Below are 40,836 nucleotides of genomic sequence, written 5' to 3'. Positions count from 1 at the left end.
CGTCTCCGGCGGGAGTGCAAAGAGCAATAAGCAGTGGAGGTTTGACAATGGGATAGGTGTGTGCTATATTGAAAAACAGAAAAGAAAAGAGCCAGCGGGAGCTTGTGTGACAGGCTGAGAGGAAGATAGATCTTCGACCGTACCTGATTTGGGTAATGCCAACGGAGGGATTGTGATCTGAGAGCGTGTCTCCGTGGAGTTTTCCATGGGATGCGCTCTTTTCGGATGCAGGAATGGAACTGGAATGTTCTGACAATGTGGGGATGTGAAAGTGACAGAGACTGCATGTGGAGCTTCTGCGAAAGAGCGGGCAGGAAGGGGAGCGCCTTAATGTCTGGCAGGAGAGTGATATTCCGGAGGATTTTTTCCGGAAGGATCATGTAAGCGATGGGAATCCGTGTTTTCGGAGTGAGAGGAAGTAAGGGAACTTCGACCGCCAAAATCTAAGGGCAGACTGCAGCAGACGGGAAGCTTTTGCCCGGATCTGACAGGGCTCTGTCTGATATTTCAGGGAGGAAAAACACTATGGAAAAACAAAGGATGCACACGCTTCGTATGGTAATGCTGGCAATGATGGTTGCGATCGGTGTCGTTATTTCACCGATCCTGAGGATTGAGGGAATGTGCCCCACGGCGCATCTTGTCAATATCGTATGCTCGGTTCTGATGGGACCGTGGTATTCCCTTCTCTGTGCGACCATGATCGGCGTGATCCGTATGATGTTCATGGGAATCCCGCCACTTGCACTGACCGGTGCAGTATTTGGCGCATTCCTTTCAGGTGTGTTCTACAGACTTTCCAAAGGCAAGATCATCTGCGCGGTGATCGGTGAGATCTTTGGAACGGGTATCATCGGGTCCATGGTTTCTTATCCGGTGATGGCATTCCTGATGGGAAGAGGCGGACTGACAGCATTTTATTATACGCCGATGTTCCTTGCAGCAACCACAATGGGAGGATGTGTTGCCTATATTTTCCTGAAGGCTCTGAGTAAAGCAGGTCTTCTGGTGAAATTCCAGGCAGCTTTGGGTTCAAAAACATATGAGACAAAGAATTTTACAACTGCGAAAGCGAATTAAAGAAGAAAAGCCGCTGATCCATTGCATCACCAATCCGATCTCGATCCATGACTGTGCCAACGTGGTCCTTGCAGTAGGTGCAAGGCCGATCATGGCGGAGCATCCGGCAGAGGTGACAGATATTACGGCATCGGCTGGTGCGCTGATGCTGAATCTCGGGAATATTACCGATGCCAGGATCGAGTCAATGAAGCGTTCTATGAGAACAGCGATGGAAAATAAGATTCCGGTTCTTCTGGATCTGGTAGGGGTTGCCTGCAGTGATCTCAGGCTGGATCTGGCGAGGGAGCTTTTAAGGATCGGTCATCCGGCAGTGCTGAAGGGAAATATGTCAGAGCTTCTGGCTGTTTCCGGGCTGCCGTCTCATGCGATCGGAATCGATGCGGGTGTCGAGGATGCTCTGACTGAGGAAAATATCGATGGAGTCAGTGAAGTGCTTAAGGCTTTTTCCAGAAATAATCAGGCAATCGTGCTGGCTACCGGGAAACAGGATTTTGTTACGGATGGTGAACGGGTTGTTCTGGTACAAAATGGCAGTGCGGCGCTGTCCGGGATCACAGGAACCGGCTGTATGGTCGGTGCACTGACTGCGGCGTTTTTGCCGGGGTGCGAAGATAATATTGCGAAAGAGATGACGGATAGTATAGAGGCAGGTGTCTGGTCTGGCGTTGAGATGGAATTAAATGGGAGATCCGGGAATTATCTGGCTGCGGCAGTGCTTGGTACTGCACTTATGGGTATCGCCGGCGAGGAAGCGGAGAAGATTTCCCGCGGTCCGGGAAGCTTTCAGGTAAATCTGCTGGATGAGATCTATGGGCTTTCGGATCGACAGCTGCTGGATCTGTTGAAGATTGAAATGTACTGAAAAAGAGGGGATTAGGATGGATAGAAAAGATTTGGATGTAACGTTGTATCTGGTGACGGATAGTTCTTATCATACGGAGGAGTCTTTGCTCCGTACGGTTGAGGAGGCTTGTAAGGGTGGTGTGACTCTGGTCCAGCTTCGCGAGAAGAATAAGGGTGGACGGGAGTATCTGGATAAGGCTTTTAAGGTGAAGGAGATCACAGATCGTTACAATGTGCCGCTGATCATTGATGATCGTGTGGATGTGGCGCTGGCCTGTGATGCGGCTGGTGTGCATGTTGGAGCTTCTGATATTCCGGTTGCTGTGGCAAGGAAGCTGATGGGACCGGATAAGATCGTGGGGGCTACTGCCAAGACGGTGGAGGCTGCTGTGAAGGCTTATGAGGATGGTGCGGATTATCTTGGTGTGGGGGCGATTTATCCTACTACTACTAAGGTTGTGACGATCCTTACCAAGGTTTCTACGTTGAAGGATATCTGTGAGGCGGTTCCGATTCCGGCGGTTGCGATCGGGGGATTGAATGCCGGGAATATGGATGTGCTTGAGGGCGCCGGTATGAGTGGTATGGCGGTTGTTTCTGCGATCATGAAGGCGGAGGATCCGAAGAAGAATGCGCGGGAGCTGAAGGAGAAGATTGTTGCTTTGATGGGAAAGTGATTTAGGAAATGAATGGAGAGCAGTGGTGGATTTGAGGTTCATTGCTGTTCTTTTTTGTTGAAATACGGACGCCCGTGAGGCGTGTGCTGCCTGTCGCCGGGGCTTCGTCGGGGGCTGGCTTCTAGGCTGCCGGAATTCTGCTAAAATCGTTTTCCAAAAGTCCAAACTCGCGTCTTGCAGCCGCTCAGACAGCGGACTTTTGAAAAACAACGCAGATTTCCGCCAGCCAAGAATCAGCTCCCCTCCTGCAGAGTCCGGCGACAGGCAGCACACGCCTCACGGGCTGGTTTTTCAAGGCGTCAGGGGAGGGTGGCTGCTCGGGAGTTTGGGTGTAAATGTTGGGTTGAGTGGTCTGCCGGGAATGCGATGAGGCATCAGCGCTGCGCTGGATGCCTGGGAGGAAAGGCTGAGTTTCCGGTTGTCTGACGGTAGGGTGGCCGAGGCGCTTCGCTGTCGGCTGGTAGAGCGATGTGATATGGTTTATAAAAAATGCCGGTGGGGGTTACTCCACCGGCAGATCTCTGTGTTCTACGCTGGTGGAGAATACGATCTGTGTTTTGGTGCGGCCGAACTGCTGGAGTTCGTTGATGAAGTGGTCCAGTTCCATGGTGGAGCGGAAGGCTACTTCGATGAGCATGGAGTAATCGCCGGTGACGCAGTTGCATTCGATGACGTTTGGGATGGACTGGATGAAGGGATAAAAGTCTTTTTTTGGTTGGGTTCTACTTCCAGGTTGATGAATGCTTTTATATGATAACCGAGAAATACCGGGTTGATCTGGGCGTGGTAGCCTGTGATCAGCCCGTTTTTTTCGAGGTGTTCGATTCTGGCGGAAACAGCGGGGGATGAGAGGAAGACTTCCTTTGCGATTTCCTTTACCGGGGTGCGGGCGTTCTTCTGAAGCATTTCGATGATCTTTCGGTCGATGTTGTCGAGTTTGTGTTCCATGTAGAATGTCTCCTTTCAATGAAAAATGTTATTTGTAACTGGTACAGGGCTGCGTAGGGAAGTGGATTGAAAATAGGTATTTCTGTATTGATTATACTGCGTGTGTTATCACAACACAAGAAACGACTTAATAAAAATAAGAAAAATAAAAGAAACTCTTAAAAAGATTAATATAAACTATTGAAAAACACGGATAATCATGGTTTTCCCTTAAAAGTATTTACAAGCCACAAAGAAAGTGTTAGTTTCTTAGGAATCAGAAAAACAGCTGCTGATAAAAATGAAAATAACAGAATGATTTGTAAACAGTGAATATCCGTCGGACTGAAAAAGATGAGATCAGAGGGCGGAGCAAATCAGATGTGCACAGGATCAGAAGAAAGAAGAGGGATGACAAAATGACAACAGAAACAAGACTGGAAGCAGATTCGATCGGAACTATGGAAGTGCCTGCAGAGGCTTATTACGGAGTTCAGGCTTTAAGGGCAAAACAGAATTTTCCTATTACAGGTACAAAGCTTCATCCGGTATTTATCAGGAACCTGGCACAGATTAAAAAAGCAGCAGCTATCACTAATAATAATGCAGGGCTTCTTCCGGAGGATAAGGCAGATGCCATTGTCAGAGCCTGTGATGAAGTGATCGCAGGAAAATTGGCTGAGGAATTTATCGTAGATGCCATTCAGGGTGGTGCCGGAACCAGCGCAAATATGAATATGAATGAGGTGATCGCAAACAGAGCCGGTGAGATCCTCGGATGTCCGAAGGGTAGCTATAAAATGGTCCATCCAAATGATCACGTAAACATGGCGCAGTCCACCAATGATGTGATCCCGACGGCCGGTAAGCTTACCGTTCTGGATCTTCTTGCACCTCTGGAAAAAGCACTGGTAAGACTTGAGAAGGAGCTTGCAAAAAAGGCAGAGGAGTTCGATGACGTGATCACTATGGGACGTACACAGCTTCAGGATGCAGTTCCGATCCGTCTTGGTCAGGTGTTCCACGGTTATGCGTCCATGGTTTCCAGAGACAGGAAACGTATCGAAAAGGCTCACAGGGAAATGTACACCGTAAACCTTGGAGGAACTGCAGTGGGAACTGCTATCAACGTTTCCGATTCTTATTTTTATAAGATCGTGCCAAATCTGGAAAAGATTACAGGTTATCCGCTGAAACAGGCCGAGGACCTTTTTGACGCAACAGAAAATCTGGACGGCTTTGTTGCCGTATCCGGTGTAGTAAAAACCTGTGCGGTGGATCTTTCCAAGATGTGCAACGATCTTCGACTGATGTCTTCCGGCCCGAAAACCGGATTTGGGGAGATCAATCTTCCAGCAAAGCAGAATGGGTCTTCCATCATGCCAGGTAAGGTAAATCCGGTCATTCCGGAGGTAGTAAGCCAGGTTGCTTTCCACATCGTAGGACATGATACCACCATTACCATGGCGGCAGAAGCCGGACAGCTGGAGCTGAATGCTTTTGAGCCGGTTGTATTTTGTAATCTTTTTGAATCCATTACGACTCTGGAAAAAGCAGTGGATACATTGATCGTAAACTGCATCACAGGAATCACCGCAAACCGCAAACACTGCAAAGACCTGATGGAAAGCAGTGCAGGAATCGCAACGGCTCTTTGCCCGCATATTGGCTACAAGGCGTCTGCAACCATCGCAAAAACTGCAGTAAAAACTGGCAAGTCTGTCCGGGAACTTGTTCTGGAACAAGGGATCATGACTGAGAAAGAGCTGGAAGAGGTTCTTGATCCGTATCTGATGACAGAAGTCGGAGAAGAGCGGAAAGAGGATGAAGCAAGAAGGAAAGCCTGCTGAGAAAGTTATCTGTACCAACGTATGACGGGAACGTCTGATGCAGCAATTCATTTCAGAGCAGCTGAACCTGATGCGGGATTTTATGGAAATGCTATAGGCAGATCAGGAATGAGATATCAATGAGTACTATAAGGAGACTTGTCACAGTGCAGGTCTCCTTTTATAATGGAAGAAACGCGATAAGAAAAGAAGGGAAAGATGCATGCTTAAACGAACAGCCATACGGGCACTTTGTAATACAACGGCATATCAGAGAGGTCTTGATATTTATCGTACCGGAAAGAGGATTCAGTCGCTGGATATTAAGTCGGAAGGAGCTGTGGATAAAATATCTGCAGCAGTGAAGGGAAGTGGGCGTAATGTATACAATACAGGCTTTCAGTATGATACAGAAGCGGACCGCATAAAAGAAGCATACTGTGACTGCCCGGCCTTTCGCAGCTATTCCGGAATCTGTAAGCATTGCGTGGCAGTGCTTCTGGAATATGGAGACCGTAAGGCCTATGAGCGTGTGGAAATCCGCAGACAGCAGAATGAGGAACAGAAGCAGGCAGAGTTATTCAGCGGAACAGCATTTCCGGCTGCTTTATCCGGACCAGGGCAGCCTGCAACGAAAACCACCGTTGAGCTGAAAAGCCTCCTCAATCGCCAGCTATACAGCCGTATGCTTCCGTTTTCCGGGGATCCGTATTTTGGCAGGGTGGAGCTGGAAACCTGCCTGAAATTTAATTCTGTGAGAAATTGTTTTACCGTGGAATTCCGCGTTGGCTGTGAGAAAAAATATATCCTCAAGGACGTGTTGGCCTTTGTGTGGAACCTGGATCATAATGAGAAGGTTTCTTATGGAAAAAATCTGGAATTTATCCATTCAGATGAAGCCTTTTCAGAAGGATCCAGAAGCGTGCTGTCCTTTATCCGGGAATGGGTCGAGAATCATCACGGCACTTACATGTCCAGATATGAACAGCTGAAGAATATAGCTGTGGAAAAGGTGAGGGATCTTACCGTTGACAGAAAAGAACTTGAGGATCTGCTTCTTATACTTGGCGAAAAAAGTTTCAAGTTCAAAATGAACAATGATCCGGAAACAACATGGCATTCTGTCAGAGAAATTCCGGACAGGACGCTGATGATCCGGAAGAAGGATCAGGGGTTATCTCTTGAGATCGCGCCGGTATACAGTGTGACAGGCATACGGTATCATATGTATTTTGATAATGCAAAGGTATATCTGGTTTCTAGGCAGGAGCTTGGAGCAGTGGAGGAATTTGTTACCTGCCTGGAGCGGCTTCCTGCAGGCCGAGGCTTTATTGATGAACCGGATGTGCCTGCGTTTGTGCGTGAGCTGCTTCCTTCCCTGAAAAAATTTTTTCACTGTGATCTCAGGGATTTCCCGGAAGAAACAGGTCTTGAATGCTACAAGGCTGCATATGAGATCTATCTGGATGCGCCGGAGCGTGACTGGATCACCTGTAAGGCATTTTCTGTTTACGGGAAGGATAAATTTTCGGTTTTTGACCGAGATGTGTCTGCCCGCACCAGGGATATTCCGGGAGAGCTTGGCGTGTTTGCACTGCTGTCAAAATATTTTAACGGATATGATGACCAGCGGATGGAGCTGGCATTGGATTGTCGTGCCGAGGAACTGGAATCTTTGTGCAGGGAAGGTTCAGGGAAGCCCGACAGTGTGAAAGCTTCCGAAGAAAAGCTCTACCAGCTTCTTACTGAAGGGATCCCCGCCATGCAGAAAGTTGCAGCTGTCTATATTTCCCAGTCCATCAAACAGATGAGGGTGACAAAGCTGCCAAACATCCGTCTTGGCGTTTCTCTGTCAGCCGGACTTCTGAACCTGGATCTGGATGTGGAGGGGATGGATCAGGCGCAGCTTTTTGATATTCTTTCCAGGTACGATCGCAGGAAAAAATATTTTCGCCTGAAGGATGGCAGCTTTCTGGATGTTTCCGATGGTCAGCTCAGGGAGCTTTCTGCTCTGAAAAATGGACTGCAGATCAGTGATCGTGAACTGAAAAAAGGAAAGACTCAGGTTCCGGCCTATCGTGCTATGTATCTGGACAGTCAGCTGAAGGGCGGCGATCTGATCAAGGTAGAGAAGGACAATGCCTTTCGTGCGTTGATCCGGAACATGCAGACAATGGAAGAACATAAATTTCAGATTCCCAGGGAGCAGGAAAAAATCCTCCGGGGCTATCAGAAAGAGGGCTTTTACTGGATCAAAACTCTGAAGCATAATCAGTTTGGAGGGATCCTGGCAGATGATATGGGACTTGGAAAAACCCTCCAGGTGCTCACATTTCTCTGGTCAGAATTTCAGGAATCTGCGCCGGGAGAAAACAGACGTGCCCTTGTGATAACGCCTGCTTCACTTGTGTTTAACTGGATGAACGAGATCGAACGTTTTGCGCCGGGACTTCCGGCTACCGTTGTGACAGGTGATGTGAAGGAGAGGAAAGCACTGATCAAAAATGCGGGAGAACGAGAGGTTCTGATCACCTCCTATGACCTTCTGAAACGGGATCTGAAGGCTTATCAGAACCTGGATTTTGCTGTGCAGATCATTGATGAGGCGCAGTATATCAAGAATCACGGAACTCAGGTGGCAAAGGCTGTGAAGGAGATCCGGTCAGAATTCCGACTGGCGTTAACTGGTACACCGGTGGAGAACCGGCTCAGTGAGCTGTGGAGTATTTTTGATTTCCTGATGCCTGGATTTTTGTATTCTTATGAGAAATTCCGCAAGGAGATCGAACTTCCGGCTGTGCAGTACAGCAGTTCCAATGCCATGGAACGTCTGCAGAAGATGATCCGGCCTTTTGTGCTGCGGAGATTGAAGAGGGATGTGCTGAAGGATCTTCCGGATAAGCTGGAAAAAGATATGTTTTCCCCGTTGGAAAGCGAGCAGAAGGAGCTGTATGAGGCCCATACGGAACGGTTTCGCCTGATGCTTGGGATGCAGTCGGATGCGGAGTTTCGCACTTCTAAACTGCAGATCCTTGCAGAGATCACAAGGCTTCGGCAGATCTGCTGTTATCCGGGGCTGGTATATGAAGGATACAAAGGGAATTCTTCCAAGCTGGAGATGTGCATGGAGCTGGTTCAGAATGCGGTGAACGGCGGACATAAGATCCTGCTTTTTTCCCAGTTTACCACCATGCTGGATGTGCTGGCTGTCCGTCTGAAAAAAGCAAAAGTTTCTTTTTATATGTTGACCGGATCGACTTCCAAGGAAAAACGGGCGCAGATGGTACATGCATTTAATGAGGATGATACTTCTGTTTTCTGCATTTCTCTGAAAGCAGGAGGAACAGGCCTGAATCTTACGGCAGCTGATATTGTGATCCACTACGATCCCTGGTGGAATCTTGCCGTGCAGAATCAGGCAACAGACCGTGCCCACCGCATCGGTCAGCAGAACGTTGTCAGTGTCTACCGCCTCTTTATGAAAGACACCATAGAAGAACGAATCCGGGCTCTTCAGGAAAGAAAACGGGAACTGGCTGATGAGATCTTAAACGGCGAGGGAATCGGCCAGGCTTTGATCAGCAGAGAGGAAGTACTGGAGCTGCTAGGCAGGTAAAATTCTTAACTGAATCAAGTAAGTTCCCTGCTTCAATTACGAAAAGCAATACGCAGTGAGGGGACTTGCTTGTATCGGGAAGAATGCAGGCTGTGAATATCCGCCTGACTCAACAAAAACACCCCCGATGGAAATCGCGTGTGTAAATCACATACGATATCCGTCAGGGGTGTTTTATTTAAAGTTTTATTTTATGCAAAAAACTTATCGTACAGACCAAAGAAGAAGATAAACAGAATGATCAGCGGCAGGATATAAGTGATGTATCCGCGCATCCATTTCCGGATCTTCATGCCTTTTCCGGTGTTGGCTTCTTCTGTGAAGTTTTCCCAGCCCCAGCCCCGTTTGGAAACACAGAAAAGCAGGTATACAAGAGAACCAAGCGGGAGCAGAATGTTGCTTACCAGAAAATCTTCAAGGTCGAGAATTGCGCCGCCGAATACCTTGAGCCAGTCCCAGGACCATACATTGTATCCAAGTACGCATGGCAGAGACAGAAGGATGATGGCGATGGCATTTACAAGACTGGATTTTTTCGGCTCCAGCCGGTAAGCTCCATACCGCAGGAAATAATATTTTCAAATACAGCCAGGATGGTAGAGAAAGCTGCAAATGACATAAAGATGAAGAACAGGCTTCCCCACAGTCTTCCAAGCGGAATGTGGTTGAAAATATTCGGCAGTGTGATGAAGATCAGGCTCGGTCCGGAAGTCTGGTCAACATTGAATGTGAAACATGCCGGGAAAATAATAAGTCCGGAGGTGATCGCAACAAAAGTATCCAGAAGCGCAATATTCATGGATTCACCAAGCAGTGCGTGATCTTTTCCGATGTAGCTTCCGAAGATAGCCATAGCACCGATACCAAGGCTGAGAGTAAAGAATGCCTGGTTCATAGCACCGGTAATGGTAGAAATAATACCGATCTCTTTCATACGCTCGAAATCCGGGATCAGGTAGAATTTCAGTCCCTCTTTGGCACCATCCATGGTAAAACTGTTGATGGCAAGAACAACCATGATCACCAGAAGAGAGATCATCATAACCTTGGTAACTTTTTCAAGGCCGTTCTGAAGACCGCGGGAGCAGACAAAAACACCTGCAATAACAACAACGATCATCCAGAATCCCATAGTAACGGGCTGGCCAAGCATGTTGGTAAACTGTCCTGCAACACCGTCGGAATCAAGTCCCTGGAATTTACCGGTGGCTGTCATATAGAAGTAATTCAGCATCCAGCCTGTAACAGTGGTGTAAAACATCATCAGGAGATAACATCCGATCAGAGTGATATATCCATGGATGTGCCATTTCTGTCCTGGTTTTTCCAGTGCGTAATATGCTTTGACAGGACTCTTCTGGCTGGCACGTCCAACAGAAAACTCCATAGTCATAACAGGAAGTCCAAGAAGGGCCAGGAAGATCAGGTAAAACAGTACGAATGTGCCGCCACCGCCCTGTCCGGCCATGTAAGGGAATTTCCAGACGTTTCCGATTCCGATGGCACAGCCAGCAGAAATCAGAATGAATCCCAGACGGGATCCAAGTTTTTCTCTTTCTTTCATAACTCACCTCATTATTGCAGTATGGTAAACTGCTATTTGTATAAAGTCGCAGGTTTTATCTTAACACATTCCGGGATATTGCACAATAAAAAGAACTTGCATTTTACATAAAACATATGTTAGAGTAAAATGTAATTTTAATAAGATGAAGCGGTGAAACGTTACGCTTTAATGATATAAAGATCATATGCCGATAGAACCTGGATAACTGTTCTTTTCAGTCAGGGATACAAAGTTTTTTGGAGAGATTCCGTAATATTTCCGGAAACATTTGCTGAAATATCCGGAATCAGAAAATCCGCATAAAGAAGCTACATTTTGAATGGAAGGGCTGTCTTCCAGAAGAAACTGTCTGGCTTTTTTCATGCGGCAGACATTGATATATGAGGTAAGTGTAACTCCGGATTCCTGACTGAATACAGCAGAGAGATGCTGGGGATTGACAAAAAAATGGGAAGCAATGGTTTCAAGACGAAGATCCGGCTGATTAAAATTCAGACAGATATATTCCTGAACCTGGGATACAAGAGCTGACTTCCGCGGATTTTTTTCATCAGCAAGAGAATCCAGAACTGCCTTGCAGGTAGACTGGAGCAGTTGTTTTAACTGCAGGGCACTCTGGCAGTTCTGGTAAGTATTCAGGGCGTTTTCCAGAAGAGGAAAAAGCGTTTCACGCTGACTGCACTCCGTGATAAAACCGTCAAGTACAGTAAGAAAAGCAGCAGCTACACTCCAGGTCTGCCGGATATGGATTTTTTTGGTGATGATATCGTTGAAATATTCATCAATATATTTACAGAGAGCCGGTGAATTTTGCTGGCGCAGAAAGATCAGGATATCATTATAAACCAGAGGCTTTAATGTAAAATCACCGGAATGGGACTGGGGCGTGAAATAAAGAAATCCGGAAGAAGACGCAGTTCTGTTATGAAAAACAGAAAGAGCCTCTTCATAGGAATAGCGGATTCCTTCCACGCCTTCATGAGGTGTTCCACAGCAGAAAAAAGTGGAAATCTGTGCGATATTATCATATATCCCGGCAAGTCTGAGACAGGATTGTTCCAGATCGGTAAAAGAAAAATCAGAGCTTTTTTCCATGATGATATACTGTCTCATCTGAGAATAGTCAATGTAAATAAGCTCTTTGCACACAGGCTGTAAGATTTCCCTGCATATATTTTCCAGGATGGTGTGGAGCAGAGAAAAATCACCTTTTTCATCCCATATTTCCGGATTGGCATTGTGGATCTCCATAAGAATGGTAAGATAATCGGAAGTTTTATGAATCGGAATTTTTTCCAGATCATCCGGGGAAATGGTTGTTCCGCTGATCACCTTCTGGAAGAAATTAAGCTGCATTTGCCGTGTATACAGATCGCGGAACTGAAAATAATTATTCACATAACTGTTTCTGGAATTTTCCTGATCGATCTCGTCACTTACTTTCTGGAGTGTCTCCATAAGCTCCCGGTGATCCAATGGCTTCAGGAGGTATCCGCGGACCTGAAGAGAGATGGCTTTTTGGCATAGTCAAAATCTTCGTATCCTGTGGAAAGGATGAACCTGGTATGACAGTCTGTTCCAAGAGCTGCGATCATATCCAGACCGCTCATAACCGGCATGGATATATCCACAAGGGCAATATCGGGTTTAACATTTTCAATAAGCCGGATTCCGGCCTGTCCGTTATTAGCTTCCCCTGCAATGTTATAAAGGTTTTGTTTTTCAAGAAAATTGATCAGAGATTTTCTGAAAAAAACTTCGTCGTCAATAATTACAAGTGTTTTCACTTTATATTTCCCCCTCGATCAGATTTTTGTCAGGTATTACTATGGTTACAGTGGTTCCCTTTTCAGGTGAACTTTCGATGGTAAGTCCGTAATTCTCACCGTAGAGAAGAGCAATCCTGTGGTTGATACTTGGAAGCCCGAAAGAATGTCGGGCAGTTTTGAAGTCTCTGATAGAACGGTTAAGTTCGGCAAGTTTTTCCGGCGGGATACCGGAACCATTATCAGAAACAGAAATACAGATGGTACCATTTTTGATAGAAACAATTAAGTGAATATGGCATATCTGGCTGGTAAGTCCGTGGACAAAAATATTTTCCACAACAGGCTGTATGGTCAGCTTGGGTATCTCTGCCCCATGATCCTCCCAGGACGGCTCATAGATGATCTCGTAATCAACAAAATCCATATACCGCAGATTCTGGATATAAAGATACTGTTCTGTAAGAAGCAGCTCCTGGCGCAGAGGAATGATAAACTGTCCCTTTGAAAGAGAGTTTCTGTAGAAAGATGACATGGCAGACACTGCTTTTACTGCGGTATCATTCATATCAATTTCTATGAGAGACTTGATGGTGTTTAAAGTATTATAAAGAAAATGGGGATTGATCTGGGACTGTAAAAGACGTATTTCCATTTTCTGTTTGGCATTTTGTTCCTCATAGATATCGTTAAGTAATGTCTGGATCTTCTGCATCATAAGGTTAAACTGGTTATAGAGAACTGCAAGTTCATCATTTGAAGAGTAACTGGCAGAAATATTCAGCTTTCCGGCAGATGCAGATTTCATTTTTTCCACAAGTTTCTGTATAGGTGCGGTGACAGTACCTGTACATAATATGGAAAAAATACAGATAAAATAAACACTACAATGCTGATCAGAAGAATGTTGTGCAGGATCACCATATGATCCAGAGTCAGGCTTTCCAGAGGAATCAGGTTGATCACATTCCAGTTTAGGTCAGGATAGGATTTGCAGATAAAAAGAGTGTCAGTGCCGTCTACGGAAAAAACTGCCTGTCGGTTTCTGTCAGGGTTTTATAATTCTCTGAACTGATTTTTGTATAGGATGAGAAGTCTTTATAAATACCTCCGGATGAAGAAGAGGAAAGTATCTGTCCATTTTCATCAGTAATATAGAAATCCCTGGAAGAGCTGTCCGGAAGGTCGCGGAATGCAGAGGAAATATTTGTTTCTCTGATCAGAAGGACCAGGGCGCCCAGATATTTGGTGTTATCAATGTTTGTAATACTTTTTAAGGCTACAAAGGTTGGCTCCCCACTTATCTGGAAGGGTCCGAGAAACTGAAAGGCCAGATTAGTCTGAAGGCTGTCAAGGACTTCGGGACCTAAAATGGAATCAAGCTGATCTGTTTCTGTGGTACTGCTGTGAAACCAGTGGTTTTCTGTATCCAGGATATCCCAGGCATAGATGTTTTTGTGAAGTCCGATGATACGCTGGGCCTGGTCTGTAAGCTCGGAATTTACCAGAAAATGTTCCAGTGTGTTTTCGGGAACTGTGGGATTTTCTTTTAAAACATCGGCGATATTGCTGTTGATGGAAAGGGTGATGGCATAGTTTGATATATTATCGATCTTTTCTCCAAGGTTGCTGGTGATCAGGGATAGCTGCTGCTGACTGGAAAGTGCGGCACGCTTGATCAGTACTTTTTTGGATGCAGTATAAAAAAACACGGAAGTAAGCATGAGTATCAGAGAACTGAGCAGCAGATATGTAATAAAAAGCCTGCGTTTCAGACTGATTCCTAAAAATAAGTGAAACACCTTTTTTTTCAGATTTTCTATCATGGAATCCCCCCTCTGGTTTTATTGGCTACATTATATAATAAGGGAAAAATTCTCACAAGTGTGGGGGAAAGATTGGAGAAAATATTCCAGGTACAGCGAAGATTTTCCATGTATTTTTCCGGACGGATTTAATATAATGGTCTCATCGATAAGGAAAGCGGAACAAAATATTCAATCCGGATGAATAGAAATGTACCAAAAGGAGGACGAAAATGAAATTAAAAAAAGTGATGGCTGCTACACTTGCCACAATGATGTGTCTCTCTTCATTCAGCATGATGAATGTGTGGGCAGATAAAAAAGAGGATTCCGAACCACTTGTGATCAATTATATCAGTGCCAGGGGCGAAACAGATGCGGCACTGAAAACATTGAAGAAGCTTGCAGAAGATTATAAAAAAGATCACCCGGATTTTGAATTCAATGTAGAGTCTATTGCAGACAGAGAAACATATCTTCAGAAGATCAAGATCCTTGCATCCAGCAATGAACTGCCGGACTGGTTTGACGCAGATCCGGAGGCATTTTTGAAGGACTTTGCAAAAAGGATCTGATCTACAGTGTGGATGACCTTTATGATGAACTGGGTATCAAAGACAAGTTCTTTGATATTGCACTGAATTATCCGAAACTCAGTGACGGAAGCAATTACCTTATGACCTGGCAGGGAAATGTAGAGTATTTCTGGTATCACAAAGACATGTTTGAAAAAGCCGGAATTACTGAAACACCTCAGACACTGGAAGACCTCCTGGATGTGTGCAAGAAGCTGAAAGATGCGGGAATGACCCCGATATCCGCAGGAAATTACGACATGATCATGCGTTATCCTGCATTTAAGGCTTTCAGACTGGAAGGAAATGACTTCATTGACAATGCAAGAATGGGAAAAGAAAATTTAATTCTGAGACAGGTATCGCAACAGCCCAGTATACACAGGATATAGCCCAGTATTTCAGTGAAGGATGGACAAGTTCAGATACTACCGCACAGATGGATCTGTTTCTGAACAGTGGTGCGGCAATGTTATACACCGGAACATGGGATACACCGGATCTTGTAGATGATGAGGGAAATCTTAAAGATGACATTTCCATGTTCAAACTTCCTGTAGACAGCGAAGGAACCGCTACAGGAGAAAATGATTACTATGCGAATTGTGGAATCGGAACTGCCATTCTCAAGGATTCCATGAGTGATGAGATGAAAGATTTCATCAGTTATGTATGGGATAATTTTGCTGATACGGCAATGTATGAGTTCAATATGCTTCCATCCATGATGCCAAGTGATTCGGAGAAGCTTCCGGAGCTTACACAGCAGATTTTAAGTGATCTTGAGAACTGCGGCACTTTTGCCCAGTGCTGGGATGTTCGTCTGGATCCTTCTACAAACGAGGTTTACAGAAAAGAGTTGGCAAGCCTTGGAATGGGAGAATCAACTCCTGAAGAGTTCTGCGAAAACATGGACAAAGCTGTAGAACAGTATGCATCTGATTATTTTGACACTGAAGAATAACTGAGAGAATACGCAGATGCGGAATTTTATCTGCATCTGCGTATGAAAGGGGAGAGGATATGAAGCCCAGAAATAAAATCCAGCCTTTACCGTTTGTTCTTCCTGCACTGTTCGTATATATTCTTACTGTTATCATCCCAATTCTGTGGTCAATGGGTTACAGCCTTTTTTCCTGGAATGGAATCGGTGATATGAAGTTTATCGGACTGGAAAATTATGTGAGGATGTTTCAGGATGAGACATTTCGTGAGGCTGTTGTAAATAATCTTAAATTTGTTGTATTGGGAAGTTTGTTCCAGTTATGTGCAGGACTGATCCTGGCAATTTTGCTTACACATATTTCCAAAGGTGGAAATATTCTGCGGGTTATTTATTTTATTCCATGTATCATTTCATCTATGGCGATCTGCCAGATTTTTTCCAAAATGCTTTCTGTCCAGCCCCAGGGCCTGGTTTGCTATGTGATGGAAAAACTGGGAATGGAACCTATCGCTTTGCTGGCAAATTCCCATACAGCGCTGATTACCATAACCCTGATCGATGGATATAAATACTGTGGTCTGTACATGATCATTTTTTATTCCGCATTTGTATCCATATCAAAGGATGTGATCGAGGCATCTACAATGGATGGCTGCAATGTTTTTCAACAGTATCGTTACATAAAGCTTCCACTGGTGAAAAATATATTCAGCATTGTCATTGTAATGCTTGTAAATGGTTGTCTGAAAACCTTTGATGTATTCTATATTCTTGACAATAAATCCAGATCAACAGAGATGGTGGCAACTTATATGTATAAAACCGCTTTTAATTCGGCTGACTTTGGCTATGGAAGTACATTGTCCGTTTTTCTGGTCATTGAATGTCTGGTAGCAGTAGGGATTATACAGAAATGCCTGGGATCGGCGAAAGGAGATGGGTCAGAATGATAAAATCAAGAAAAAATATACCTATTCGTGCTGTGTTCTATGTAGTGATCCTTATTTTTGTCATGATACAGGTCTACCCTATTTTCTGGGTTATCTGCTCCAGTCTGAAAACACCGGATGAAATGACATATACTGCACAGTATGCCCTGCCATCAGGATTTTATCTTGGAAACTATATCAGCGCACTGACGATCTCATCCATTCCAAGATATTTTCTTAACAGTACGGTTGTGGCAGTTCTCACACTTCTTGGCATCGTAGTCCTGGGATGCCCGGTTGCATTTGTGATCAGCAAGGTAAAGGTAAAATATGCCAATGCACTGATGGCATTTTTCCTGTTTGGAATGATGGTGCCTATTTTTTCCTGCCTTATACCCATGTTCCAGATTTATAACAGGATCGGACTGAGAAATACATACTGGGCACTGGTGCTTCCGCAGATCGGGTTCGGACTTCCAATGTGTATCTATCTTTACACCGGATTTTTTAAATTTATGCCGGATTCTCTTCTGGAAGCAGCAGTTATTGACGGTGCCACAATGGGAACCACATTCCGCAAGATCGTGGTACCTATGGCTAAAAATACTACAATGACAGTTCTTACATACAATTTTGTTTTTGTATGGAACGAATTTACATATGCCAATACATTTATCTCATCTTCTGATATGAAAACTCTGCCAATTGGCCTGAATGACTTTGTGGGGCAGTTCGGAAGAGTGGACTGGGGAAGTACATTTGCGGCGATCGTAATATCGATCCTGCCTACACTGATCGTGTATTTTATTCTTAACAAAAACATAATCGAAGGTATGGCTGCAGGTGCGGTCAAGAGTTAGGAGGCTGAAATGGAAACAAGGATTGAATTGAAACAAGGATGGAAAATTTTGCAGGATGTTCATGATACAGGGGAAAAGACCGGGCTTTATGCTGCCAGGGAAGCGGATACTTCCGTAGGTTCCCAGGTGTCTGAATGGGAGGAACTGGAGGAACTGAAACATCTGCAGCTTATCTATGCCAGACAGCCATATTTCGGGCGTGAACTGAGATATTTCAATCAGGCGCCCTGGTGGTACAAAACAGAGTTTGAAGTTCCGGATCAGAAAGTTACGGATGCTGTCCTTAAATTTACCAATGTTGATTATTATGGAAAAGTATGGATTAACGGAGAATTTCTTGGAGAGCATGAAGGATATTCCGCTCCATTTTCCTTTAATGTAAAAGATAAGCTTGTTTTTGGAGAGAAAAATTATCTCATTGTAAAGGTAAGTTCTCCATGGGATGATGAGGTGGAGCTGGATGCACAGGATTCCAGAACCCACCTGGTAAAAAGAAATATGGTAAAAGGTACCTACGAACATTCTGATACATTTATCCAGAGAGATGTAAATCCTGTAGGAATCTACGGAAAAGTGGAACTGATCCTGACAGAAGAAGGTGTTCTGGAAGATCAGACAGATCTGAAGTATGAACTGGATCCGGATGTAAGGAAAGCAGACGTATATGTGGAAACTGAAGCGCGAGGTCTGAAATCCGGGGAGACATATGATTTTAATGTAAAGATCCGGGAAAAAGAGTCCGGTCTTATAAAGGCAGAAAAAACTGTTCAGATAATGGCAGAGAAAGCAGAGACAGGTTTTAAATGTGAGCTTAAAGTGGAAGATGTCAGACTGTGGTCCACATGGGATCATGGTTATCCCTGGATGTATCAGGCAGAACTTACGTTAAGCAGGGGAAAAGACATACTGAGCAGCAGAACAACGAATTTTGCTTTTCGGGACATTCAGATTGAGCGTAATGAAAAAATAACAAGATTCTGGCTTAATAACAGGAAACTGTATATAAGAGGAACCTCTTATTTTCCGGATTGTTATATTTCTGCAATGACAAAGGAACGGTACCTGAGAGATCTTCTTAATGTAAAGGCGGCAGGTTTTAATCTGGTACGAGTACATGTCCACACAGAGCAGGAAGTTTTTTATGATCTGTGTGACGAGCTGGGAATTGCAGTTTTTCAGGATTCGGAGTACAACTGGACGCATCCTTCAACAGATGAATGGGCGCAGAGATTTGCAGATGTTTACAGAGAAAATGTGAAACTTCTGAAGCATCATCCGTCTCTGATCTGCTGGATCATTATGAATGAACCGGGATGTATTGATCCGGATGGAAATGTGAGAAGGAGATTTATGGAGGAAAATCCGGGACCTGCTTTGTACAGGGAAGTACAGAAGATGGATCCGGGCAGACCGATCATCAAGGGTTCTTTCTGCGAAGACGATCTGCTTAGCGGGGACAGCCATAATTATCTGGGTTCTTTATGCGGTGGAGAATATGCAGATATTTATGAGCAGACAGAAAAGCTGAATACAGAGTACGGATTTGATGCACCGGGCAGCAGTGAAAATCTGAAAACTGTTCCGGCGGTATATCATCGTCTGGAAAAACTGGTGGATGATATCCCGAAGATCCAGGAATATCAGTATAAGCTTCTGAAATATTATACAGAGCATTACAGGATCCAGAAATATGAACCTTGCTCAGGATATATACAGTTTATGTTTATCGATCTGTGTCCTCAGAGCTTCTACGGATTATATGACTGGTGGGGAATTCCCAAAAAGGGTCTTCAGGCTATACTGGAAAGCAACGCACCAGTGGGTGCTTTTGCAAAGCACAAAGATTATCTGGACAGTCTGTATATTGTAAATGATACAGATGGAGCTCTGGGAGAGTGTGAACTTACATGGATCATTACAGAAACATTGAACGGAGAACTGGTGGAAAAGGGAAGTGTTAAAGCAGAAGTTCCGGCAGACAGCCGTGTCATGGTAAAAACCTTTGAGAAAGAATACGGAAAAGGCAAGAAGTGGAACCTTACACTAATTCTTTCTGATAATAGCGGTAAATGTATGGCAAAGAATACCTATCAGGATATCTGTACTTTGCTTTCAAGAGTTGATGGGCATCCGGACCGTATGAGCCATGAGTTTGGAATGAGACTCTACTGGGCCTGAGCTATCTGCAGCTCACAGGCACTTTCATCCTTGACTTGTGTCAAAAATCACAACATGTTATACTTTGTGTATAAAGGAAGATTTTAGGCGTGGAAGGAGCGATATTATATGCGTTTACAGAAAGTACAGGATGCTCTGAACAAAAAAATATCACATTCGAATACACAGAGGAAGATGGTTGCGGAAGTCTGGATTTCATGTTCCGTGGACTGAAATTCCATGTATGGGAATACGAGGACAACGGTTGGGGTGCCGAGACCAATATTTATGCGGCTGGAAGAAGTGAGGACATTGACGGAGATTATGAAGAGAAGATTTCTGCAGAGATTCTTTCCTGGCCGGATATGATCAATAACTGAATATAATAATATTGAATAAAGTGGCTGTAACTGAACGAATACGCTCAGTTACAGCTACTTTTTATCGGAGAAAAGTTTTCTGAAGAACTATAGCTGTACGTTCAGGTATTCACTGGGAGACATCTGACAGTTCTTTTTAAAAACCTTGCTGAAGTAATTTCCATTGCTGAAACCAAGATGCCAGGCAATGTCGTCGAGAGTTATATCCGTAGACTGCAGAAGCCGTTTCACCTCGGTGAGCTTTAACTGCATAGTATAGGAAAAAAGATTCTGACGTTTTTTTAAAACAATCTGGACAGATGCTCCTTACTTAGAAAAAAGATTCTGCAATATCGGCCAGGGAGATATTTTCCAGATAATGTGCATTGATATAATCAAAAACATCACTGATTACCCTACTGGTGAACGCAGAGCAGGGTTCGGGTGATGAAGCAGAATCGGAAGTCCCAGTTTTGCCTGCTTCACTTTCCAACTGAGAAATTGTGGCTGAAAGCGCATTGTTCAAATTCTGGGGATCAACAGGCTTCAGTATGTAATCAATAACACCGGCCTGGATCGCAAGTCTTGTATATTTGAAATCGCTGAATCCGCTGATCACACTGATTTTGCTGTCGATGTGAAGTTCTTCCGGCTTTTTTTAGAGCTGTATTCCGTCCATGACGGGCATTTTCATATCTGTGATAATAATGTCAGGATGCTCTTTGAGAATGATCTTCAGGCCATCTTCGGCATTATCTGCTTCCAGAAGATCACTGTTTGCTCGGATTTATCCCATGGTGTTTTGAACTTCCGGATAAGGGATATGAAGAAGCTTGGGAGCAGATTGTGAATCCGGAAGGTTTTGCCTCCCCCCCCTGTGGCCCTACAACTGCGGAACAGAGACATCCACGGTACGGAGGCAGATTATGAATGTCTGTGGAACGGCCCATCCTAGCCATTTTCAACGACACAGACACAGACAGCAATGGCAAATCTTCTGAAAGATTATCCGCAGACTTATGTGACAAATATGGTCTATCCGTAAGGTTTTTGGTTGTTACTGAAAAAGATTTCATGGTTCAGGATTCCACATCAGTGACATTGATCTCATCCTGGAATCCGTCAGTATAATGCAGTTCATAATCTTCTGTGATAAGAACGGCCTGCACTCCTTTTTTCTCCGCAAATTTCAGTCCGTCCTCCAGACCAAGGGCGAAACAGGTGGTGCTTAAGGCATCGCCGTCCACAGACTGGTCGGAGATGATTGTCACAGAGATCAGGCTATTGTCATATGGATAGCCGGTTTTGGGGTTCAGGATGTGATGGTATAATTTTCCGTTCTGCTTAAAGCACCTCTCATAAATTCCGGAGGATACAACAGATTTTCCGGTGATATCCATAACGGCTTCGGTTTCGTTGCGATCTGCAAAGGGCTTCTGGATGCCTACTTTGAAGGGAGTGCCGTCAGGCTTTGAGCCGATGCAGAGGACGTTGCCGCCAAGGTTGATGATGGCACTCTTTACCCCTTTTTTACCAGAAGATCTTTCATGCGGTCTGCGATATAGCCCTTGGCAATGGCGCCTACATCGAACTGGATGTCATCAGAGGGAAGTGTGATATCCTGCCCGTCAATGGTGACGCCGTCGGAGCTGCACAGAGGGAGTGCTTTCTGAATAGCTGCATCATCCGGAACCTTCGGGTCTTCTGCTGTGAAATCCCAGAGAGAGGTCAAAGGCGCAATGGCGATGTCAAAGGCACCGTCGGATTCCCTGGTGATATCGAGTCCTTCAGAAAGCAGAGCGGCAAGGTCTTCAGATATATGCCAGGTGTCTGCTGTGCCGCTGACCGGATATGGAGTAGTCTGCCGGTCGGTATTGGTATCTTTATCCGATGTATCTTTGCGGTGATTTAATTTATAAAGCTCGCTTTTCTCATTTGTCCGGCTGAAGATCAGCTCATATTTATCGCACAGTGCCAGACAGTCATCTAGGAGAGCTTTATCCTGAGAATCGTAAATTGTGATCTGTACAGCTGTATTCAATTTGATACTGCTGATACTGATAGGCTCATTTCCGGTGGTGGATGTATCTGCATCCGTGATATTTCCGCAGCCTGTGAAAAGGAGTATTGGACAGACAAGGACTGTGCACAATATTAAATAGAAGAAACGGGAATGCGAGCGGCTTCTTTTGGAATGAAAAAAATAAGTTGACATAATATTCTCCTGTTTTCTGATTGACTGACTTAACTGAAGAGCATTTATTTGATGCAAATCTATGTAGTACATGTGGATGGGGTTATTCACTTAACCGGATCAAGCAGCGACGCGGATTGCGGATATACGCTTGACCGACATCGGACAGATTTATGAAATCTCATTATACCATGTATTTCTGAAATCAGAAAGGCATATGCCTGTCGCAAAAATCATTGTATTTTGCAATAATATAAGATATAATTTCTCCGAAAAAAGGACATATTTGCTATGGATCCGAATGATTGACCGGAATTTTTACAGATAAAAGGAGAAATTTTTCATGATAAAAGTAATTGCAAGTGATATGGATGGCACACTTCTTGGTGATGACCATAGGATCGCACCGGAAACCCTTGCGGCGGTCAGGCGTGCCTGCGATGCGGGAATCCGTTTTATGGTTGCCACCGGCCGGAATTTTCCCGGTGCCATGGAGGAGCTGAAGGGAACAGAGCTGACCTGTGATTATGTGGTGAGCAGCGGTGCTGAAGTACGGAATCCGCAGCAGGAGGTTGTAAAGAGTACACCGATCTCTATTGAACTGTGTGAGGAGGTCTACAATACGGCAAAAAAATACCCGGTATCTGTAGCATTTTTTACGGATCGCTATGATTACCGTATTGGAACAAAGAAGGAAATTGAAGACGGGATCATTCAGCAGATCCGTCTTTTCAATATGGACATAGATACCAGCGAGGAGATTGTACGGAAATCCCTGCAGTACCGCAGAATCGCCGGAAACACGAAAGGGATTTCCGATATCCGTTCCCTGGAGAGCAGCGGTGCGCCGATATATAAGATCTTCATTTTTGCGGCAGATGTGGAGCAGCTGGAGAAACTCAGCGATGAGCTGAAAGAAAATCCAGCCGTTGCAGTGGCTTCTTCCTTTATATATAATCAGGAGATTACAGCAGTAGAGGCGCAGAAAGGCCCGGTGCTGAAAGAATATATCGAGTCTCTGGGATATACCATGGATGAGGTGATGGTTCTTGGTGACAGCCTTAATGATTATTCCATGATTTCCATGGATTTCGGCGCAACCGTTGCAATGGAAAATGCAGTTCCGGAGATCAAAAAGGCAGCAAAATACATCACAAAGAGCAACAATGAGTTTGGTGTGGCCTATGCTATCGATCAGGTTTTGGAACGCCAGGGAAAATAGTTTTTCCCCCCTTTTGAAAAAGTGCCATATATATTATAATGTAGAAAGATGAATACAGAAAAGCGAAAGGCTTGCGTTCCGGTGTATGAAGCAGAGTGGAATGAGAAGTTTCGCTTTACAAAAAACACAGACAAAGAGAGGAAATCACGATGGAAAAAATGAAAAATGTTTATATTATGGATCACCCGCTGATCAAACACAAAATTTCAATGCTCCGTGATAAAAATACAGGAACAAACGAGTTCCGTAAACTGGTGGAGGAAATCGGAATCCTGATGGGATATGAGGCGCTTCGTGATCTTCCTACAGAGGAAGTGGAAATCGAGACACCGATAGAAACCTGTAAGACACCGATGATCTCAGGTAAGAAGCTGGCAGTGATCCCGGTCCTCCGTGCAGGACTTGGAATGGTAAACAGCATTCTCACACTGGTACCGTCTGCAAAGGTCGGACATGTGGGACTTTACCGTGATCCGGTAACACATGAGCCCCATGAGTATTACTGTAAGCTTCCTGAATCTATTGACGAGCGTATTTCAGTGATCGTTGATCCGATGCTTGCAACCGGCGGTTCTGCCGAAGCTGCCATTGATTTTGTCAAGAAACAGGGCGGAAAGAATATCAAGTTTATGTGCATCATCGCAGCTCCTGAGGGACTGAAACGTCTCCATGAGGCACATCCGGATGTACAGATCTACTGCGGTTCCCTTGACAGAGAGCTCAATGAGAACGCTTATATCTGCCCGGGACTTGGTGATGCCGGTGACAGAATTTTTGGTACTAAATAATTTTGAAAAAATCTTAAAAAATACTTGACACACCCGGCACTGTTATGGTATTGTACCTAAGAACGCTGCCGAAGACAGTAGGTGCCGTAAGGCATAAGGATCAAAACGCCTACCGAGGTCCAAGTATTCTGAGTTAAGATTACACAAGGCCTTATTGCGAAGCAGTAAGGTCTTTTTTTAAAACAGATTGACTTATTGCGACGGCGGTATACAAAATCTATAAGGAGGTGTACCATTTCATGGCAAAAGTAGAACTGAAACAACCAATCGTAGAAGAGATCTCTAACAGCATTAAAGACGCACAGTCTGTTGTACTTGTAAACTACAGCGGTCTTACAGTTGAGCAGGATACAATTCTTCGTAAAGAGTTAAGAGAAGCTGGTGTTCAGTACAAGGTATACAAAAATACCATGATGCGTCGTGCATTCGAGGGTACAGCATTTGAGAGCCTTAGTGATCATTTACATGGCACAAATGCGATCGCTATCTCCGAGAAAGACGCAACTGCTCCGGCAAGAATCCTTGCTAAATATGCAAAACAGTTCCCGGCACTGGAGCTGATCGCAGGTGTAGTTGAAGGTAACTACAATGATCAGGCCGGAATTCAGGCACTGTCCACAATTCCTTCAAGAGAGGAACTTCTTGGAAAACTGCTTGGAAGCATGCAGTCTCCGATCGCAAACTTCGCTCGTGTGCTTAATCAGATCGCAGAGCAGAACGGCGGAGCTGACGCAGCAGCTGCTGAGTAATCCCAGCAACGTGCAATTGGCGGCATAACGACCGCATGATTATTAATTAAAATTTATAAATGGAGGGAAATTAAAATGGCAAAATTAACAACAGAAGAATTTATTGCAGCAATCAAAGAATTATCTGTATTAGAGTTAAATGACCTTGTAAAAGCTTGTGAGGAAGAGTTTGGCGTTTCCGCAGCAGCAGGTGTTGTTGTAGCAGCAGCAGGTGCAGCAGGCGAGGCAGCTGAGGAGAAAGATGAGTTTGACGTAGAGCTTACAGAGGTTGGCGCTAACAAAGTTAAAGTTATCAAAGTTGTTCGTGAGGTTACAGGTCTTGGACTTAAAGAGGCTAAAGCTATCGTTGATGGTGCTCCGAAGGTTGTTAAAGAGGGCGCATCCAAAGCTGAGGCTGAGGACATCAAAACTAAACTTGAGGCTGAGGGAGCTAAGGTTACACTTAAATAATCCGATCAGATCAGAAGTTTTAAAGGCTGTTGTGCCTGCCGGTTTACCGGCGGCACAGCAGCCTTTTTTAGTGAAAAATCCAGGGTAAATCTTGCTTTTTGAAGAAAAAGAAAGGATAATAAAGGAGATAGGAAAGGGTGGATGGAATATGAAACGAAAATAATGGCCTGTATCCTTGCTGCTGCGTTGGGAATCACAGGAGTTTCTTTTCCGACGGCAGCCAAGACAGTGTCTGTCGGAAAAAATGTAAAAAATATAACTGTAAACGTGAAAAATCCTCTGGATGAACTTCGGGCTCAGGAAGCTGCAATGCAGCAGCAGGAGGAGCTTGAAGAAGAGGAAAATATGCCGGAACAGGATCTGGATCCGCTTGTGCTGGATAACGATGGCAGTGTGGTTCCTGCATCACAGGCATCCTGGACAAAAATAGAGTCAGGTGCTGTAGAAGCAGTGGATGTATCAAAGGCACCGGGGGATGAGGAAATATCGGAAAATTCAACTGAAGACACATTTTCAGATGGAAGCACAGATGGAGATTTTGACACAAATAAGAATATTTCTGACAATGCAGCAACGGAAGCTGGCAGTGAGGATATTCAGACAGCAGATGGCAGTATCAGCGGAGAATTGCCGGCAGATTTTTCCGAAGGAACGGAGAACGGCGATAACGGTTCCGAAGAACTTCAGCTTCAGCAGGAAAACGGTAATGTAGAAAACGTCGCAGAGCCGGATAATAATAAAGCTGATGAAGGCGCAGGTCAGGCACAGGCTGATTTTACAGATGATGCCAATGCTGCTGGGGATTTTTCCGCAGGAGATGCTTCAGATGGAGAACTTGGAACTTATCAGACTGTGACTCTGGAAGTTGAGGAAGGACAGGATATCACAGCACCCCTGAACACACTGTTTCTTGAACTGAAAGATCAGGCCACAGATGAAAATCCCTGCAAGATCATAATTCCACCGGGAAATTATGAACTGACAGGTACACTTTGCATGTACAGTAATATGTACTTATATGCAAGAGACGCTAATATTACAAAAACGTCTACCACCAAACATCTGATCCTCCGCCTTGGAAATACCAAAGATTCAGAAGGCGGATATGATGGATATCGCAACATTGTGATCGATGGAGGAACCTGGGACTACAATTATCAGTGTGTGGAAAATAAGGATGCACCAGGCGGATTTGTGGGATTTTGCATTGGACATGCTACGAATGTTACGATTAAAAATGCTACATTTCTTAATAATCTGAAATCTCATTTTCTGGAATTTGGCGGAGTGAAAAATGCCAAGATCACAGGCTGTACATTCAGTGGCTATTATAAGAATTATGTGGAAGGCGGACAGGAATGTATTCAGATCGACTGCTGTACAGATGAGAGCAATGTTTTTCCACAGTACAGACCTTACGATGGAACGACCTGTGAAGATTTTGTGATTGATGGAAATGTGTTCGAAGATGTCTTTACAGGGCTGGGAACGCACAGTATGATGTCCGGAAAAACATATAAAAGGATCACAGTTACGAATAATACTTTCCATAATGTAAAAAAACGCTGTATAAGGTTTATGAATTATGAAGATTCTACAGCAGAAAATAATACCATGGTAAATGTGGGAAATGGAGTGGACATTTCTTCTGTGAGCAGCAATACACACCAGACGCCAGGCTATGATGATGGGCCGGACATGCTGAAAAACAGGAATCTTCGTGTGGCAGGAAACTACATCAGTCTTGCCAGAACTACCAGTATTGGTGGAATTGCATGGATCTGCAGTGGTATAAAAGTTTCAGGCTATAATATGAAAAAAGATGGAGCTGTGCTCCCTAAAAAGATATATCCGGTGAAAGGTGTGACTGTAGAAGATAATCAGATCAGCGGATATGGAAACGGAATCAGCATGTCTCTTACTGACACAGATACCGTAACAGATAATCAGGTAACAATGAAAAAACTTCTTCATATTCCAATTTTGGGATTTATGCCCAGGATTCCAGAGGAAGCGTTATCAGCAGGAATACAGTGTCCGGAACTGCAAATACGGGAATTTATCTCTCCGGTTCTGTCTATGCAGCAGGATCAGAACAGAGAAATCTTGTAGAGCAGAATACTGTTTCCAGAGCAGGCGGAGATGGAATTTATCTGCAATCTGTAAATACTTCATCCACTGCACAGAAGAATACTGTTAAATCAGTGGCCGGCTCGGGAATACGTGTAAATGCAGGAAAGAACAATAATGTTCTTGGTAATATCTGTTTATCCAACAAAAATCATGGCGTGAAAATTGAGTATGTGGCCGGCGGAGTCAGGGTAAAAAGCAATCGTGTGACATCAAATGCAAAAAGTGGTATTTTGCTCTGGAAATCAAAAGTATCCGAAGTATCAGGAAACCGTGCGGAGAAAAATAGGGGGAATGGTGTTTATGCATATGCATCTGTAATACCGGTCATGAAAAAGAATACATTTTGTGAAAACGGAAAGGTTCAGGCGGTATATGTAAAAAGCTGCAAAGGATGGACCGGCATCAACCGTCCTTCATGCAGAGCTGTTACATCAAGAAGTACAGCTATAAGCGGAACTGCATCAGGTAGCCAGACAGTTATTGCCTATGCGCGGCGTTCCGGAAAACAGACAAAGCTGGGTGTATCATCCGTAAACAAAAAGAAACAGTACGTTATTAAAATAAAGAAGCAAAAAAAGAATACTGCTCTGAAACTTGTCTCAAAAGATAAATACGGAAATACAGTAACAGTAAATACTATTGTGAAGTAAGTATGTGTGATAAAAAAGATTCTGTTCCGGATATCCATACATCGTATGTATAGAAGGAACAGAATCTTTTTTTTGAAAAAATGTAAAAAAATCAAAAAAAGTGCTTGACACACTTTTTTTCTTATGTTAAAGTGGAGGATGCTATATTATGGCTAGATATGCCTGCCTAAAGGTCAGGCGGGATCATGTTGTAATAAATAATAAAAAAACAGGGGTGAAACGTCAATGGAAAAAACAGAATTCGTTCTGTAAAAACTGGAAAAAGCATGCGTATGAGCTACCAGAGACAAAAAGAAGTCCTGGAAATGCCAAACCTGATCGAAGTTCAGAAAGATTCCTACCAGTGGTTTCTTGACGAAGGTTTAAAAGAAGTATTTGATGATATTTCTCCGATCGCAGATTACGGCGGAAAGCTCAGTCTGGAATTCATCGATTTCACATACGATGAAAAAGATGCAAAATATTCCATCGAGCAGTGTAAAGAACGTGACGTGACTTATGCCGCACCTTTGAAGGTTCGAGTAAGGCTGATCAATAAGGAAACAGAAGAGATCAACGAACACGAGATTTTCATGGGAGATTTACCGCTGATGACAGCTACGGGTACCTTTGTTATCAATGGTGCTGAGCGTGTTATTGTCAGCCAGTTAGTACGTTCCCCTGGAATCTACTACGCGATCGCTCATGATAAGCTTGGTAAGAGACTGTTTTCCAGTACTGTAATTCCGAACAGAGGTGCATGGCTGGAGTACGAGACAGATTCAAATGATGTATTTTATGTACGTGTAGACAGAACAAGAAAGGTTCCGATCACTGTTCTGATCCGTGCACTGGGCATTGGAACCAATGCTGAGATCATCGATCTGTTTGGTGAAGAGCCAAAGATCCTTGCCAGCTTTACAAAGGATACCTCCACAAACTATCAGGAAGGTCTCCTTGAGCTGTATAAGAAGATCCGTCCGGGCGAGCCGCTTGCAGTAGAGAGCGCAGAGAGCCTGATCATGGCAATGTTCTTCGATCCGAGAAGATATGACCTTGCCAAAGTCGGACGTTATAAATTTAATAAGAAGCTTCATTTCAATAAACGTATCGTAGGCCACAAGCTTTCCCAGGATGTTGTAGATACAACAACAGGTGAGATCCTTGCTGAGGCTGAGACACTTGTTACAAAAGAGCTTGCTGATACATTACAGAATTCCGCAGTTCCGTACGTATGGATCCAGGGTGAGGAGAGAGAGATCAAAGTTCTTTCCAGCCTTATGGTTGATATCCGTCACTATCTGCCGGAGCTTGAGGATCCGAAGTCCCTGGGTGTTACAGAATTAGTATACTACCCGGTGCTCGAAAAAATTCTGGAAGAAAATGACACATTTGAGGACAGATGTGATGCGATCAAACGTGATATCCACGACCTGATCCCGAAACACATCACCAAGGAAGATATCCTTGCGTCCATTAACTACAATATGCATCTGGAGTATGGCCTTGGTAACGATGATGATATCGACCACCTGGGCAACCGTCGTATCCGTGCTGTCGGTGAGCTGCTTCAGAATCAGTACCGCATCGGTCTTTCCAGACTTGAGCGTGTGGTACGTGAGAGAATGACAACACAGGACACAGAGAGTATTTCTCCGCAGTCCCTGATCAATATCAAACCTGTAACTGCAGCAGTAAAAGAGTTCTTCGGTTCTTCCCAGCTGTCACAGTTCATGGATCAGAACAACCCGCTTGGAGAGCTGACTCACAAGAGAAGACTTTCCGCACTGGGACCTGGCGGTCTGTCACGAGACAGAGCCGGATTCGAGGTTCGAGACGTACATTATTCCCACTATGGAAGAATGTGCCCGATCGAGACTCCTGAGGGACCGAACATCGGTCTTATCAACTCCCTTGCATCCTATGCAAGGATCAATCAGTACGGCTTCGTAGAGGCTCCGTACAGAAAGATCGACAAAACAGATCCTTCCAACCCGCGTGTAACCGATGAGGTTGTATACATGACAGCGGATGAGGAAGATAATTACCATGTAGCACAGGCGAATGAGCCGCTGGATGAAGAGGGACACTTCATTCATAAGAACGTTTCCGGTCGTTACCGCGAGGAGACACAGGAGTACGAGCAGCACATGTTCGATTACATGGATGTATCTCCGCGAATGGTATTCTCCGTTGCTACAGCCCTGATCCCGTTCCTGCAGAACGATGATGCGAACCGTGCGCTGATGGGATCCAACATGCAGCGTCAGGCCGTTCCGCTTCTTACAACAGAGGCTCCGGTTGTTGGTACAGGTATGGAGACCAAGACAGCTGTTGACTCCGGTGTATGCGTTGTTGCAAGAAAAGCAGGTACAGTACTTCGTTCCACATCTACAGATATCTCTATCAAGAATGATGACGGAACAAAAGATGATTATCATCTGACTAAATTCATGCGAAGCAACCAGAGCAACTGTTACAACCAGAGACCGATCGTGTTCCAGGGTGAGCATGTTGAGGCAGGACAGGTTATCGCGGATGGCCCGTCTACATCCAATGGTGAGCTTGCACTTGGTAAGAACCCGCTGATCGGATTTATGACCTGGGAGGGTTATAACTACGAGGATGCTGTTCTTCTTAGTGAGAAACTGGTACAGAATGATGTTTATACATCTGTCCATATTGAGGAATATGAGGCAGAATCCCGTGATACCAAGCTGGGACCGGAAGAGATCACACGTGACGTTCCGGGTGTCGGCGATGACGCTCTGAAGGATCTGGATGAGCGCGGTATCATCCGTATCGGTGCTGAGGTACGTGCCGGTGATATCCTTGTCGGTAAGGTTACTCCTAAGGGAGAGACTGAGCTTACTGCTGAGGAGCGTCTCCTTCGTGCTATCTTCGGTGAGAAGGCAAGAGAGGTACGTGATACTTCCCTTAAGGTACCGCACGGTGAGTATGGTATTATCGTAGATGCCAAGGTATTTACAAGAGAGAACGGCGATGAGCTGAGCCCTGGAGTAAATCAGGCAGTACGTATTTATATTGCACAGAAGAGAAAGATCTCCGTTGGTGATAAGATGGCTGGTCGTCATGGTAACAAGGGTGTCGTTTCCCGTGTACTTCCGGTTGAGGATATGCCATTCCTTCCAAACGGACGTCCTCTTGATATCGTGCTGAATCCTCTGGGTGTACCTTCCCGAATGAACATCGGACAGGTCCTGGAGATCCACTTGAGCCTTGCTGCCAAAGCACTTGGCTTCAATATTGCAACACCTGTATTCGATGGCGCAAACGAGGTTGATATCCAGGATACTCTGGAGCTTGCCAACGATTACGTTAATACGGAAGACTTTGAGGAATTCCGTGAGAAATATAAAGACATCCTTGCACCGGATGTTATGCAGTATCTCGATGAGAATAAAGCTCACAGAGCACTCTGGAAGGGCGTTCCGATCTCCAGAGACGGTAAGGTAAGACTTCGTGACGGACGTACAGGCGAGTACTTCGACAGCCCTGTAACTATCGGTCACATGCACTACCTGAAGCTGCATCATCTGGTAGATGATAAGATCCATGCACGTTCCACAGGTCCATACTCCCTGGTAACACAGCAGCCTCTGGGTGGTAAAGCTCAGTTCGGTGGACAGCGTTTCGGAGAGATGGAGGTTTGGGCACTGGAGGCATATGGTGCTTCCTACACACTGCAGGAGATTCTGACAGTGAAGTCTGATGATGTGATCGGACGTGTTAAGACCTATGAAGCGATCATCAAAGGTGACAACATTCCTGAGCCAGGTATTCCTGAGTCCTTTAAGGTACTTCTTAAAGAGCTTCAGTCTCTTGGTCTGGATGTACGTGTGCTCAGCGAAGACGGATCAGAGGTACACATTATGGAGACCTCTGATTACGGAGATACTGATCTTCGTCATGTCATCGAGGGCGATTCCAGAGGACGCAGAGATGAGGAGTCCTTCGGTAAACACGGCTACACCAAGCAGGAGTTCAGCGGAGAAGAGCTTGTCAATGTAGAAGAAGATGAGGACATGGAAGACGAAGATGATATGATCGAGTTTGAAGAGTCCTTTGATGATGAGGAATAAGAAAGGGGAAAGAATACATGGCAGAAACAACCAACGCCAATGAAACATATCAGCCAATGACTTTCGATGCCATCAAGATCGGACTGGCGTCCCCTGAGAAGATCAGAGAGTGGTCACACGGTGAGGTTTTAAAACCTGAAACGATCAACTACAGAACCTTGAAGCCTGAGAAGGATGGTCTTTTCTGTGAAAGGATTTTCGGACCGAGCAAGGACTGGGAGTGCCACTGTGGAAAGTACAAAAAAATTCGCTATAAAGGCGTTGTCTGCGACAGATGCGGTGTTGAAGTAACCAAATCTGCCGTTCGTAGAGAGCGTATGGGACACATCGAGCTTGCAGCTCCGGTGTCTCATATCTGGTACTTTAAAGGAATTCCGTCCCGTATGGGTCTGATCCTTGATATTTCTCCGAGAACACTGGAGAAAGTGCTTTACTTTGCTAACTATATCGTTCTGGATCCTGCAGATTCCGGACTTATGTACAAACAGGTACTCACCGAGCGTGAGTACCAGGAAGCACGTGAGTCTTACGGAGAAGGATTCCGTGTAGGTATGGGTGCCGAGTCCATCATGGAGCTCCTTCAGGCTATCGATCTTGAAAAAGATTCTGAAGAACTGAAGGCAGAGCTTGTGGACGCAACAGGCCAGAAACGTGCAAGGATCATCAAACGTCTTGAGGTTGTGGAGTCCTTCCGTGAGTCCGGCAACCGTCCTGAGTGGATGATCATGACCGTTATCCCGGTTATCCCGCCGGATCTTCGTCCTATGGTACAGCTGGACGGAGGACGTTTTGCAACATCTGACCTGAATGATCTTTACAGAAGGATCATCAACAGAAACAACCGTCTGAAAAGACTTCTGGAGCTTGGTGCTCCGGATATCATTGTCCGCAACGAGAAGCGTATGCTGCAGGAGGCTGTAGATGCCCTGATCGATAACGGACGCCGTGGACGTCCTGTAACAGGACCTGGAAACAGAGCTCTGAAATCCCTTTCCGATATGCTGAAGGGTAAATCCGGACGTTTCCGTCAGAACCTTCTCGGTAAACGAGTTGACTATTCCGGACGTTCTGTAATCGTCGTAGGACCTGAACTGAAGATCTATCAGTGTGGTCTTCCGAAGGAGATGGCTATCGAGCTGTTCAAACCTTTCGTTATGAAAGAGCTTGTTGCCAACGGAACTTCCCACAACATCAAAAATGCCAAGAAAATGGTAGAGAAGCTTGAGCCGGCAGTATGGGATGTCCTTGAGGACGTCATTAAGGAGCATCCGGTTATGCTGAACCGTGCACCTACACTGCATCGTCTGGGTATCCAGGCATTCGAGCCGATTCTTGTAGAAGGTAAGGCGATCAAGCTTCATCCGCTTGTTTGTACCGCGTTCAACGCAGACTTCGATGGTGACCAGATGGCCGTGCATCTTCCGCTTTCCCAGGAAGCACAGGCAGAGTGCCGTTTCCTTCTGTTATCACCGAACAACCTTCTGAAACCGTCAGATGGTGGTCCTGTAGCCGTTCCTTCACAGGATATGGTCCTTGGTATCTACTACCTGACACAGGAAAGACCTGGAAACAAGGGTGAGGGCAAGTTCTTCAAGAGTGTCAACGAGGCAATTCTTGCATATGAGAACAAGGTCATCACACTCCAGACAAAGATCATTGTCCATTGTCATAAGACAATGCCGGACGGAACTGTTTTAAGCGGCAATGTTCAGTCCACACTGGGACGTTTCCTGTTCAACGAGATCCTTCCGCAGGACCTTGGATTTGTGGACAGAAGCGTACCTGGAAACGAACTGCTTCTTGAGGTTGATTTCCTTGTAGGTAAGAAACAGCTGAAGCAGATCCTTGAAAAGGTTATCAATACTCACGGTGCAACAAAGACAGCCGAGGTACTTGACTCCGTTAAGTCTATGGGTTACAAATACTCCACACGTGCAGCCATGACCGTATCCATTTCCGATATGACCGTGCCGCCGCAGAAGCCGGAGATGATCAAGCAGGCTCAGGATACTGTTGACCGTATCACAAAGAACTACAAACGTGGTCTTATCACAGAGGAAGAGCGTTACAAAGAGGTTGTTGATACCTGGAAGAAGACCGATGATGAGCTTACAAAGGCACTTCTTACAGGTCTTGATAAGTACAACAACATCTTCATGATGGCTGACTCCGGAGCCCGTGGTTCCGATAAGCAGATCAAACAGCTTGCCGGAATGCGAGGACTGATGGCTGATACAACCGGTCATACCATCGAGCTCCCGATCAAGTCAAACTTCCGTGAAGGTCTTGACGTACTGGAGTACTTCATGTCCGCTCATGGAGCTCGTAAAGGTCTTTCTGATACCGCTCTTCGTACAGCCGATTCCGGATACCTGACAAGACGACTTGTTGACGTATCCCAGGATCTGATCGTTCGTGAGGCGGACTGCTGTGAGAACAGAGCAGAGATCTCCGGTATGGTCGTTCGTGGATTCATGGACGGAAAAGAAGAGATCGAGAGCCTTCAGGAGCGTATCACAGGACGTTTCTCCTGTGAGACAGTTAAGAATAAAGATGGAGAAATCCTTGTTAAAGCAAACCACATGATCACACCGAAGCGTGCAGCCCGTATCATGAAAGAGGGCGTAAGCAACCAGACAGGCGGACCGATCGACAAACTGAAGATCCGTACCATCCTTTCCTGTAAGTGCAAGGTTGGTGTCTGCGCAAAATGTTATGGTGCGAACATGGCTACCGGTGAGCCGGTACAGGTTGGTGAGTCTGTTGGTATCATCGCAGCACAGTCTATCGGTGAGCCAGGTACACAGCTGACCATGCGTACTTTCCATACCGGTGGTGTTGCCGGTGGAGATATCACACAGGGTCTTCCTCGTGTCGAGGAGCTTTTTGAGGCAAGAAAGCCGAAGGGTCTTGCAATCATCACAGAGATCCCAGGTGTTGCCACGATCAACGACACTAAGAAGAAACGTGAGATCATCGTAAACGATCCGGAGACAGGCGATTCCAAGACTTACCTGATCCCATACGGTTCTCGTATCAAAGTCCTTGACGGACAGGTTCTTGAGGCCGGCGATGAGCTGACAGAAGGTAGTGTAAATCCGCATGATATCCTGAGAATCAAGGGTGTGCGTGCAGTTCAGGATTACATGATTCGTGAGGTTCAGCGTGTATATCGTCTGCAGGGTGTTGAGATCAACGATAAGCATATCGAGGTTATCGTTCATCAGATGCTGAAGAAGATCCGTATCGAGGATAACGGAGATACAGAGTTCCTGCCAGGAACACTTGTTGATGTCCTTGATGTTGAGGAAGTTAACGAGAAACTTGAGGCAGAGGGCAAACAGCCGGCAGAGGGCAAACAGGTTATGCTTGGTATTACCAAAGCATCCCTTGCTACAAACTCCTTCCTGTCAGCAGCATCCTTCCAGGAAACAACAAAAGTCCTGACAGAGGCTGCTATCAAAGGTAAGATCGATCCGCTGATCGGTCTGAAAGAGAACGTTATCATCGGTAAGCTGATTCCTGCAGGTACAGGTATGAAGCGTTACAGTGAGATCAGTCTTGACACAGGAATGCCGGAGGTAAAAACAGCTTCCGAGGAGCCTGAGGATACAGAGGAAATTTCCGTAGAGGAAGAGAAGACTGAGACTGCTCCGGAGGAAGAGACCATTGCTGTTGAAGAGACAGCAGAGGAAACTGCACCGGTAGAAGAATAAGTCGATATACCTTGCTAATATAAATAAATCTCCCCCCGGAAATCCGGAGGGAGATTTCTGTTTATAAGCAGGGATTTTCTGAGAGAGGAGGGATTGCGATGGACAAGGAACTGCCAATTTCCCCGTGGCCGGAATGGAAGATCGTAAGCAAGATCGGGGAAGGCTCTTTTGGAAGAGTGTATAAAGCTCAGAGAACTGAGAAGGGACGTTCTTTTTACTCGGCAATTAAGATAATCACAATCCCCGCCAGTAAAGGGGAGCTGGACAGTGTGCGCTCAGAATCCGGTGATGAAAAATCTGTCCGCGGTTATTTTGAAAATCTGGTGGAGGAGTGCATTCAGGAAGTAAGCACCATGGAGTATTTCCGGGGAAATTCCCATATTGTATCTGTAGAAGATTACAAGGTGATGGAATATCTGGACGAGATCGGATGGGATATTTTTATCCGCATGGAATATCTCACAAGCTTCATGGAATATTATGCGGGAAAAAATCTCACAGAAAAAGAAGTGATGAAGCTGGGTATCGATCTTTGCAGATCACTGGAATACTGTGGGCAGCTTCACATCATCCACAGGGATATCAAACCTGAGAATATTTTTGTATCCAGGTTCGGGGATTTCAAGCTGGGGGACTTTGGAATCGCCAGAGAACTGGAAAAAACCATGAGTACCCTTTCCAAAAAGGGAACTTATTCCTATATGGCGCCGGAGATGTACAGGGGAGAACAGTACGACAGCAGAGTGGACATTTATGCACTTGGCCTGGTGTTATATAAACTGATGAATCATAACAGGCTTCCGTTTCTGAATCTTGAAAAACAGCTGATCACATACAGAGATAAGGAGAACGCACTCACGAGGAGGATGTCAGGCGAAACACCGCCACCCCCTGTGGATGCAGGAGAGGCTTTCGGCTCCGTTATCTTAAAAGCCTGTGCTTATGATGCAAAAGAACGATATCAGACTCCTGATAAGTTTCGGGAAGCACTGGAAGAAATCCGGTATGGAGCGGCAAACAGAGAACAGGGAGTTCATGAGAAACCGAAACCAGTGGAGGAAAGACCTGTTCCGGAGTCCATGCCGAAGTTTCTTCAGGAGGGTGCAGCCAGACAGCTGGCAAGAACGAGTCAGCTGAATACGGATGCGATCCGTCAGGCACGTAAAAATCCTGTGCCGGTATCCATACAGCCGGATAAACCGATAGCCGGAGAAATAGCAAAAAATGCAGCCCGGAATACGCCAAAGGCTCAGAGCACAATACAGAAGCCTCAGAAATCTGCATCCGGAAAAACAGCATCCGAAAAGGATAGCCTGTCCGGTTATCCGTCAGGACGTTCCCGTCAGTCAGATCCCGGTATAAGAAAAACCGGAGCTGTAAAGCCCAGAGTTACCTCTATCACAGATCTGGAAGACGACCGTGACCAGAATCTCCAGGAGTGGGAAGGATCCGTGCCAGAGAATGATGGAAATGACGATGACAGAAGGAAACGGAAAGGTATTTTCAGAATGCTTATAACAGCCGGGATCCTTGTTGTGCTGATCGGCGGGATCCTTGCGGTACGAACGATACGGAAACCTGTGGATAACGGGGAACCTTCGTATACAGATTCCGATGATTCTGATGCTCTGAACAAAGGAAATTTCGGTACTGCAGACAATTCGGATAAAAGTTTCGCACAGGCAATGGAAACGATACGTGACCATGCGACAACCATAGAAAATGCTCTGGACAGCTATAGACGTGAAGGTACAGAGGGGGATCGCCTGCGCTTTTATAATGGATCAGGAGAGATCGCCAAAGTACTTGTATATCCAGGCAGTTCCGCAGATGGCGTTTATGAGGAATATTTTTACTGGGGCGAGCAGATGTTTTATACTTATGTATGGGACGGAGATGAGAAGCAGTATTTTTATTATCAGGACGGCCTTCTGATCCGATGGATCGATGCAGATGGTAAGGTTCATGATAAAGAGAGCGATAACGACAAATATGTAGAACTGGGAGACAAATACTGGAGTAATTCTGTAGTGGAGCTTCAGCAGTAATGTCGAAGGGTTTTTACGAAAGGAAAAAGAATGGCCTATCAGATTGATTATGCGTATACATGTCACACCGGAAAGGTGAGGACAAATAATGAGGATAATTTCTGGTGCTGCGGAGTGCGCCTGCCGGTGCACAACCAGGGGGTTGACGGAATCCTGGCAGGTCATACACAGCACTGGCAGCTTCCAATGCTGGCTGTTTTTGACGGCATGGGCGGAGAAAGCTGCGGTGAAATGGCAGCTTCTGCAGCTGTGGAAGCGCTGGGAGGCTTCTATGAAGAAAACAAAAAGACCTTGAAAAAAGAGCCTGTGGTTTTTCTGACAGGAGCCTGCGAAAATATGAATGAGGCAGTATGTCGCTACAGCAATGAAAACGGTATCAGAAGCATGGGAACAACCATGGCACTTTTGTCTTTCAGTGAAAAGGTGATCTATGCCTGCAACCTTGGGGATAGCCGTATCTACCGTCATTTTCAGGGGAAGTTCCAGCAGATTTCCACGGACCATGTGATCGGCGGAAAAATGCTGGGAAAAGCTCCGCTGACGCAGTATCTGGGCTTTCAGGAAGAAAACATGGCACTGGAGCCTTCTATCGTGGAGATCGGTTATCAGCCGGGAAGCTCGTATCTGATCTGTTCAGATGGAGTGACAGACATGCTTTCTGATCAGGAGCTTCAGAAGATCCTTGACGGGACAGAAACCGCAGAAGAAAAAGTAGGTAAGATCCTGGAACAGGCATTGGAAAGAGGCGGCAGAGATAATGTGACACTGGTCCTTGCACAGATCAGCGGCTATGAAGAAAAAAATATTCTCAAACGCTGGGCAGAGCGCCACAGTACCGGACGGTAATAAACCCGGGGAGTAAGAAAAGGGATAAGGAGAAAATTTGCGATGAGAAATCGAATGCAGGATCTTGATTTTGAACAGACAGTTGCCTTCGATTCAGTGAAGGACTTTGAATTTACAAGAAAGGCAGCACAGAAGTTCCGCCAGGTTGTCAGTCTGGATTCCTTTGAGGATGAGGATGCAGATGTTATTTTTCATTATCTTTACAAGGAGATGGAACTGGTTTCCTTTGGTGACTATCTGAAACGATATGTGTATGAGCGTGCAGAGCTTGAGGAGCCTTTTTCCCAGGTGCCGCAGGAAGTCTACAGAGAGATCGTTGTGGAATCCTTCAAGGAAACCTACACACCGAAATCCATGTCACCTACATCAGCCAAGCTGAGTTCTCTGGTGAATAATTGGCTGACTCAGGCATCTGTGAAGCGTGAAACAGTTTTTCTGCTGGGGTTCGGACTTCGGATGAGTACAGAGGATGTTTCAGATTTTCTGACCCGGGTGCTTCGTGAGCAGGATTTTGATTTTCATAATCCGGAAGAAGTGATCTACTGGTATTGTTACCGGAATCATCTTGGCTATTATAAAGCGGAGGAATATAAAGAAACCTACAAACAGATGACTCCGGTGGAAAAAAAGACCGGAGAGATCGTGTATGGCACAGGGCTTTGTCTGGACAGTGAAGAAAAGCTTCTGGAATATCTGGCTTTTCTGAAAGGAAGACATGATGATCCGAAATCAGAGAAGAGCCAGGCTTTTCAGGAATTTATGATCCTTCTGGAGCGGGCAAGGAAGATCATTGCAGCCATGTATCAGGAAGATGAGGAAGAAAACGGTGGCAAAAAGATCTGGAAGCCTGAGAATATCAGTGCTTCGGATCTGGAAAAGGTTATCTGCAGCGGGATCCCTATTAATAAAATGGGAAATCTCAAAAAGATGTCCGCATCCATTCTGGCAAAGCATTTCAGCCAGAAGCGCTTCAGCCGCCAGAGGATCAACAATATCCTGAACCATAAATTTCCGGTGGAGCGGTTTGATCTGATCACGCTGGAGTTTTTTGTGATCTCTCAGGAGATGGCAGAAGATGATCCGTATACGAGATATCGCCATTTCCTGGAGGAGATCCAAGAGATCCTGGCCCGCTGCGAAATGAGTGAGATCTACATAGTGAATCCATATGAGTGCTTTCTTCTGATGTGCCTGCTGACAGACTGTCCGCTGGCAGTATTTTCCGAGATTTGGGAAAAATCCTATGAAGAGGGAGAAGAAAAGAACTGAAAAAAGGATGATGCGTTTCGGTGACGCATCATCCTTTTTTTGTCCGATCCGGTAAGTCTGTTATTTTGCTTTTCCGGTTTTTACCGCACTTGCAGGTCCGGTCTTTACCTTCCTGTTTACTGTGCGGTATGGAACCAGTCTGTAGCTATATGTAACATTTTTTGCTGTCTTAAATGTATAGCTGGTATTTTTGGAAGAAATAGTTTTTACTTTTTTGAAGGAACCATTTCCTTTTTTCTGATAGATGACATAGCCGGTTGCTCCGGAAATCTTTTTCCAGGAAAGGGTCTGTTTTCCTTTGAGGGTTTTAAGCTTTATGGACGGACGGAGCAGATTCGGTTTCACAGTCACTGCTTTGGAAACTGGACTGTAAATATAACCGGAGGATGTTTTTTTGCTTGCACGGATCACGTAAGAATATTTATTTCCGATAGTGATCTTTGTGTCTTTGTATGAAGTAGTATTTGCGTTTAAAGTTTTGATCTTTGTGTATTTCCCAGAATTTGTTTTTCTGTAGAGAATATAGTTCCGGGCATTGTTTATACGGTTCCAGCGGAGCGTACAGCTGTTCCAGGAGGCAGAGGTCTTAATTGACGGTGCAGTTAATTTCGTGATCACAGGAGCCGGAGTAGTGGATGGCTTCGGAGCCGGAGTGCCAGATGGCATTGGAGCCGGGGTAGTGGATGGCTTCGGAACTGGAGTAGCAGTAGGTTTCGGAGTTGGAGTAGCAGTAGGCTTCGGTTTTGGAGT

31 protein-coding genes, 4 pseudogenes, 1 riboswitch and 1 other annotated feature are annotated in these 40,836 nt (G+C 45.2%); of the genes and pseudogenes, 24 read left to right on the top strand and 11 right to left on the bottom strand.

The window, feature by feature from the left end; translation table 11 throughout:
* Positions 1 to 84 precede the first annotated feature (84 nt).
* Positions 85 to 187: riboswitch (TPP riboswitch) on the top strand.
* 338 nt (positions 188 to 525) lie between these two features.
* The 3 genes from thiW to thiE are packed head-to-tail and all read left to right on the top strand — an operon-like array spanning position 526 to position 2,603.
* Entirely contained in the window at positions 526 to 1,080 is a 555-nt protein-coding gene (thiW, locus tag CK1_RS11075; protein WP_015526323.1) for an energy coupling factor transporter S component ThiW, read from the top strand.
* Positions 1,043 to 1,945, top strand: coding sequence for a hydroxyethylthiazole kinase (gene thiM, locus CK1_RS11070; RefSeq protein WP_021652219.1), 903 nt, complete (start codon positions 1,043 to 1,045; stop codon positions 1,943 to 1,945). The genes thiW and thiM overlap by 38 nt, the downstream gene beginning before the upstream one ends.
* Before the next feature lie 16 nt (positions 1,946 to 1,961).
* Positions 1,962 to 2,603: a thiamine phosphate synthase gene (gene thiE, locus CK1_RS11065; RefSeq protein WP_015526321.1), complete on the top strand. Its 642-nt coding sequence runs from the start codon at positions 1,962 to 1,964 to the stop codon at positions 2,601 to 2,603.
* A gap of 502 nt (positions 2,604 to 3,105) precedes the next feature.
* Here thiE and CK1_RS11060 read toward each other — a convergent pair.
* A pseudogene (locus tag CK1_RS11060) lies at positions 3,106 to 3,551 on the bottom strand (Lrp/AsnC family transcriptional regulator).
* A 398-nt stretch (positions 3,552 to 3,949) separates the two neighbouring features.
* Between CK1_RS11060 and CK1_RS11055 the strand changes: the two are divergent.
* Positions 3,950 to 5,380, top strand: coding sequence for an aspartate ammonia-lyase (locus CK1_RS11055; RefSeq protein ID WP_059086967.1), 1,431 nt, complete (start codon positions 3,950 to 3,952; stop codon positions 5,378 to 5,380).
* 202 nt (positions 5,381 to 5,582) lie between these two features.
* A complete protein-coding gene (locus tag CK1_RS11050; protein ID WP_015526318.1) occupies positions 5,583 to 8,975 on the top strand; it encodes a DEAD/DEAH box helicase in 3,393 nt (1,130 codons plus the stop codon).
* 191 nt (positions 8,976 to 9,166) lie between these two features.
* On the opposite strand, the pseudogene CK1_RS11045 reads toward CK1_RS11050, so the two are convergent.
* The 5 genes and pseudogenes from CK1_RS11045 to CK1_RS11025 all read right to left on the bottom strand — a co-directional run bounded on the left by CK1_RS11045 (position 9,167) and on the right by CK1_RS11025 (position 14,134).
* A pseudogene (locus tag CK1_RS11045) lies at positions 9,167 to 10,539 on the bottom strand (sodium-dependent transporter).
* 183 nt (positions 10,540 to 10,722) lie between these two features.
* Positions 10,723 to 12,000: a helix-turn-helix transcriptional regulator gene (locus tag CK1_RS11040; RefSeq protein ID WP_015526315.1), complete on the bottom strand. Its 1,278-nt coding sequence runs from the start codon at positions 11,998 to 12,000 to the stop codon at positions 10,723 to 10,725.
* 23 nt (positions 12,001 to 12,023) lie between these two features.
* Positions 12,024 to 12,329, bottom strand: a complete 306-nt coding sequence (locus tag CK1_RS11035; RefSeq protein WP_306288880.1) for a response regulator — start codon at positions 12,327 to 12,329, stop codon at positions 12,024 to 12,026.
* Position 12,330: 1 nt separating this feature from the next.
* Entirely contained in the window at positions 12,331 to 13,167 is an 837-nt protein-coding gene (locus CK1_RS11030; protein ID WP_306289096.1) for a sensor histidine kinase, read from the bottom strand.
* A gap of 160 nt (positions 13,168 to 13,327) precedes the next feature.
* On the bottom strand, positions 13,328 to 14,134 hold the full coding sequence (locus tag CK1_RS11025; protein WP_015526313.1) for a cache domain-containing protein: 807 nt from the start codon (positions 14,132 to 14,134) through the stop codon (positions 13,328 to 13,330).
* A 212-nt stretch (positions 14,135 to 14,346) separates the two neighbouring features.
* Between CK1_RS11025 and CK1_RS11020 the strand changes: the two genes are divergently transcribed.
* From CK1_RS11020 to CK1_RS10990, 7 genes are all read left to right on the top strand, one after another.
* On the top strand, positions 14,347 to 14,688 hold the full coding sequence (locus CK1_RS11020) for a type 2 periplasmic-binding domain-containing protein (RefSeq protein ID WP_015526312.1): 342 nt from the start codon (positions 14,347 to 14,349) through the stop codon (positions 14,686 to 14,688).
* 8 nt (positions 14,689 to 14,696) lie between these two features.
* Positions 14,697 to 15,080: an extracellular solute-binding protein gene (locus tag CK1_RS11015; protein ID WP_306288879.1), complete on the top strand. Its 384-nt coding sequence runs from the start codon at positions 14,697 to 14,699 to the stop codon at positions 15,078 to 15,080.
* A gap of 47 nt (positions 15,081 to 15,127) precedes the next feature.
* A complete protein-coding gene (locus CK1_RS11010; protein ID WP_015526311.1) occupies positions 15,128 to 15,652 on the top strand; it encodes a type 2 periplasmic-binding domain-containing protein in 525 nt (174 codons plus the stop codon).
* 59 nt (positions 15,653 to 15,711) lie between these two features.
* On the top strand, positions 15,712 to 16,584 hold the full coding sequence (locus tag CK1_RS11005) for a carbohydrate ABC transporter permease (RefSeq protein ID WP_015526310.1): 873 nt from the start codon (positions 15,712 to 15,714) through the stop codon (positions 16,582 to 16,584).
* Positions 16,581 to 17,423 carry a carbohydrate ABC transporter permease gene (locus CK1_RS11000; RefSeq protein WP_015526309.1) on the top strand — a complete coding sequence of 281 codons (843 nt, stop codon included), beginning with the start codon at positions 16,581 to 16,583 and terminating at the stop codon, positions 17,421 to 17,423. Before CK1_RS11005 ends, CK1_RS11000 begins: the two co-directional genes overlap by 4 nt.
* Before the next feature lie 9 nt (positions 17,424 to 17,432).
* On the top strand, positions 17,433 to 19,601 hold the full coding sequence (locus CK1_RS10995; protein ID WP_015526308.1) for a glycoside hydrolase family 2 protein: 2,169 nt from the start codon (positions 17,433 to 17,435) through the stop codon (positions 19,599 to 19,601).
* Positions 19,602 to 19,690: 89 nt separating this feature from the next.
* On the top strand, positions 19,691 to 19,960 hold the full coding sequence (locus CK1_RS10990) for a kinase (protein WP_306288878.1): 270 nt from the start codon (positions 19,691 to 19,693) through the stop codon (positions 19,958 to 19,960).
* Between the two features lie 87 nt (positions 19,961 to 20,047).
* On the opposite strand, the gene CK1_RS10985 is transcribed toward CK1_RS10990, so the two are convergent.
* Genes CK1_RS10985 through CK1_RS18340 form a run of 3 tightly spaced genes read right to left on the bottom strand, consistent with a single transcriptional unit; the run spans position 20,048 to position 20,705 of the window.
* The gene (locus tag CK1_RS10985) at positions 20,048 to 20,251 is read right to left on the bottom strand and encodes a helix-turn-helix domain-containing protein (protein ID WP_255363757.1); all 204 of its coding nucleotides are present in this window, start codon (positions 20,249 to 20,251) and stop codon (positions 20,048 to 20,050) included.
* Between the two features lie 19 nt (positions 20,252 to 20,270).
* The gene (locus CK1_RS10980; RefSeq protein ID WP_129975543.1) at positions 20,271 to 20,558 is read right to left on the bottom strand and encodes a response regulator; all 288 of its coding nucleotides are present in this window, start codon (positions 20,556 to 20,558) and stop codon (positions 20,271 to 20,273) included.
* Between the two features lie 39 nt (positions 20,559 to 20,597).
* The gene (locus CK1_RS18340; protein ID WP_180211352.1) at positions 20,598 to 20,705 is read right to left on the bottom strand and encodes a response regulator; all 108 of its coding nucleotides are present in this window, start codon (positions 20,703 to 20,705) and stop codon (positions 20,598 to 20,600) included.
* Positions 20,706 to 20,716: 11 nt separating this feature from the next.
* On the opposite strand from CK1_RS18340, the gene CK1_RS18875 reads away from it, so the two are divergent.
* Positions 20,717 to 20,869, top strand: a complete 153-nt coding sequence (locus tag CK1_RS18875; RefSeq protein WP_412380049.1) for an MGH1-like glycoside hydrolase domain-containing protein — start codon at positions 20,717 to 20,719, stop codon at positions 20,867 to 20,869.
* Between the two features lie 149 nt (positions 20,870 to 21,018).
* On the opposite strand, the pseudogene CK1_RS10975 reads toward CK1_RS18875, so the two are convergent.
* Positions 21,019 to 22,154: pseudogene (locus CK1_RS10975) on the bottom strand (FAD:protein FMN transferase).
* A gap of 322 nt (positions 22,155 to 22,476) precedes the next feature.
* Here CK1_RS10975 and CK1_RS10970 point away from each other — a divergent pair.
* From CK1_RS10970 to CK1_RS10920, 11 genes are all read left to right on the top strand, one after another.
* A complete protein-coding gene (locus CK1_RS10970; RefSeq protein ID WP_015526305.1) occupies positions 22,477 to 23,355 on the top strand; it encodes a Cof-type HAD-IIB family hydrolase in 879 nt (292 codons plus the stop codon).
* A 158-nt stretch (positions 23,356 to 23,513) separates the two neighbouring features.
* On the top strand, positions 23,514 to 24,143 hold the full coding sequence (upp, locus tag CK1_RS10965; RefSeq protein ID WP_044961929.1) for a uracil phosphoribosyltransferase: 630 nt from the start codon (positions 23,514 to 23,516) through the stop codon (positions 24,141 to 24,143).
* Positions 24,144 to 24,193: 50 nt separating this feature from the next.
* Positions 24,194 to 24,330 (top strand) — a sequence feature (ribosomal protein L10 leader region).
* A 52-nt stretch (positions 24,331 to 24,382) separates the two neighbouring features.
* Entirely contained in the window at positions 24,383 to 24,892 is a 510-nt protein-coding gene (rplJ, locus tag CK1_RS10960) for a 50S ribosomal protein L10 (RefSeq protein ID WP_015526303.1), read from the top strand.
* A gap of 75 nt (positions 24,893 to 24,967) precedes the next feature.
* Positions 24,968 to 25,342, top strand: coding sequence for a 50S ribosomal protein L7/L12 (gene rplL, locus CK1_RS10955; RefSeq protein ID WP_015526302.1), 375 nt, complete (start codon positions 24,968 to 24,970; stop codon positions 25,340 to 25,342).
* Positions 25,343 to 25,483: 141 nt separating this feature from the next.
* On the top strand, positions 25,484 to 27,454 hold the full coding sequence (locus tag CK1_RS10950) for a right-handed parallel beta-helix repeat-containing protein (RefSeq protein ID WP_015526301.1): 1,971 nt from the start codon (positions 25,484 to 25,486) through the stop codon (positions 27,452 to 27,454).
* Positions 27,361 to 28,125, top strand: coding sequence for a right-handed parallel beta-helix repeat-containing protein (locus CK1_RS10945; protein WP_306289095.1), 765 nt, complete (start codon positions 27,361 to 27,363; stop codon positions 28,123 to 28,125). The genes CK1_RS10950 and CK1_RS10945 overlap by 94 nt, the downstream gene beginning before the upstream one ends.
* A 272-nt stretch (positions 28,126 to 28,397) precedes the next feature.
* The gene (rpoB, locus tag CK1_RS10940; protein WP_015526300.1) at positions 28,398 to 32,207 is read left to right on the top strand and encodes a DNA-directed RNA polymerase subunit beta; all 3,810 of its coding nucleotides are present in this window, start codon (positions 28,398 to 28,400) and stop codon (positions 32,205 to 32,207) included.
* 17 nt (positions 32,208 to 32,224) lie between these two features.
* Positions 32,225 to 35,923: a DNA-directed RNA polymerase subunit beta' gene (rpoC, locus tag CK1_RS10935; RefSeq protein WP_015526299.1), complete on the top strand. Its 3,699-nt coding sequence runs from the start codon at positions 32,225 to 32,227 to the stop codon at positions 35,921 to 35,923.
* A 98-nt stretch (positions 35,924 to 36,021) separates the two neighbouring features.
* Complete coding sequence (locus CK1_RS10930; protein ID WP_015526298.1) at positions 36,022 to 37,971, top strand: serine/threonine protein kinase; 1,950 nt, start codon at positions 36,022 to 36,024, stop codon at positions 37,969 to 37,971.
* 30 nt (positions 37,972 to 38,001) lie between these two features.
* Positions 38,002 to 38,817, top strand: a complete 816-nt coding sequence (locus tag CK1_RS10925; RefSeq protein ID WP_015526297.1) for a PP2C family protein-serine/threonine phosphatase — start codon at positions 38,002 to 38,004, stop codon at positions 38,815 to 38,817.
* A 42-nt stretch (positions 38,818 to 38,859) separates the two neighbouring features.
* On the top strand, positions 38,860 to 40,086 hold the full coding sequence (locus CK1_RS10920; protein WP_015526296.1) for a hypothetical protein: 1,227 nt from the start codon (positions 38,860 to 38,862) through the stop codon (positions 40,084 to 40,086).
* Positions 40,087 to 40,146: 60 nt separating this feature from the next.
* On the opposite strand, the pseudogene CK1_RS10915 reads toward CK1_RS10920, so the two are convergent.
* Positions 40,147 to 40,836: pseudogene (locus CK1_RS10915) on the bottom strand (hypothetical protein); the annotation flags it as partial.

The sequence above is a fragment of the Ruminococcus sp. SR1/5 genome (assembly GCF_000209835.1).
GTDB classification, from domain to species: Bacteria; Bacillota; Clostridia; order Lachnospirales; family Lachnospiraceae; genus Blautia_A; species Blautia_A fusiformis.
Note: the sequence above shows the minus strand (reverse complement) of the source record. Positions and strands in the feature narration are given on the sequence as shown.

What these genes read in the sequence shown, in the direction of transcription:
- thiW (WP_015526323.1), top strand. Translation starts at nt 526, where the DNA reads ATGGAAAAACAAAGGATGCACACGCTTCGTATGGTAATGCTGGCAATG.
- thiM (WP_021652219.1), top strand. Translation starts at nt 1,043, where the DNA reads ATGAGACAAAGAATTTTACAACTGCGAAAGCGAATTAAAGAAGAAAAG.
- thiE (WP_015526321.1), top strand. Translation starts at nt 1,962, where the DNA reads ATGGATAGAAAAGATTTGGATGTAACGTTGTATCTGGTGACGGATAGT.
- CK1_RS11055 (WP_059086967.1), top strand. Translation starts at nt 3,950, where the DNA reads ATGACAACAGAAACAAGACTGGAAGCAGATTCGATCGGAACTATGGAA.
- CK1_RS11050 (WP_015526318.1), top strand. Translation starts at nt 5,583, where the DNA reads ATGCTTAAACGAACAGCCATACGGGCACTTTGTAATACAACGGCATAT.
- CK1_RS11040 (WP_015526315.1), bottom strand. Translation starts at nt 12,000, where the DNA reads ATGGAGACACTCCAGAAAGTAAGTGACGAGATCGATCAGGAAAATTCC.
- CK1_RS11025 (WP_015526313.1), bottom strand. Translation starts at nt 14,134, where the DNA reads ATGATAGAAAATCTGAAAAAAAAGGTGTTTCACTTATTTTTAGGAATC.
- CK1_RS11020 (WP_015526312.1), top strand. Translation starts at nt 14,347, where the DNA reads ATGAAATTAAAAAAAGTGATGGCTGCTACACTTGCCACAATGATGTGT.
- CK1_RS11010 (WP_015526311.1), top strand. Translation starts at nt 15,128, where the DNA reads ATGGATCTGTTTCTGAACAGTGGTGCGGCAATGTTATACACCGGAACA.
- CK1_RS11005 (WP_015526310.1), top strand. Translation starts at nt 15,712, where the DNA reads ATGAAGCCCAGAAATAAAATCCAGCCTTTACCGTTTGTTCTTCCTGCA.
- CK1_RS11000 (WP_015526309.1), top strand. Translation starts at nt 16,581, where the DNA reads ATGATAAAATCAAGAAAAAATATACCTATTCGTGCTGTGTTCTATGTA.
- CK1_RS10995 (WP_015526308.1), top strand. Translation starts at nt 17,433, where the DNA reads ATGGAAACAAGGATTGAATTGAAACAAGGATGGAAAATTTTGCAGGAT.
- CK1_RS10970 (WP_015526305.1), top strand. Translation starts at nt 22,477, where the DNA reads ATGATAAAAGTAATTGCAAGTGATATGGATGGCACACTTCTTGGTGAT.
- upp (WP_044961929.1), top strand. Translation starts at nt 23,514, where the DNA reads ATGAAAAATGTTTATATTATGGATCACCCGCTGATCAAACACAAAATT.
- rplJ (WP_015526303.1), top strand. Translation starts at nt 24,383, where the DNA reads ATGGCAAAAGTAGAACTGAAACAACCAATCGTAGAAGAGATCTCTAAC.
- rplL (WP_015526302.1), top strand. Translation starts at nt 24,968, where the DNA reads ATGGCAAAATTAACAACAGAAGAATTTATTGCAGCAATCAAAGAATTA.
- CK1_RS10950 (WP_015526301.1), top strand. Translation starts at nt 25,484, where the DNA reads ATGGAATATGAAACGAAAATAATGGCCTGTATCCTTGCTGCTGCGTTG.
- rpoB (WP_015526300.1), top strand. Translation starts at nt 28,398, where the DNA reads ATGAGCTACCAGAGACAAAAAGAAGTCCTGGAAATGCCAAACCTGATC.
- rpoC (WP_015526299.1), top strand. Translation starts at nt 32,225, where the DNA reads ATGGCAGAAACAACCAACGCCAATGAAACATATCAGCCAATGACTTTC.
- CK1_RS10930 (WP_015526298.1), top strand. Translation starts at nt 36,022, where the DNA reads ATGGACAAGGAACTGCCAATTTCCCCGTGGCCGGAATGGAAGATCGTA.
- CK1_RS10925 (WP_015526297.1), top strand. Translation starts at nt 38,002, where the DNA reads ATGGCCTATCAGATTGATTATGCGTATACATGTCACACCGGAAAGGTG.
- CK1_RS10920 (WP_015526296.1), top strand. Translation starts at nt 38,860, where the DNA reads ATGAGAAATCGAATGCAGGATCTTGATTTTGAACAGACAGTTGCCTTC.